This window comes from Lysinibacillus sp. FSL M8-0134, assembly GCF_038069745.1.
GTDB lineage: Bacteria > Bacillota > Bacilli > Bacillales_A > Planococcaceae > Lysinibacillus > Lysinibacillus irui.
The window spans coordinates 2,532,246-2,589,916 of the sequence record NZ_JBBPAJ010000001.1; the positions used below are offsets into that span (position 1 = coordinate 2,532,246).

Consider the following 57,671-nt stretch of genomic DNA (forward strand, 5'->3'; position numbering starts at 1 on the left):
TACTTTCTACTTCCCCTAGTAGAAATGAAACGAAGGCCGCAACGAGTAATATAATAACTAATAAATCTTTAAATTGTCCGAAAAATACAGCCCACGTACTTGTTTTTTTACCTTCCTCTAATACATTATAGCCATAGACCTGTTGCCTTTTTTGGACGTCATCATCGGTCAAGCCTTGTGGGGTGACGCTCAATATCTTCATGACTTCAGCAGACGATTGTTGATGATATTCAGTCATTGGGTTCTCCTTCCATTTACAAGATTTGAAGAGCTCCTACTATTTTTCTTGAAAATAGTAAGAGCACTTAAATCTCAAACTCCTATAAAATTCATTAACTACAACAATCTATTCCATATGTATTTAGAGTATGCTTAGAATTCATAGAGAAATTAATTTTGAAAGAGATACAAACATAGATTCAATCAAACTAAGTCTTAACATAATTGCAGTTAATAGATCCAAAACCTCTGCTAAATCAAGCTAAAAAGGTATTGGAGATAGCTTCCCCAATACCTTTTAGGTTGTTTCTATTATGAGTTGTGGTGGGCTGATTGATAATCTCCATGCTGCTCCTGTCCAAGTGGCGCTCTTTTAATAGAGAAAATAGCACAACCTAATGCACAGAGAACTAGAATCGTTCCAAAGCTCGCTAAATGCATAACAGAATCAGTCAAAGCAAACATGGCGCCTCCAACTGCTGATCCAATGGATATCCCAATTTGAAGGGCAGCTGTATTTAAGCTCTGCTGAATATCTGATGATTTAGGATCAGTTTGAATTAAATAATTTTGTAATGGTGGTGTCAATGCCCAGCTTAATGCACCCCATAAAACTGTAAACACTAAAAATAGCGGTAAAGCAATGATCGTGTAAGGAATACTGAATAAAACTATAGCAAAGGCAGACACAATCAAAATAATGGCTTTACTCGTGCCAATTTTATCACTCACCCAGCCTCCTACTGCGTTCCCACTAACAGAGGCAATACCGAAGATTAAGTAACAAATACTAATCCATGAAGGACTCATATCAAATGCTTCTACTAAAAAAGGTGTTAAATAAGCGTAGAGCATGTAATGTCCTGCTAGCATAAACAACGTAGTTAACTGAGCTGTAAGGATTTTTAAATTAGCTAAAGATTTGATTTGTGCCTTCAGTGGCACTACTTCTCCGATTGGCATTTTTTCAAGTAATAAGGCAATTAAAATCATGGATAGTGTTGACAGAATGCTAATGCCTAAAAATATAGCTCGCCAACCGAAAGCTTCTGTTATAAAAATACCCATTGGTACACCAATGACAAGCGCAGAGCTTACACCCATGAAAACGAGTCCTAACGCCTTGGCACGATGTTTAGGCTCAACAATTTTTGTCGTAATCGTTAAAGATAATACAATGACTAATGCTGTGCTCATCGCTGTGAAAATACGGGCAATTAGCACAATAATGAACGTCGTACTAAAGAAGGTCATTAAGTTACCTAACGTGAAAATAAATAATGATATTAAGAATAAGCGCTTCCTTTCCACCTTAGCTGTCAAGGATAACAGGACTGGCGCAGAAATAGCATAAACCAGTGCAAAAATCGTAATTAGTTGCCCAGCTGTTGCTAAAGATACTTGTAAATCCTCTGCAATATTTGGCAGTATCCCACCAACAATTAATTCAACTAACCCTACTGCAAAGGTAGTCACCGCAAGAATATAAACTCTCCAATTCATCGTAATCTCCCTTTCGTTACACTTTCATTTTTGCAGGAGATTTTTTATATGCATTACGCCGCAAGGTACGCTTCGGTACGCTACAAACTAACGGCTGAATCAACATAAAAAAATCCTGACTACAAAAATGAAGCAAAGTTTTGTAGTCAGGATTTTATGGTTCCTGGTAGAGACCCTCAATCCATATTATTGAGGTTATACAGATCAAATATTTACTTTAGCTATAGTAGCACATCAAAATTTCGTTGACAATAGCTTTTTTTATAGAATTAAATGATCTTATAAAACTGCCGAATCGAGAGAAAATTTCGAAATTCTGCTTATATTTTAATGAATTTGACCATACATATTAACATATACTAACTATTTTACGAGGTGATTGTTTGCGTATAGTAGGATTTGTCTGCTATTTTTTAATACTATTTTATGGCGTAGAATTAGTAGTAGAAGAGCTCACAATCGAAGAACCAGCCATTAGCTCTCCCGTGAAAAGTAAGGTATTGCCTATAAAAGAAACTGTTGAAAATTCAAGAGTTTGTGTCTATTACCCTACGTATAAGAGCTGTACAGATTTACCAAAAAACTAAAAGAGGTCACTCAAAGAAGTGGCCTCTTTTTCATTATTTTGAACCGATATGAAAATGGCTAAATGGATATAGTATTGCTTTAGATTCACCATAAACAGCATCCTCTGAAATTAAACCGTAGTGGCGACTATCAAAACTTTTTAAACGGTTGTCCCCAAGCACAAAATACATGCCCTTTGGTACTTCTTTTTCATTAACTAATTGTTCCAAAGTAAAATTTTCTGTAATGCGTAATTGATTAGGATCATCTGTTTCACGATTAACATAATCTTCTTTGTATGCTTTCCCATTTACATACAATACATCATCTTTCATTTCAACTTTATCCCCTGGAAGACCTATTACTCTTTTAATATAGAGTTCATCCTCGGTAGGAGATTGGAAAACAATTTGATCGAATCGTTCAATTTTACTTGTTTTACTTACAATAATAATATCCTTATCATGATACGTCGGGTACATCGAAGCTCCCTGCACCTTAATTGGCGCAAATAAAAACTGCTTACAGCCAAAAACGACAACAGCCGTAATGACAATAATCTTGATGTAGGATAGTATTTCTTTTTTAAAATTTGTTGTTTTTTCCTCTTGCATGCTCATTCCCCGATACTGTTTTTTTAATAGTATAACATTTTCTATATACTATTGACGAATGAATCACGCAAATTGTTTCCAAATCAAAAAAAAAGACAATTGCTACAACGTAACATTGTCTAGTATTTATCCTTCTGTTGTGTAATCATTATGAATGGTTGGATTGTGTAGCAGAGAGACGCTGCTCGTTTAATAAATCGACTGCTAATACGATACCTACTGGTAATGCAAATGCTAATAATATTGTGCCAAAAATCATCACAATCACTCCTTTTAACCATTTCTAATATCAGTATACATTTAATTTTCTGATTTTTCAAGCTATATTGAAAAATGAACTAGCTCTATTCATTAAAAAAAATCATTCAACTAGGCATGCACCCTACCTGAATGATTTTTTATCTTTACATATACAATTTTAAACATAATAGTTGTAGGCCTCTAATAGCTGATTGGACTGGATTTCTTCGCACTTTGCGTTTAGGTACATAGCTTTGCATGCACTGATTAAGCGCTGTATACCTAAGCACCTGGGTCCTCCCATTCATTCATCTCCCTCCCTTCATGGCCGAAAAATTTACTTTGTTGACACTACGTGTAGTAAGCACCAAGCTTACTTGCTTTTTAAATGATTGTTTAGATCTGTTTGTATTTTTTGAAGCTCTTCCTCATTCGGAATGTAGTACCAAATACGATTAATCCTTTGACCTTCTCCCTGTTCAAACGATATTTGCTCAATATCCTTATCCATTTTTTTATAAATACTTTGTAGCTGGATCAGGTCTTTGACTGAGAAGTTCATGCGAACATTATCGCCTAACACATTAAGCATATCTGTTGCCTTTAATAACGTAGATGGCGTGGAGGCTTTTTTCATAACAGCTTCAATAATTTGACGTTGTCGAATTTGACGACCAAAATCACCACGTGGATCTTCATAACGAATACGAGAAAAAATAAGCGCCTCATTACCATTTAACGTAATTTCACCCTCTGGGTAATGGTATTCGTCATAGGTTAAATCCATATCATTATTGATCGTTACACCACCAAGCGTATCAATAATTTGCAAAAAGCCCTCCATATTAATAAATACATAGTAATCAATTGGTATATTTAAAAAATTCTCCACCGTATCCACAGCCATCGGAACGCCACCAAAGGCATAGGCATGATTAATTTTATCAACGGTGTCATGACCAACAATTTCTGTACGAGTATCACGGGGAATACTAAGCATTTTCATCGTCTGCTTTTCTGGATTCACAGTAATCACAATCATCGTATCTGAACGACCACTATCATCTTTACGTTCATCGACCCCAAGCATCAGAACCGAGAATGGTTCTTTTTTGATCACTGTTTTTTCTTCTGGTTGTGCTGCATCTGTTGTTTGAATAAGTGGTGTATTTATTTTATTCATGGTTTTTTGGATGGTAAAGTAGGCAGTCCCTATAAAAATTAAAAAAATTGCTAATAGGCTACCGACTATCCACAGCCATATTTTTTTCTTGCTCTTTTTCTCTTTAGAGCGTTTCATGTTTTTTTCCATACATAAGTCCTCTCTTGCTTAACAATTTTGCCCCTCTTTTTGACGTATTAAGTTGGAAAAAAGTTTATCTAGTCTACTTATATGCATAATGAACGAAAAAAAGACGTACACTAGTATTTACTAAATTCACAGCATACTATTCCCTCATTTGTAAATTAACTTCCTTTTAGTTTATCTATTTCCTTCATTTATTGAAAATTCATTATTATTGATATATACTACTTTCAGATACAACGTCTCTATATAAGAAACAATTAATCTAGTTAATAGGTAGGAGGAATATCAATGTTTCAAAAAAGAAGAGAGAAGCTAGTTTCTCACATGCAGCAACAGCAAATAGATCTAGCAGTCCTAGTGCCTGGTTCGAACATGTATTATTTTACAGGTCTCCAATTAAAGCAAAGTGAGCGCTTAACATTAGCTGTCATTACCGCTAACAATCAATTGTTTTTTCTAGTACCACAAGTAGAGTTAACGAAAGTAGATGCAAATAATGGTGGTGCTATCTTATCTTATTCAGATGAGGAAGGACCGGCACAGGCCATCCAGCAACTTAAAAAAGAGCTTGGAGCATTGCACACACTTGGCGTAGAGTTTGACACTATGCACGTCAAGGAGCAGAAAGCCATCGAAAAGCTTACATATGACAATTTATGTGATATCGGTGATTCCATTCGTGAACTACGGATGAAAAAAGATGACCATGAAATAACATTTATGCGACAGGCAGTACAAATTGTTGAAGAAAGTCTTGAAGCTACATTACCAACTATTCAAGCTGGCGTTTCAGAGATGGAAGTAGCAGCACAATTAGAATATGAAATGAGACGACGTGGATCAGAAGGAACACCTTTTGGCACCATTGTAGCTTCAGGTTATCGCGGTGCACTTCCCCATGGCAGAGCTAGCACAAAAAAAATAGAGATAGGTGAATTAATCGTCATTGACTTTGGTGCAATTTATAAGGGCTACGTAGCTGATATGACCCGAACAATCGCTTTAGGGGATGTCTCACCAACATTAAAAACAATCTACAATATTGTTAAACAAGCGAATGAAACTGCAATAGCTGCGATAAAACCAGGTATGACAGCACATGACATCGATGATATTGCAAGAAAAATTATTTGTGGTGCTGGCTATGGTGACTACTTCACACATCGACTAGGGCATGGGATTGGTTTAAGTGCACATGAAGAACCTTATTTAATGCAGCGTAATCACTTAGTGTTGAAATCAGGCATGGCATTTACGGTCGAGCCAGGTATTTATGTACAGGATGTGGGTGGTGTGCGTATCGAGGATAATCTCATTGTTACAGAAAATGGCTATGAGAATTTAATGAACTATACGAAGGAATTAATAATCCTATAAGGCTGGTGAGCACAATGATCGATATGATGAAAATACAAAAAGATATGCCGCTTCTTGAGCATTATATGTATTTAAACACAGCTGCTGCTTCTGCCATGCCACAGCCAGTAGTAGATGAGATGACGAGCTATCTTCAAAAACAAGCAAGTATCGGCCCCTATTTACCATCTTTTCGTCAAGAAACGTATGAACAAGTAGAGAAAATTCGAGAGAAGGCTGCTTTGTTTATCGGCGCGGAGCAAGAAGAAATTGCCTTTGTGCCCAATGGATCCATGGCTATTAATTATGTTTCAGGTGGCTTGCAGTGGGAACAAGGTGATGAGGTCATTGTACTCGATACAGAAATGTTAAGTAATTATGTGCCTTGGCTTGCCCTTCAGCAGCAAGGTGTTCACTTAAAAGTGTTGAAAACGAATGCAGATTATTTGGTGGATTTACAAGCACTCGAGCAGCTCATCACACCACAAACAAGACTAATTGCTTTTGCCCATATGTCCAATGCCTCAGGTGCCCTTCAGCCTGCTAAGGAAATATGTCAGTTCGCACAGCAGCACAATGTACTGACATTGATTAATGCCAATCAAACAGTTGGTTTAACCCCACTCCATGTCAAAGAGCTTGGGTGTGACTTTTTAGTAGCATGTGGGCGAAAATGGCTTCGTGGCCCTGAAGGATCAGGAATTTTATATGTACGAAAAGCGCTTATATCCACACTGACGCCTCTTATGATTGGTTGGGGTAGTACACAATGGGATTATCAAAACAATACTTATTCATTTTTAGAGACAGCTAAACGTTTTGAGCCAGGCTGTCCGATCATTCCAAGTATTTTAGGTTTAGGAGCAGCCATTGATTATGCAAATGCTATCGGTATTCATCACATTTATGAGCGTGTCAAACAGCTAACTAACTATTTGCTTGAACAACTTGAAACCATTCCAGGTATTGTTTTATATGGTCCACAAAATAGTGACTATCGATTATCAATTACACCGTTTAATATTGAGGGGCTTTCTCCCGATGATATCACGAATTATTTAGCACAACATGGTGTCATCATTGAAGCTGGAACTTTTATGGCGAATACCATTATGGAGCGCAATCACATTCAAAAAATGGCTCGATTTTCGCCGCACTATTTTAACACTTTTGAAGAAATCGACACAGCTGTATCCCTCATGAAGAAATTCAAAGAATTCTCTAAAGGAAAGGCCCAAGATAGTTATTAGCTATCTTGAGCCTTTTGTTTATTCATGGTAGAACTTAAAGCTGTATTGATCGAAATAACGTTGGATATTCATCGCACCATATTGCAGAACATTAATCATTTCAGGAAGCTTTTCCTCGGTTGGTTTACGATAAATAGGACCTGCAATCGTTAATGAGGCAATGACTTCTTTTTTACTATTAAAAAGAGGTACACCAAGCCCAAATACAGAATGAGAATATTCTCCCGTTGTAAAGCACCAGCCTTGCTGTTGTATTTTCTCTAAATCAGCTAACATTTCAGCAGGGTCAGTAATCGTTTCTGGGGTTAATCTTTTCATGCCATGGTCCATAATTTCTTTTTTCCTCTCTTCAGGAAGAAAAGCCATAATGGTTTTACAAGATGCCCCAATATGTAAGGGTGTGCGTGTGCCAATTGACACCGAAAATTTAATCGTTTGAGAGCTCTCAGCTATTTCCACTGTGACGCCATCTGTCCCATCTAACCAAGTTAAAAATACCGATTCCTTGATAGCCTCAGCAAGATTCTTCATAATCGGTAAAACAAAATCAGAAAGATTTAATTTATCTTTGACCATTTGGCCATATTCCAAAAATCGGAGCCCTAATTCATATTTTTTCGTTTCAGGATTTTGAATCAGAAAGCCTTGATTTTCGAAAGTCGCCAAAATCCGATAAATAATTGAATGGCTAATATTCATCTCTTTCGCTAACTCTCGTACACCCCACGTCGGATTTTCCTTATTAAAATATTTGAGAACCTCTAATGAGTTATCTAATGTTTTTAATGTCATTTCACACCTCGAATGTCTCTATAATAGAACCGTATATTGATTATAAAATGAACTCGGACAATTTTCAATAAATTCAACTATTTTACAATTGCCTTTTAATCGAATGATTGGGTGCAATCGTTCTATTAGGTAAATAGAGCAGCCTATCCGCTCAGAGCAATTCTATCGAGTAAAAAGTGGGCGCTATCCTCCGAAATACTCTTTCTATCCATCACTTTTTGAATTCTATCCGCTCGTTTGAGCAGCCTATCCGCTCAGAGCAATTCTATCGAGTAAAAAGTGGGTGCTATCCTCTGAAATACTCTTTCTATCCGTCACTTTTTGAATTCTATCCGCTCGTTTGAGCAGCCTATCCGCTCTGAGCAATTCTATCGAGTAAAAAAGTGGGCGCTATCCTCTGAAATACTCTTTCTATCCGTCACTTTTTGAATTCTATCCGCTCGTTTTGAGCAGCCTATCCGCCTCGATCGTTTAACCTAAAAATTCAACTAAAAGAAAATCAACTCCCCTCTTAGAAGTTGATAGAGGGGAGTTGATTTCGTTTTTCTAAATTATGTTTCGCTACTCGTTTTTCTCTTGAATGCCCTGTACTAATTTCTCTTGAATCTGCAAATATTGGGCAATTTCCTCTTCATCTAATACATCAAAAAGCTGTACAAAGACTTCTTTTCCAATGGATTGCGCCTTTGCCAAGGCCGCTTGACCCTCGTCTGTAATTTGTAAGCGAATAGTGCGACGGTCAGATGGATCATACAGTCTTTCCGCTAAGCCAAGCTTGACCAGCTTTTCTGCAATGCTTGTCATGGCTCCTTTTGTATAGCCGATTGTTTCAGCTAATTCTGCCTGTTTTTGAGGGCCTTTCACATGTAGCTCATTTAAAACTAAAATGGGTGAAATCCCTAAAGGATATGGAAACGCTTTTGTAAAACGTATAATGTTGGCATTATTCACCTGTTCAATCATATGAATCAGTTTAAAAATATTTGTCTGTTTCAAAATAATCCTCCTCAACGTCGAGAATTAATGAAGCATTAGTGAACCTCCATCCACCATAATCGTTTGACCCGTAATGTATTGAGAATCATCGGATGCTAAGAAAACAGCTACACGGCCGATATCTTGCTCAACATTACCGAAACGACCTAGCGGGATTTTACTTCTAACCGCTTCATAATACTCTGGCTGTGCTTTTGCCCATGCCTGAACACCTGGTGAATCAGCAAGTGGACTAATGATATTGACATTAATACCATAACGACCCCATTCATTTGCCGCTACACGAGAAATGCCTCTGATGGCTTCCTTAGCAGCTGCATACGCTGCCTGTGTCTCATGTCCTTGTATTCCTGCACCAGATGCAAAGTTAATAATATTACCTTTTGTTTCTTTTAAGTGTGGTAGTGCTGCTTGCATTAAGTAGAAGGTTGGATAAAAGCCTGTCCCAAATGATAAATCAAGATCTGCTTGTGTTATTTCTTCTATTGTAACTTGTTTTGAAGCATGAGCGTTATTAACTAGCACATCTAGTTTACCGTATTTTTCTACGACTGTATCAATAATTTTTGGTAAATGATCGCGTTCCATTAAATTTGCCTGCAAAAACATAGATTTCGGAGAGATTGCTTGCAATTCTTTTTCCATTGTCTCGCCCGCTTCCCTGTTTAAATCAACAATTGTAACGATGGCCCCTTCCTTTGCCATTGCTTTTGCCATCCCACTACCAATGCCACCCGCACCACCAGTAATGATAATTACTTTATCTTGTAGTTTAGTCATTTATCAACATCTCCTTATTGTTCATTTACAAATAGTTTAATATTAAACTATTTAATTGTAAACTAACTAGACTTCACAGAAAAAGTTTATTTTATGAATGGCTAAAATAAGCTTTACCTTTTAATGAACTATTTGATCTCTTACATTCTCTATTTTTGGTTGGATATTACCCCGAAAGTAGATGCTTTAATATAGGATTTTCCTTGTAATAACTGTAATTGCTCGGGTGTGCCAGTTACGACTGCCCCAATTATTTTCACATCACTTGTCTCCAAGGTTCCATTTTCCCCTATTAAAGCTTGATAAACCTCGTTTGTTTCCCACTCAAAATTTTTACTTTCCCGAAGTAGCTCAATGTTTCGAATAAAGGTGTCAACCTCGTTGTTTGAAGAACGGCGAGGTTTTGGTTTTGATTGCTCTGATTGAAAACCATAAATGTATGGGTAGTTGGCTGGAATTGTATTCTGTCCTTGCTGAAAAAAATCTAAAGTATCATCTGTATAGGCATCCACCCACCACCAATCTACTTGCACTTCAGTGGGCAGCTTGCTTTTAATTTCATCAAAACTATAGGCATTATCAAAAGAGATGGCTAATTCTACTAAAGTATTGTTCTCCAATTGTTTCAGTTCACTAATTTTATCTTTATATTGATCGTAGGAAATCTTAGGATGGTAAAAAAACATTTCTCGATCACCTGTGTAGTCATTAAACCGTTCGAGTTGATGTGTTTCTGCCAGTGATTCTGAACCTTCTATTTGGATAGAGTTAGAAATGTAAGTTTGTGTAAGCGTTCCAAATAAATTATAATCACTTTCGATAGGTGTCCAAATATAGGGACGATGCTGATCTCCGAGCACCTTATAGGTCGTTGTTATTATTTTTCCTCCGAGTAAATTATCGTCATATTTCTGATTACTAATTTGAACATTTGGAGCACTTATTTCGTTAAATAAATGAATGTCATCACTTACTTTTTGTGCACTGTTTAACGATAAATGTCTAAGACCATACCAAAATGCTATTAGAACAATAGGCGTAACAATCAGTGTGATGCCAATTATTTTTATTGTTGACCAAAACCTTGCCTTTCTCATTATTTTTTTCGTTTGTTTATCATCAAATAAAAAATTATGGTGTTCTTTATTCATAATAAATATCCTCCTTAAATCGTACAGTAAATTCTTCCCGAGCTCGTCTCACATGCGTTTTTAAAGTGTTTTCATTTTTATTCATTAATGCTGAAATTTCCTTATATGATAATCCCAGCTCATATTTGAGGATTAATACTTCCTGATGCAAGATGGATAACGTGTCAAGCGTGTCTCTTATGTCCTTTAATTTTTCTTTTTTTAAAACCTGAAATTCAGGAATATTTATTAATGAGGTCAATTGAAATTCATCATATTCTGTTGTTGGATGGCGCTTTTCCTTTCTTTTGAGATCATAAAATTGGTTGGTTGCCACGCGATATAACCAGCTCATTGCTTTATCTGACTGAATCCCATTTTTATGTAATAAAAACTTATAGCAAGTATCTTGGACGATATCTTCCGCATCCTCATGGGCTAATCCACGTTTTCTTAAATAACGATATAACAGAGTTCCTACTTGTTGTAGAAACTCATTCAATGATTGCTTTGCCATGTCTACCTCCCTTCTGCCTATACAACGCAGAACTCGAGAAAAAGTTTACATATTATAAGAAAATTCCCAATAGAAAAGAAGACTATAATAATCTTCAAACTTGATGAAAAATTTCGGTTTTTCCCCTGCAAACAACAATTATTTTCAAATTTACACAAGCATCTTTTTAATTTGACAAGAATATACTGTAGCAGCTAGCTAAAAAGACTTTCAAGAAAGGAGTTGTGGATGATGGGTGCTAAATGGATAAAGGTTTCAGTCTTTTATTTATTGATTGTTTTTGCTTTTGGCCTGTTTATGCATTATACTGTTCAACTTCAATGGAAGGCGACACATGCTCATATCGGTGTGGTAGGTTGGCTGACTACTGGATTCATAGGTTTAATTTATTCAACGTATAAAGAAGCTGCAGAAACTGGTCTCGCTAAGGCACAATTTTGGCTTTATAATATTGGTTTACCATTCCTCCTTGTTGGCATGATGATGGTCTATCTTGATGTACCACGCTGGTTATTTGAATTATTTGTATCAGGTGGTGGCATTGCTGTAGCGCTGTCCGTCCTATTATTCTTTGTGAATGTCTTTAAATATGTAAGATAAACAAGAGAGCCCCACTTCCATGTATGAAGTGGGGCTCTTTCATCCAGTATTACTGTAAGGAACTTGCTTGCATTTGATACATTTTGTCATAAATACCGCCAAGGGCTAGTAGCTCATCATGTGTACCATTCTCAACAATTTTCCCTCGATCAAGCACAAGGATACGGTCCGCATTTTTAATTGTAGAAAGTCGATGGGCAATAATAAATGTTGTTCGTCCTTTTTTAAGAACGTCCATGGCATGCTGTATAATCTCTTCCGTTTCCGTATCAATATTCGAAGTCGCTTCATCTAATATTAAAATCGATGGATCGAAGGCAAGTGCTCGTGCAAAGGAAATCAACTGACGTTGTCCTGATGATAACGTACTCCCCTTCTCAATAACTGGCTCATCATAACCATTTGGTAAGTTGGCTAAAACACGTTCTCCTCCGACTGCATTTAAAGAAGCATCAATTTTTTCACGTGAGATGTTAGGGTTGTTTAAGCTCACATTGGAGGCGATCGTGCCTGTAAATAAATAAGGGTCCTGTAGCACAATCCCCATATGTTCACGCATCGTTTGACGAGGAACAGAGGTGATATCAATGCCATCGATTGTGATTTTCCCTTTCGATGGATCATAGAAGCGGAATAGTAAGTTCATAATGGAACTTTTCCCAGAGCCCGTATGACCAACTAAAGCGATGGTTTCACCTTGATGCGCTTTAAATGATAGGTTTTTCAATACATAATCATTATCCTTATAAGCAAAGGAAACATCTTCGAAGACCACATTTCCTTTATATCTTGGTAAGCTCTTTTCAGAAACAGGCTCACCATCCGTATCTAGTACCTCAAAGACACGTTTACCAGCAATAAGTGAACGCTCAAGCTGTGAAAATTGGTTTACAATATTCGTGATCGGATTAAATAGCTTTGTTAAATAATCGACAAACGCATATAATGTCCCTGCGGAAATCACTTGAGTTGCTGTAAATGATTGCGTACCAAAGTAGAAAATAAAGACCGTAAACATGATGAGCCTTAACGTATTCACCAGGTTAAAGGAAGTGGCTGAGTCAAGCACTAGTAGCTTACGTTCATAAGCATAATGCTCATTATTCATGTCATCAAATTCCTTGGTCATTTGTTGCTCACGACGGAACGCCTGAATAATTGTCATACCTTGAATGGATTCGTTAATCATAGCGTTTATATCTGCGATTTTCGTACGAATGACGTCATTATATTTTGAAGCAAACTTTCGATATAAAATCATCCATAAGTAAACAATCGGAATCATTGTTAAAGCAAGCATCGCCATTTTCCAATTTAAAATAAAGAGTGCGATATACACGCCAATGATCGAAATAAAGCTCGTTACAAAATTGGAAAGTACCTGCACATATAAATTACGAACCGCCTCTGTATCATTTGTTACGCGCGCCACAATTTTACCTGCAGGCAAATTATCAAAGTACTGAATTGGTAAAGTTTGAATATGCTCAAAGACATCTTTCCGTAATTTTTGGATGACGCGGTTCGCGCCAATTTGTAAATAAATATACATAAAATAGCGTAATATGGCTGTTGCAATGGCTAACAGTAAATAAACTAGTAATAACCATGTTATCGGTTTGATTTCAATATGACCTATCGTCATGTAATGATCAATAATATGTTTGGCAATAAATGGCCCAACAAGCTCCGTAAAAACGGCGATTGTTAGGAAGAACAAGCCAAGAAGTATTGGCTTTTTAAAATACATCGCATAGCGAGTTAAACGTTGACTCGTACTCATGAGGCACCTCCTTCTAGCTGCTGACGGTCAAATTGCTCTTTATACCATCCTTGTTGTGAAAGAAGTTCCTCATGTGTTCCCTGCTCTACTATTTGCCCATCATCCAATACGATAATGACATCAGCATGTTGGATGCCTGATAGGCGATGCGTCGTAATAATCGTCGTTTTACCATGACGTTCACGCTGAATATTTTCAATAATTCTTGCCTCTGTCTTCGCGTCGACAGCGGAAAGCGAATCATCAAGCATTAAAATTTCAGGATCTTTAATCAACGCACGAGCAATAGACACTCGTTGTTTTTGACCGCCTGAAAGAGATACACCTTTTTCCCCAACAAGTGTTTCAAGACCCATTGGTAAGTTTTCTAGATCTTTTTCAAAATACGCGGCACGAATGGCCTGCTGCAATTCAGCTTGGGTCGCATCTTCTTTCCCAAATAATATATTTTCACGGATAGTACGAGAGAAAAGTACATGATCTTGTGGTACATAACCAATCCAATCAAGAATCTGTTCCTTCGTTTGAGCCGTAATATCGATACCATCAATCAAAAGCTGACCCTGACCGATTGGATATTCTCGTAATAATTGGCGTAGGAACGTTGTTTTCCCCGCTCCAGTTTTACCAACAATGCCAAGCGTTTGGCCTTTTTTTAATGATAGTGAAATTTGCTGTAGGTTTTTCACCTGACTCATTGGATATTGGAATGTTAAATCATCAAAACCAATTGCTTTAGGTGTCGCAATCATTTGTGGATTCGGAATATTTTGAACATCCGCTTCATAGTTCAATGTTTCCTGCACCCGATCAAGTGAGGCATTCCCTTGCTGCATTACATTGATTAACTCTCCAATGGCGAAGATTGGCCAAACAGCTAACCCTAAATAGACATTAAATGTGACCAGTTGCCCAACAGTCATGGCCTCCGTTGACACTAAGTAAGCTCCATAGCCAAGCGCTACAACATAACTAATCCCAGTCCCAACTTTTGTTATTGGACCAAATAAAGCGTTAATTTTAGCTGTATGAATATTTTTCGCATAGACTGTTTCACTCATATCTGCGAAATTAGCCTCATCCTTTTTTTCCTGCACATAGGCACGCACCACTCGCACGCCCGCTACAGATTCAAGTACACTATCGTTCAGCTCACCAAATGCATCTTGTGCCTTCATATAGCGCTCATGAACGATTTTCCCTAAATATTGAATTAGGATGGCCATTATAGGTACAGGCAACATCGCAAAAAATGTTAGCTTCCACGAAATCATATAACCCATCGCAAAAATGATAAAGCCCATATAAATCGTTGAGTCAATCAACGTCATAATACCAAAGCCTGCTGTTAAGGAGACGGCATTTAAATCATTTGTTGCACGTGCCATTAAATCCCCTGTGCGGTTTTTCTCATAAAACGTTGGGGTCATCCGTAAAAAATGCTGCATTAAATTGCGACGTAAAATTTTCTCCAGGTTTATAGCCCCTTCAAATAGTCGGAATTGCCACACAAAATTTAATAGATATCCCCCAATAATAATCCCAATGAAAATTAATATATACTTTGTTAAAATTGCTGGCGTCATTTCTCCTGCAGTCAACAGATCGATAATAGTACCGAGCAAATAGGGAGGAACAACTTCCAGCCCACTGGCAATCATCAGCAGCACTATCGCAACTGTATATTGCTTCCAATATTTTTTAAAGAACCAGCCTAATTTACTTAAAACGTCAAACATTCATCATAACCCTCTTTCTTCCGTGCTGTTGCGGATAGCTACCCACTTTCAAGAAATTCCTTTTTGAAAATCATTCGTTGTACTGTGTTTCGCATATACATACACTCCTTTTTTATTTTCACTACAACCTTTTTAGGCACCAAAAAAGACACATACCCTACAAAGAGCATGTGTCTCTTATAAAAGGCAGAACGGAATCCATACCTTTTTCTGCAATCTTAAATAAACGTTAGGCATGGACAATGTATGTAACTGTGAATGAATATGATACTGGTAAAATTAACATTGTCATGCCCTCCTTTGGTTGATTTGTTATAGTGTTCTTGAAGATTATCACACTATAGAAATATTTGTCAACTATCCTCCTGTAATTTTTTATCATTCCTAGAAAATAGTTATCGCTTTAAAGCATTGAATTGCTTTATGGAACCAAAAGGCAGATATGTTAGTTGAGTATCGACTATAACTTTACAATAATTGATGATTGCTTACATTAACCTAAAGGCTGAAATTAAAAACATGCAATAAAAAATACCCCGATAATACGCCATAAAATGATGCCAATGTTTGCCGCAATCTTCTTCCATCTTTCTAATCCTTATATATCATCATCATTAGTTATTTATTATTTAGTTATTTATTATTTAGTTATTTATTACTTAGTAGTGGCGGGGTTTCCGTTTCCGGTTAAGCCGTTAACGGGTATTCCGTAAACGGCGAATGCCATGTCAACGTTTTTAAGAATCTTATTTAAATGAAAACTCTTTCATCATATTTAATATTTTGATATATTAAAGAGCCAAATCAAAATTTCCCTTCCCTTCTAAACAGCTTCTAAACATTATATACAGATAAAAGCTAGTTTTAGGGACATAGATCGGCGTTGTTGAGTAGAAATATTTCTAAAATTTTCTACTCATGCTACACTTTCACTATAGTCATTTTTAGTTAGGGGTCTTTACTTTGAAGTCATTTATAGCTGTAGGAATTGGCGGTATATTTGGTGCCATTAGTCGGTATAGTCTTAGTGTTATTATTCCAAATACAGGACCATTTCCTTTAACGACACTGTTTATCAATTTACTTGGTTGCTTTTGCTTAGCATGGCTTTTTACTTCTTTTACAAAGCGCACACCAATTGTACTTGGGATTGGTACGGGCTTTTGTGGCGCCTTTACCACCTTTTCGACATTTTCCTTAGAGACACTATTACTCCTAGAAAATGGCGAGTGGCTTCAGGCTATACTTTATGTTGTGGCGAGTGTCGTAGGTGGACTAGCTTGTGCATGGCTCGGAATTCGAGTGGCTAGGGGGATGTAGTATGATTTTTGTAGGAATAGGTGGATTCTTTGGTGCTCTTACAAGATTTTATCTAGGAAAATTACTAGCACATCCATACCCGTGGGCAACGTTTATTATCAATAGTACAGGTTCGTTTGCACTTGGTCTTGTATTTGCTCTACAGCTTAGTGATTGGTTATGGCAACTGATTGGCATTGGTTTTTTAGGAGCCTATACGACATTCTCCACTTTTGGATTTGAATCACTCCAGCTGATTGAACAGCAAAAATGGAGGCAGGTCATTAGCTATATCGTTAGTACCGTGTTAGTTGGCATATTGTTTGCTGTTATTGGTTATCTAGTAGTGTAAAAGAGGTGATATTTATTGACACAGCCATTAAATGAACTACTACAAGAACTTGAAGTTGAAATAGAACATACACTTTACGAACTGATCGATCTAGAATTAGAAGAAAATTATGCAGCTATGAATACGCGATTTGCCCAACTCCTTACTAAGGTCCAGGCATCTCGGCTCATCGATTACAAGCTCGATGTTCTCGTGGAGCCTGAAGCTTTTGCAACTGAAACTTGTATTCTACTTCAAAGCTTACTAGAAGCAAAGGCAAGGCCAAATAAAAGGCATAGACTGCTAACACATCGGATGATTTTAAAAATATGGCTACGTAAAAATCAACGATTCACAAAGGAATTTTTACCGCAAATGTTTTAGGCGCCACTTGTTTTCGCAAGGGCGCCTTTTTACACTTCTAATTGTTGCAACACTTCTTTTATTTTCCCCTCTATTTTTAAATCGAATGGCGTTGCATGCTGCGACATATCTAAATTAATATAAACGGTTTTCCCACTTGTCATCATCGGCAGCTGGTTTACGGGGTATACCTCAAGGCTTGTTCCTATGACAAGGACAAGTTCAGCCTTTTTAATCGCCTCCATTGACGTGTGCCAGCTAATTTGCGGTAGACTTTCTCCAAATAGAACGACATTTGGACGAAGTTTGCCACCACAATGACTGCAACTAGCCTTGCTCAAGAAATGCTCCATGGAAGCCGCCTGCTGGCAACGGTGACAACGAATGGAACGTATCGAACCATGTAATTCCTCTACTTTTTGACTTCCTGCCAATTGATGAAAACCATCCACATTTTGAGTAGCCACTAATGAAACGATTCCCCTTTGTTCCCAATCCGCTAAAATTTGATGACCTTCGTGAGGTGCTGCTTTTTCTAAATTTTCAAGGCGCATTTTATAAAACTCATGAAATAAAGAATAATTTTCTGTCAATGCCTCAGTTGTCGCTACAGCTCGAGGATTTATATTTTTCCACCAGCCCGATGCTGAACGGAAATCTGGGATTCCACTTTCTGTTGACATGCCCGCTCCTGTTAAAATGACCGTGTTCGTTGATGTTTGCAACCACTCACTTAAACGTTTTATAGTCATATTTTCATTCCCCCATTCATATTGAAAAAGTTATCTACTCCTACTTCGACAATTAGTCCATTTTTCCTGTGAATGTTGATTATTTTATCACCACTTCACATCATGCTAGTGAGATTGTTTAAAAGGACGCTGCCATTTTAATTTATTATTTACAGATAACATTCGAATGAGCACGATGGCAATAACGATTATCGACAACTCAAGAGAGCTGCTCCACCCTGCCCATATGCAAAGAGCACATAAAAAAGTCAATACGGCATGTATTTCTTCTCTTAATGCAAGTGGCGTTCGACCAGCTAATAAATCACGAATCATTCCTCCCCCCACACCAGTAAACATCGAAGCGATGATAATGATGCCTAGATCATGATTCAAGCTTTTTGCTAATAACCCTCCTTGTATAGCAAAAGAAGCAAGGCCAATCGAATCAAAGAAATATCCCCATCGGTTCCAGTGATGTATCCAATCCCTTTTGATAAATAAAAGGGTCGTTAGTGTGATGAGGACAACGAGTAAGGAATGACGCTCCCATATATCTGACACAGGTATATCAAGGACAACGTTGCGAATGATGGAACCGCCGTAAGAGGTTGTTAGACCAAGCACAAATATACCAATAAACGAATAGTTGGCCTGTAACGCCACAAATGCTCCGCTAATCGCGTATGCAATAATACCAATGATGTGTAAAACTGACCAAGTCACATGTTTCAACTCCTATTTTTTAGCCTATATAAAAAGCCCACCATAAAATAGTTGCGCATATAAATCGCAAACTATTTTATGGCGGGCTAATATCTAAGCAGTTTTATCTACTAATTTATCCATCTCACCATGTATTATATAGAAATTGTGTTGACGTTGAGCAATGTAGGAATAACACAACGACCATACAATTTCCCAGTAAAATTGTAATCGATGTTGTAGGGAAACTCAATGAAAAATTTTAGATTACAACGTTTCATACATGACTTGACCCATCTGTGAAATATCATAATCTCCTAAAGCAGCCACTTCCGCCTGAAAATCTGGTGCAGTCAAAATTTCCTTCACTAGATCAATTAATGGTTGATTTTCAGGTGATTTGAATAACACAATGTCATAACGCTCTGTTACTACAGGTATAAAATCGACATTAATGAGCTTAGCCATTTTTTCAATTCCTATTCCAACATCTGCATGACCATTTGCTACAGCAGAGGCAACATCAAGATGACTCATTTCTTCGTTATGGTACCCCTCAATAGTGGATGGTGAGATGTGGTGAATTCGCAATTGTTCATCTAATAAAGTCCGAGCACCCGAGCCCTTCTCACGATTGATTAGCTTACACGCTGTAGTCTTAAAATCTTCAAATGATTGAAGTTGCAACGGATTTCCTTTTTGAACATAGAAACCTGCTCGACGTGAAATGACATTGAAAAGTATGAAAGGATGGCTCACAAAAATCTTTTTTACATAGGGTGTATTATAGTCTCCTGTATCACCATCAAACATATGTAAACTCGCAATATCACATTCTCCGTTATACAACGCCATGACACCATTAAAGCTACCTTCATGGGAACGTAATACTTTAATCGATTGTCTTTTCTCAATATATTTTGCTAATAAATCCAACACTAAATCCTGTCCACTAATAATAATTTTAGGATATTGTTTTGCTTGATTGCCTATCTTTGGCACGGGCACTTTTTGAGTTGTACCTGTTTTACGTTTTTGAATATAGGCTTGCAAGTCCATACGATCTACCCGCATTTGCCGGCCGACACGGAAAACGGGCAAATCTCCTTTTTTCACCAAATCATAAACTGTTAATTTTGAAACCTTTAATAATTGTGCGACTTCTTCAATCGTATAGGATTGTTCTTGTGACATGTAAAAGTTCTCCTCCTATAAGCCTCTTTTTACATGGTAACGTATTTATTGTCTGATGAACATCTTGAAGTTTTCTAGCAATCCTATCTTTCCTTTTTACTTATGTCTTATTATAATTGGTTATGTCTTGTTATAACGAGTTATAAAAGGAGTACCATCATCATGAGAAAATACTTTTATAGTTTCTTTGCAACAGTGTTTATACTAGGAGGTCTATTAGCTGGCTGTAGTAGCCAAGAAAATGAGGTCTCAGCAAATAAACCTGTTGAATTAACAATTTCTGCGGCAGCTAGTTTACAGGATGCCTTAAAAGAACTTCAAACAATTTATGAAAAAGAACATGAATCCATCAAAATCCACTTTAACTTCGGTGGTTCAGGTGCACTGCAACAACAAATTTTACAGGGTGCTCCTGTAGATCTTTTCTTGTCAGCAGCAGAGGATAAATTCGATACCCTTGTAGAAGAAGGAATGATTGATCGACAGCAAGGAATCAATTTATTAGCAAACGAATTAGTATTAGTCGTTCCTAAACATAATGCGAAACAAATTCATTCCTTTGAAGATCTACAGCAAGCAGGGAAATTAGCGCTTGGTACACCCGAAACCGTACCTGCTGGGCAGTATGGTGTGGACACATTAAAAAATATGCAGCTTTGGGATCTACTTGAATCGAAAGTGGTCTACACAAAAGATGTGCGGCAAGTCCTTACTTATACCGAAACAGAAAATGTGGATGCTGGAATCGTTTATCGAACAGATGCCCTTGTCTCCGATAAAGTCGATATCGTTGCCACTGCGGATCAGGGTATGCACGCGCCGATTATTTATCCTGTAGGTGTCCTAAAAGCTAGTAAGCATACTAACGAGGCGGAAAATTTTTATCAATTTTTACAGACGGATGAGGCCATGAGTGTCTTTAAAAAATATGGATTTAAAGGAGTCCAATAAAGATGAGCGTTGATTTCTGGTCTCCGCTCAAGCTTTCGATAGAGATTGCCTTTGTAGCAGGAATAATGGCGATAGTAGCAGGTATTCTAATGGGCAAATGGATGGCTACACGTCATTTTAAAGGTAAAGTAGTGCTTGAAACCTTGTTATTGCTGCCACTTGTTTTACCCCCTACTGTAGTAGGTTTCCTGCTTATTGTTTTGTTCGGAAAAAATAGTATGCTAGGCAATTTAATTGTGTGGCTTTTTGATCAGCCAGTCATGTTCACTTGGTGGGCAGCCGTCATTGCTTCTACAATCGTTGCTTTTCCATTAATGTATCAGTCCGCTAAAACTGGCTTTGCCTCTGTTGAAAAAGATATCGAAAACGCGGCACGTATGGATGGCGCAAATGAATGGCAAGTCTTTCTTTATGTGTCCATTCCCCTCGCATTAAAGTCACTAGTATCTGGTGGAATTTTAAGTTTTACAAGAGCTTTGGGTGAGTTTGGAGCAACTCTAATGTTTGCGGGAAATATTCCAGGGAAGACACAAACAACCCCACTTGCAATTTATATGGCGCTTGATTCAGGGAACATGACACTTGCCTGGACATGGGTTTTGTGTATGATTGCCATTTCTTTTATTATGCTTCTTAGCATTCATCTCCTGAAAGTATAAAAGAGGTAGTTGGTTACAACCAACTACCTCTTTTCAGTCACCCCCCACTGATTGGTGGTATAAAAGCGATCGTGTCACCCGAGTTGATAATCGTTGTATCTGTCGCAAATTCCTCGTTAATGGCTGTCATCATTTGTTGTAATGATAGCTCCGGATACTGCTGTTCCATCCACTCTTTCAATTGAGCAACCGACACATCTGAGAGCTCTACCGTGAGCTTCGATTTCCCAACTACTTCCTGTAAGTGAGCAAATAATAAAATATTAATCACACTTTTCCTCCTCCTGAATGGCAGGTTTTCCTTGCGGATAAGGGACATTTTCTAATTGATCGCCAATCCATTCAGTCCCGTCCTCCCAATGTTCTTTTTTCCATATCGGCACAATTTGCTTTATGCGGTCAATCGCATATTCATTCGCCCTATAGGCCACTTTACGATGTGGTGATGAAACAGCAATGACTACAGCGATATCCGAAATAGCTAAATGACCTACACGATGGGTGATGGCCACTTTCACTTCTGACCATTGTTCTTGTATTTCCTTTGCAATCTGTTCAAACATTTTAATTGCCATAGCAGGATAGGCTTGATACTCTAAATGCAATGTTTTTTTACCATTCGTCATTTCACGCACGGTGCCAATGAAAAGTGTAATAGCCCCAGCATTTCGACTAAGTACTTTTTGTCTTACTTCCTCTACATCAATAGGTTTATCAATAATTTCAAATAATGCTGACGTCATGATGGTTTCCTCATTTCCTTCCATAAAAACTTCATATACTGTGCTTCTTCATGAATTGAAAAGGCTGGAATAGCTAGTGACGAATCAAGTGGATAGCTTGGCCAATAGAGCACACAAATAATATTAGAAACTTGTTGTAGTAAAGCTTCATCCTGTGCTGTTCGTAAGAGCACGATCTTCGGATAATGTTCTTTTTTATAGCCTTCAATTAGAATGACATCCAGTGGAAAGGATGCATACATTTCTAGTATTTCAGCCAGATGCCAATGATTTTGGTGAATACTCATCCGTAAAGTACCTGCTCCCGCAACTGCCGTGACATCTGCTCCCGCCTTCTCATGACGACCACTATCCTTCGAAGCATCTACGTGTGGTACTCCACCATGTCCATGATGCTTAATGGTCCCTACTCGTAATCCTGCTGCTGTAGCTTGCTTGATCAGTTGCTCCATTAATGTCGTCTTTCCACTATTTTGATAGCCAACTATCTGTAGTATTTTTCGATTTTGTCCCAAGGCCACTCACTTCCTTGTTTATCTTCTAACAATAGGACTGCTACTGACATCCCTTTTTCATAGCCGCGTGAGCCACCAGGTAAAACGATAAAAGCATTGGCTGTCGCTAAAGATGAAACCGCACTTGATTTATCAAACCCAGATGGGACAGCAACTAACTGACCTTTTTCATAGTAGGCACTCGCTCGTACGAAGCGTGTAAATGGATTAGGCTTTGTAAAATCTGCTCCTAAAATCGCTTGCTCTCGACGTAAATGTGGTTGTTGATTGCCACATGCAGTACGAATAATTGGGCGTACAAATAGCTCAAAGCCTACATAGCAAGCTGAAGGATTACCAGAAAGTCCAAATAGTAATTGTCCCCTGCGAGCCGCTACCGTTGTCACACTACCTGGGCGCATTGCTATTTTATTAAACAATACCTTTGCATCGATCGCTTCATAAATGGCTGGTAAGTAATCATAATCACCTACAGAAACGCCACCCGTTGTAATGAGAACATCGACTTCCTGTAAGGCTTTTTCCACATGCTCAATACATAAATTGAGATCATCGCTTAATTTGCCGAAATATTTTACTTCTGCGCCAGCACGTTCAATTTGAGCCATCATCATATACGCATTACTATTTCGAATTTTACCAGGCTGTAAAGGTTCACCTGGCTCTAGTAATTCGCTACCAGTAGCAATCACACCAATGACAGGTCTACGATAAACAGGCACTTGCTCATAACCAAAAGTAGCGAGTAAGGCCATGACTCCTGGGTTAATATATTGCCCTCGTTCAATGAGGATGGCACCTTGCTGCACATCTTCTCCCTTGTAGGATATATTGGTACCCGCCTCAAATGACCGTTTAATTGACATATACTTTTGGTCATTTTCCTCAAACGTATACGTTAATTCCAGCATCACAACTACATCACACCCTTGTGGTATAGGCGCACCTGTCATAATACGGACAGCTTGTCGTTCGCCAACAACCTCGTCATAGACATAGCCTGCACCAATTTCCCCAACGACCTGAAAACGGACTGGTTGCTGCGAGGAAGCTTCTCGGCTATCAATAGAACGAATAGCATATCCATCATAAGGGGAACGATCGAAGGCAGGTACATCATGGTCAGCTCGAATAGCTTCTGCTATAAAACGTCCATGAACGTGCGTTAATGGCACAAGCTCCTTTTTTGCTTGAAAGGCATAATCCATTACACGATGAACAGCTTCTGCCACAGGAATTGGTTGTCTTTTTTCTACCATTCGGTACACTCCTTTAACCTAATAAACGATAGTAAATGCTTTTAGCTTTTTGTATATCTTGTATTCCATGTATAACGACACGACCATCTTGAAAAATAACGATTCGATAATCCTCGGCTTGACATGATAGCAAGTAAGGATTTTTTTGAATTTCACCGTAGGGACGAAGCTGGTTGGCTAGCTGCTCCAACTGATAATAAATCGGCTTCGGAGGTCGTATTTGTACTGCATCTCGTCCACAAAGAATCTCTAATTTCGTTTGATTTTCATAGGATAAATAAGGATAGATTGGTTTGCTACCACAAGAGGGACAATCCTCCTGCCTTATTTTTTCCACATTGATTTCATAATGTTGATTTTGCCAAACATCAAATGTTAAATAGCTTTTTCGTAAGGCCTTTTCATCACCAACGAGTAGCTTTAAAACCTCTGCTACTTGATAGGCAGCAACGATCTGAACTGTTGGACTAATAATTCCTACCGTATCACACGTCATTCCTGTATGGGGCATAACCTTTAACAAGCAATGCAAACAAGGTGTTGTACCTGGTACAATCGTATAGGTCGCACCATAGCTACCAACACAAGAGCCATACACCCATGGAATTCGATGCTTTTGTGCAAGATCATTCATCACAAAGCGGACATCAAAATTATCTGTTGCATCAACCATGACATCGACACCTACTAATAATGGCAGAAGTGACTCTGTACAAGCATCCATTATGGCGACATGAATATCTACCTCTTTGTTGATACTTTGGAGCCTTGTTTTGGCAGCAATCACTTTCGGTAATTTTTCCTGTGCATCTTGTTCTGTATATAATTGCTGTCTTTGTAAATTACTCCATTCTACATAATCACGATCAATGAGCGTCAACTTACCAACACCAGCACGGACAAGAGCTTCTGCACTAGCACTTCCCAATGCACCCGCACCTATAATGAGGACATGTTTTTGCTGGATGGACTGCTGCCCTGCTTGTCCGATAGAATTAAATAATTGTTGTCTAGAATATCTATTTTGCATAACAATGGGGCCTTTCTTTCTATGAATTTTCGTTTGACCTTTTGCTTTATAGCATTATAATAAAAGCAATGTTTTTCAGTAAAACACGAATGAAGGAGGTCTTTTACTGTGCATCCCACACATCACCAGCAACCCATTCAAGTTGCAATTTTAACCGTTAGTGACACACGCACAAAGGCAGATGATCATGCAGGTCAGCGTATTCAATCCTTGCTTCAAGAAGCTACATTTGAAGTAAGAGACTATCAACTAACAAAGGATGAACCACAGGATATCGCCATGCATGTGAAGAATTGGTGCAGTGATCCGACAATCAATACCGTTATTGTCACAGGTGGAACAGGATTTACACCAAGAGACCAAACCTATGACACCATTCTGCCGCTTTTTGAAAAGGAAATGATGGGATTTGGTGAGTTGTTTCGAACACTTAGTTTTGAAGAAATTGGTCCAAAAGCAATGTTTAGTCGGGCAACAGCTGGTAGCCGTCAGCAAACAGCTATCTATGTATTACCCGGTTCCACCAATGCAGTGACACTAGCTATGACAAAGCTTATTGTTCCAACAGTCCAACATTTTGTCGGTGAGTTGAATCGCTTATGAAAATAGCAGGTGTTGTGTTAGCTGGCGGGCTATCCTCTCGCTATGGTCAGCCTAAAATGTTTGAACTGTTTGCTGGGCAGCCTTTATATAAACATAGTCTCATAGCCTTACAAAAAAATCAGCTAGATCCTCTCATCATTGCTACGAACGCACACCTACAACAGATGTTTGAGCAGGAAGATGTCCAATGGGTTATCGAAGAGCAGCCACATCAAGGACCTCTTTTTGCCCTGCACCATTTAATGAAAGCCAATCCTGATGTAGAATGGTTCTTTGTTGTAGCGAGCGATATGCCTTATATGAATGCAGATTTTATTGAGAAAATGCTTAGTAAAATTAATGACGAATATGATGCTATTGTTCCTAGACAAGCCCAACGCGATCAACCATTAGCTGCATTATATCGGCGCACTGCTTTACCAAAGGCGCAACAGTTAACGGAGCAAAACAAACGCAGTATGAAAGTGCTGTTAGAGCAAGTTCGTGTTTGCTATGTCCCTTTTGAGGACAATTGCCTAACATTTATCAATATCAATGCCCAACAAGATTGGTCACAAACTACTAAAAAGGAGTCTAACAATGAATAATTTCACACACTGGAACGAGGAAGGTCGTCCCAAAATGGTCGATATATCAGCAAAAGAAGTCACAACACGTATAGCCATTGCTCGCAGTACGATTACTTTATCTGATACCGTCTATGAAGCCATTCAACAAGGTGGCATTAAAAAAGGTGATCCGACACAAGTTGCTCAAATTGCAGGGATTATGGGTGCAAAAAAAACGGCCGATATCATTCCTATGTGCCATCCCATCATGCTTCAAGGCACAGATTTCCAATTTGACTATGAACAAGCAGAACATGGCTATGAGCTCCATATTCAAGCTACTGTTAAATGTAGCGGGAAAACAGGTGTTGAAATGGAAGCCCTTACTGCTGTGTCAATTGCTGCATTAACTTTCTATGATATGTGTAAAGCCGTTGATAAAACAATGGTCATTAAAGAAACCTACCTTGTTGAAAAAACAGGTGGAAAAAGTGGCACTTTTGTGCATAAATAAACAGAAAAATTCGGCATCATTTTGCCGATTTTTTCTGTTTTATGCTCTACCCTCCTATATGAGACATTTCGATTTTTGCATGTTTCCTCTTTGCCATTGTTTGTTCATTGCGTTCATCAGAATAGCGATCATTTCTTTTTGTCCAAACAGTTGTAATACAGTCCATAATGGCCGCATCATTTTGCCCTGAACGCAATAAATCTCTTAAATCTGTACCTTCTGTAGCAAATAAACAAGTATATAATGTTCCTTCTGCAGAGAGACGCGCACGAGAACATGTGGAACAGAAGGAATCCGTCACAGATGAGATGACACCAATTTCCCCCTGTGCGTCTTGATACTGATAACGCGTTGCTACTTCCCCTTTGTAATTTGGAGCAACTGGCTGTACCGGAGAAAACGAATGAATTTGCTCAATGATGTCTTTTTTAGATACTACATCATCTAATCGCCAACCATTCGAATTACCTACGTCCATATATTCAATAAAGCGTAGAATATGCTGTTTTTCTTTAAAAAATTGAGCCATTGTGACAATATCTTGATCATTCTTGCCTTTTTGAACAACCATATTTATCTTTACTTGTAAACCCGCTTCTGCTGCCTTTTCAATTCCCTCTAACACCGTTAATACCTTTCCTCGATGACCATTCATCTCGAAAAAACGTTCATCATTGAGTGAATCTAAACTAATTGAAACTCGGGATAATCCTGCCTTTGCCAGTGGCTGGGCATATTTTTTTAATAATGAACCATTTGTTGTTAAGGCAATATCTTCTACACCGTCTATGTGGTTAATTCGTGCGATTAATTCGGGTAAATCCCGTCTGAGCAGTGGCTCTCCACCTGTAATACGTATCTTTTTAACGCCTAACGACACAAAAATTTTTACTAAACGTTCAATCTCATCAAAGTTTAATATTTTATCAGACGGTAAAAATGCGTAATCTGGACCAAACACTTCTGCTGGCATACAATAGCGACAGCGAAAATTACAGCGATCTGTCACGGATATTCTTAAATCTCTTAACGGTCTGTGAAGTTGGTCTTGTAGATCCGTCATCTAATCTCCTTCTTTCAGTGCATTCTGAGTTGATAATAGGATGCGTTGTGGATGTGTATAAATATTCAGTGAATCCTGGCGAATAAAGCCCACTGTTGTAATACCTAGCTGTTCGGCCAATTGCAAGGCTAATTCTGTTGGTGCTGATTTAGATAAAACGATTTCACAGCCAATTTTGGATACTTTCAAAAGAATCTCCGACGATATTCGCCCACTAAAGACGATAACCTTATCTTGCATACGAATATGATGGCGAAGACAATAGCCGTAAATTTTATCTAAAGCATTATGTCGTCCAATATCCATACGGGTTAAAACGATGCCATGGACATCACAAAGTGCGGCATTATGCACACCACCTGTTTTCTTAAAAATATCAGCCCCATCCTGCATCGCATGCATTAAACGGAAGCAATCCTCTGTTGTTATTTGCACATGAACGTCTTCCATTTTTTTCGCTACTAATGCATCATTGGTAAACACAAAGCCCTGTCGACTCATACCACAGCAAGAGGTAATATAACGTTTGTTTTGCGTCTGCTGATAATAGGGATTGACATGCTTAGTTTTTATATGGACAAAGCCTTCCTTCTCTTGATGCCAAATTTCCTCAATATCCTCATAGCTACGAATAACTCGCTCCGAAGCTAAATAACCGATGACCATATCTTCCACATACTCTGGTGTACACACCATCGTAACAAATTCTTGCTGATTAATTTTTACTGTAACAGCGTATTCTGAGACAATCAAATCATCTATTTCTTTTACTTGCTGCCCTTCCACACGGACAATTTTTCGTGTTACCGCTCGATCCATCAGGCATTCCCCCTACTCACTGATGTTCTTTTCAAAAACAAAGACGGAAATCGCAAAATCCTCTTCAATTTTTATATCTGAAAATAAGTGAAGCAATTTACTGCCCATCAATTCTTCCATTCCCTCTGGCGGTGATTGCGTATATAAATCTTGAATCATACTTGTTCTTGCAGCATGTACCATTTTTAACCCATCAGGTGTACTGGCAATGAATTTTTCTGTTGGGGTAATATTTCCATACAAAGTAGATACAGCCATATTTTCAACAAAAACGGTATGGATACGCTCTGGTCCTTTACCGAATAATTCCTTACGCAACTTTCGAATCATGTCATTAAATTCATGTACTTTTTTAGACATAGCAATGATTCTCCTATCGTATTTTAACTTTTTTTAGTAAATTGAGATGAGGGTCACCCTTACAGTTTGTTAATGATATAGCAACATGAAAAAAAATAAAAGAGAAAATATTTCTTGATAACAATTCTCATTTAATAAATTTTATGATAAATATTGTTCATTTTGAAGGAAAGGGCTATAATCATTTATATCACAAATGGAATTGATGTATTTTGTTCCCTATGTCATATAAAGCATAGTGTTTTTAATATTTGAATTCTATTGTATAAAAATAAAAGTAGATTGAGTTTTTAGCAAGACCTGCTAAGAATTTTATCCACCATGAATCATTAGCATGTCTTAGACTTGCGTTTTCATGGTGGATTTTTTTATTTTTTCACAACAAAGACTTTGCTAAGTTGTTACGATCTAGCAATTCACCTATTTTGAGGTAGCTTTTAAGAACCATTGGGAATTACAATGATAACAAGACAAACTTTTCAGAAATAACCAACTCTAATTGTTATTCCCTTTTGTCTTAAGCGTAACATATTGTCTAGTAGTCTCAACGTGCAAAAGGAGGAAGTAACCTTGACTCAAATTAAAATTAATGGCGTATCGTATGATGTAAAAGAAGGAGCTACAATCCTTGATACCATTAATCAACATGACATCCCACATCCTCAAATATGTCATGTACCAGCTGTTGATCCAATTGAAACATGTGATACATGTATCGTAGAGGTCAATGGCCAATTAGTTCGATCCTGCTCCACAAAGGCAGTAGACGGCATGGATGTTTACTTAACTTCAGACAAAGCAAAAGCAGCACAAACAGAAGCAATGGACCGTCTACTCGAAAACCATTTATTGTACTGTACAGTTTGTGATAACAACAATGGGAATTGCGCGTTACACAACACAGCTGAATTAATGGAAATCGAACATCAGAAATATCCTTATAAGCCAAAAGTTGAACCTCATGAGGTAGACATGTCACATCCGTTTTACCGCTACGATCCCAACCAATGTATTGCTTGTGGTCAATGTGTGGAGGTTTGTCAAAATTTACAGGTAAACGAAACATTATCTCTTGATTGGGAGGCTGAAAGACCACGCGTTATTTGGGATACGGGTGTTGCAATCAATGATTCTTCCTGTGTAAGTTGCGGTCAATGTGTAACCGTTTGTCCATGTAATGCCTTAATGGAAAAATCGATGCTTGGAGAAGCTGGATTTATGACAGGTCTTAAACAGGATATGTTGGACCCCATGATTCATTTGATTAAGGAAGTTGAACCTGGCTATAGTGGTATTTTTGCCGTTTCTGAAGTTGAAGCAGCCATGCGCAGTAAACGTACTAAAAAAACAAAAACAGTCTGCACGTTCTGTGGTGTCGGTTGCTCATTTGAAGTTTGGACAAAAGGACGTAAAATTTTAAAAGTACAACCATCTGATGGTCCAGTTAATGCCATTTCTACTTGTGTCAAAGGAAAATTCGGCTGGGACTTCATTAATTCAGAGGAGCGTATTACAAAACCACTTATCCGTAAAAATGAAGAGTTTGTTGAATCGTCATGGGATGAAGCACTAGATTTAATTGCCTCTAAGCTCGGCGGTATTCAGCAACAATATGGCCCTGGTTCTGTTGGCTTTATTTCTTCGTCTAAAATTACGAACGAGGAAAATTACTTAATTCAAAAAATGGCGCGTCAATTATTCGAAACAAACGACGTGGATAACTGTTCTCGCTATTGTCAATCCCCTGCTACTGACGGTTTATTACGTACTGTTGGTATGGGTGGTGACGCTGGTACCATTCAAGATATTGCCAAAGCTGGTCTTGTCATTATTGTTGGAGCTAACCCTGCTGAAGGACACCCCGTTCTGGCGACACGTGTGAAACGTGCACATAAATTACATGGTCAGAAGTTAATAGTCGCGGATATTCGTAAACATGAAATGGCAGAACGATCAGATATCTTTATGCGTCCGAAACAAGGTACTGACCAAGTTTGGTTAATGGCTGTTACTAAATATATGATCGATCAAGGTTGGCACGATGAGGCCTTTATTCGAGAAAACGTCCTTCATTTTAGTGATTTTACACAAGTACTGGAAAAATACACACTCGATTACGCACAAGAAATGACAGGTATTTCTAAAGAAACATTGATTCAGGTTGCTGAAATGATTCGTGATGCAGATGGCACTTGTGTTCTTTGGGGTATGGGTGTAACACAAAATACAGGTGGCTCTTATACATCAGCCGCTATATCGAATCTATTATTAGCAACTGGTAACTATCGTCGACCAGGTGCAGGTGCCTACCCTCTTCGTGGTCATAACAATGTTCAAGGTGCATGCGATATGGGTACACTACCAAATTTATTGCCAGGCTATCAAAAAGTAACGGATGACGAGGCACGTGCAAAATTTGAAAAAGCCTATGGTGTCCCTATTCAATCACAACCAGGTCGAAATAATATGCAAATGCTAGATGCGATCATGGAAGGGAAAATGAAAGCGATGTATTTAGTAGGTGAGGATATGGCGCTTGTAGACTGTAATGCCAACCATGTCGATGAGGTGCTGTCACAACTAGACTTTTTTGTGGTTCAAGATTGTTTCCTTTCACGAACAGCACAATATGCGGATGTCATATTACCCGCTGCGCCTTCATTAGAAAAAGAAGGTACATTCACAAACACGGAACGTCGCGTGCAGCGTCTATATCAAGCTTTACCAACACTTGGTGAATCAAAAGCAGATTGGGAAATTCTTCAAGCAGTTGCTCGTCGTTTAGGTGCAGATTGGCAATATAACCACCCAAGTGACATTTTTGATGAAATGGCAAGCTTGTCTCCCCTATTCTCTCAAGCCAACTATGATGTTCTAGAAGGCTGGGGTAGCTTCTGTTGGGGTAGTCATGATGGAAAAGATACACCTTTATTATATGAAGATGGCTTTAACTTCCCAGATAAAAAAGCTCGCTTTGCTTTAAATGATTGGGTACAACCTGTTGAGTTTGAGGCACAGTATGATTGTCTTATTAACAATGGTCGTATGCTTGAGCACTTCCATGAGGGGAACCTAACAAATAAATCGAAAGGTATTCAATCGAAGGTACCTGAAATTTTCGTGGAGGTGTCACCAGAATTAGCGAAAGAACGAGGCATTGCAGATGGCGCCCTACTGCGATTAGTGTCTCCATATGGTGCATTAAAGCTAAATGCTCTCGTCACAGATCGGGTGCAAGGAAATGAATTATTTTTACCAATGAACTCGGTAAGCAAAGATTCAGCCATCAACTTCTTAACGGGCCCTGCAGCAGATGTGAATACATCCACACCAGCCTATAAGCAAACAAAGGTACGCGTAGAAGTGTTAAAAGCAAAAGGAAAATCACCACTTCCACGCACAAATCCACGCTATAAAAAACGTCATCCTCAAAACGGTGTGGAGGTACAACGGAAATGGAATCGTCCTGGCTACGTTCACTTAACAACTACTAACGAAAGAGAGTGAGAGCATGGCTGTACCGATTACAAACATAAGAAAACAACAATTAACAGAAGAACAACTGAAGGAACAGAAATTAGACAATTTAAAACAACTACTTTCTGATCATGAAGAAGCAGTCAATCAAGTATTCACCATTATGGCTGAATTAAATGATATAGGTGCATTAGAGGCAGCTACTAAGCTATTAGAAGCAAAAGAGGAAGTGGCTCATATTGCCCTTGGGCAATTAACACGCAAGCCTGTCACAAATATCATTAACAATTTAATGGGTGTCGCAGGCGCATTGACAGAGCTCAATCCTGAAACAACAACAAAGCTAATTGAAGGCCTAAACGCTGGTGTCGATGAAGCGAACAAAGCACTGGAGTCCGATGAAAAAGTAAGTGCCTTTAAGCTCGTAAAAATGTTAAATGATCCAGATGTCAATCGCGCACTTAATTTCGGGGTCCATTTCTTAAAAGGACTTGGTAAAGGCTTAAAAGAGTAAGGTGGTTACGTTAATGTTCGTAAAAGAAGATGTGATAAACGCATTAAAACAGGTAGAAGACCCTGAACTGCACCAGAGTATTGTAGATTTAAATATGATACGTAATATTCAAATAAACGACACCCAAATAGCCCTGGATATTATGTTAACCATTCCAGGATGTCCGTTAAAAGCAACTATCCAGCAAGATGTCGAGAAGGCACTACAAGCAATTGGTGCCTCCGATGTTGCCATTACCTTTGGGGTTATGTCGGACCAAGAGCGTGGTGAATTAACATCCACGTTAAAATCGAAAAATGTAACAGATCAAGGAATGCCGAATATGTTACTGCCTAATTCTGGCGTTCAATTCATTGCTATAACAAGTGGTAAAGGCGGTGTAGGAAAGTCTACTGTGACTATTAATTTAGCCGTCGCACTTGCCCGTCTTGGGAAACGTGTAGGTATTTTAGATGCCGATATATATGGCTTTAGTATTCCTGCCATGATGAATATTGAGCAAAAGCCTACTATGCTTGACCAAACGGCTATTCCAGTAGAGAGCCATGGCGTTAAAATAATGTCGATGGGCTTTTTTACAAAGGATAACCAGCCTGTTATGTGGCGTGGACCTATGCTGAACAAGTGGATTCGCAATTTTCTTGTCAACACGCTATGGGGAGATTTAGATTATCTACTGATAGATTTACCACCTGGTACAGGGGATGTGGCGATTGATATGGCAGCGATGATTCCGCAGGCACAGGAATTAATTGTGACAACACCCCATCTAGCCGCTTCTCATGTCGCTTTACGTGCCGGCTTAATGGCCCAACATACGAAACATACCATTCTCGGTGTTGTCGAAAACATGGCTTATTTTGAAGGGCCCGATGGTCACAAAAATTTTCTATTTGGACAGGGTGGCGCTGAGCAACTAGCAGATTTATTGCAGACCAATGTAGTAGCTCATATTCCTTTCGCTCAACCTGAAGAAAATACAGGTTCCTCGGTATATGCCGAGGAATCCATAATCGGTGAAGTGTTTACTCACCTAGCAGAAGATTTACTCTATCAGTAATATAATGAGACAAATAAAACACCTTTCGTTGAATAATGGGTTAACCAAACAATCAACGTGAAGGTGTTTTTTCTATGCGAACAAGAGTAAGCTGCCAATTTCTCAGCCACATCATTTGCTATTAAGAGTTATCTTACATAGAGATCAAGGCTGTCGCTAGATAACTATCAAAAGAAGTAAAATAGGAATGACCATGAGCATGTATCCATTAATTATTTAGCAATTTATCTATTACTAGCTTTGTTAAATTGGGCATTATCTCCATAGTATATTTCAATTCGGTTCTTTCATATCTATTATGTGCATCATATCCATATGGCCCAATATTGATTGCAGGGATATTTAATTCTCTAATGGCATCATAATTTACATAATGTTTGGTTCCCCAGCTAGGATTATTGTTAATAACTGAATTCACACTATCTTCATCGACATTTATAGCGACGCAACTCATATCACAAATATGAGGGAAATAGTTTTTTTGAACAATAGGCTTATCATAATATGGTTGAACTTTTTCAACAGCATAGTCTAAAGCCATTAGTAAATTTTTTTCTTTTTCATTTTTCCCGGTTACTTCAACACATGGTGAGTACAATGAAGAATAAAAAATAATTATTGCAGGACTCTTATCCTTCGACCACTTCCAAACTTCTTCTACCACTCTTGCAGAATACATACGTACATCTAACGCTTTATTTTTTAATAGTTCCTGTTTAAAAATTTTTATATGTTCTTTGTAATCGTCCCCATATTCTACAATAATTGATTGTTCTAATTCTTCATAGAACAATACCCTTGTCTTCCATGGCAATTTTGCATATTCCTGACCACTTATTTCGCAATATCTCTTATAGTGATTGTTTAAATTAGTGATTGCATTATCAAATGCCATTTCTGCATGGATTTTTAACTTTTCTAAGACCTCTTTAGGTGACCAGGATTGCACAAAGAAATTATAATATACATAGGAAGCAAGAGCTGTCTGTACTGTATATGTTTCTTTAAAATCAGTTTGCTTCAAACTTACAGGTGGCATTGGTGTTTCTCCTAATGATTGATCACATAACTCTGGGTTATATGCAATTTGTCTAGTTAACTCTGCAGCAATATAGTTAGGGTCAAGTCCTTCAAAACTAGAACCTACATGACTTTCCGCCCCAGTAATATAAAAGGAAGGGAGTAGTTTACCGACGCTGCCTTTATATATATATCTACTTTCATCCCCCTCATACTTAGGAGCAACAAAATCGGAGTTAATTAATGCTGCGTAATCAAAACCATGTTCTTCTTTTAACCTTTTTAGATCCGTTAAACCAGACAATACTCCATGGGAACTATCCTCCTCATCACACTCAGCAAAAAATACAATGTTTCCATTCAGTTCCTCTGGATGTTCAGAATAATATTTTAATAAATAATAATGGCTTGCAACACCACTCTTCATATCAAGTGTTCCTCTACCAAATAACCATTCATTTGATTCTAAATGCTCTCTTACCAACGGCGGCACTTTTTCACTCTTTAACACTTCATGAAGTTCATTAGGTAAACAAGCTTTCTCCTTCAAACTATTATAATCATCGATACCTACCGTATCTGTATGTCCCATTAACACAACCGTTTTATTACTATCTCCTTTAGTACCTTTTACACAGGCAAACACATTGTATCTTTCAACCTCATCATCTATCGTACGTGAAGTAAATACATAACTGGAGTTTTTCTGGAAATAAGGCAGACTAGAAATTGTTTTAGCCAGTGACTTTGAAATATCAATTTCCCCTTCGGTATTTACAACGCTTTCAATATTTACAAGCTCGTTCGTAACCCTTAATACTTCTTCATACGTTTTTAACATCGATCATCATCCCCTAATTACAGAAATAATTATAAAACCTGCTGTAAAAACTTAATGGTTCTTTCTTGTTTTGGAGCTTTAAAAATTTCTACTGGAGAGCCCTCTTCAATAATTTTACCGTCTGCTAACATAATTACCCTATCGGCTACTTCCTTAGCGAAGCCCATTTCATGTGTGACGACGACCATCGTCATGCCGTCTTTAGCAAGGCTTTTCATGGTTTCTAGAACTTCCCCTACCAACTCAGGATCCAATGCTGATGTTGGTTCATCAAATAACATAACACTCGGATTCATTGCAAGTGCCCTAGCAATAGCAACTCGTTGTTTTTGACCACCAGATAGTTGTTCCGGATAGTAATTAGCTTTATCAGCAAGACCAACTCGTTCTAACAAACTCATAGCAAATTTAATTGCTTCTTCTTTACTTTGCCTTTTTACCTGAATAGGTGCTTCTATTATATTTTGTAAAACACTTAAATGGGGAAATAAATTGAAATGTTGAAATACCATACCCATATTTTCTCTTACAAGATTTAAATTAGTTCTTTTTACATCAATAATTTCATCATTAATGCTTATCGTACCTGAATCTAATATTTCCAAAAAATTCATACAGCGTAATAAAGTGCTCTTCCCTGAGCCACTAGCCCCTATGAGAACAACTACTTCCGATTTATTAATTTCAAGGTTTATATCTTTTAACACCTTCAAGTCACCAAATGATTTAGAAAGCGATTTCAACTTTATCACGTTTTTTCCTCCTTCCAACATCCAGTCGACTTTCAAGTTTATTAAATAACAATGTGAATAATAAGACTAAAATTAAATAATAAATTCCTACAACAAAGTATGTTTCAAGAGGCATATAATTGTAAGCTTGGGTTGATAGTGCATGGTTAAATAATTCAGATACTGCAATGTAGGCTACTAAAGACGAATCTTTTAACCCTATGATGAATTGATTAGCTAATGCTGGAATAGCTCTTTTAAAACTCTGTGGCAAAATAATTCGTCTCATTGTTTTAAAATAGGTCATTCCTAAAGATCGACCAGCCTCCATTTGGCCTTTATCTATAGATTGAATGGATCCACGGAAAATTTCTGCAATATAAGCTCCTGAATGGATTCCAAGCGCAATGGCCCCAGCTGCAAAGTCTGTTAAGGTAAAGATACTAGAAATTCCATAGTATAAGAACATAAGTTGTACAATTAAAGGCATACCACGAACAACAAAAATATAGGTATTAGCAATACTTTCCAGGATTTGAATATTGGATACTTTAAAAAAGGCAAACACTAACCCAATCACACATGCAATAAATAAAGAAACTATTGTTAACTCAATGGTTAAAACGGTCGCTTTTAAAAACTCAATGCCATGCTTTTGAAATATTGATGTTACATTTGTGAGAAAATCCATAGTAATCACCTAACCTCTTTTAAGGATGTGGATATGAAAGACACTTATTTAGAAAGTAAAATAGAAAGAATTTTCAATTTACTTAGCTTATAATTCAATTATTTTCTATGCCTAGTACATCTTTAGCATACTAGGCACACTATTTTTAACAGTTACTCTAACAAGTCTTTCCCAAACCATTTCATACTTATTTCTTTATACGTTCCATCTTCGACCATCTCTTCAATCGCTTTATTAATCGCCTCTAATAAAACTTCGTTATCTTTATTAATCGCCACTGCTATTTCTTCTCTTTTAATGACCTCTCCTAGGGCTTGAATCTTCAATCCTGACTCTTGCATTGCTGAAATACCTACAATTCTATCTGTAATCACTGCATCTAGACGACCGGGTGGAAGATCCTGTAATGCATAAATTTCACTAGGGAATTCTTTGATTTTATCTGTATATTTCTTTGCATCTTCAACATAAGTACTAGCTTGCATAACACCAATCGTTTTTCCCTTTAAATCTTCTACTGTTTTAATATCCTTATTTTCACTAGAGATAAATACTGTAGCACCTGAAACATAATAAGGGATTGAGAAATCAACCTGTTTAGACCTTTCCTCAGTTGCTGTCATACTACCAATAATCGCATCATATTTATTTCCTCGTAACCCTTGAATAATCGTTTCCCATGGATTGGTTACGGGATTTGCTTCAAGGCCAATCCTCTTTGAGATTTCTTTCCCGATCTCAACATCAAAGCCGACTAGTTCTTGATTTTCCTTATAATTTAATGGTTTTAGTAAACCACTCATTGCAAATGTTAACTTTCCGTCCTTAACCAATTTCATTTCTGTTGCTACACCTTTGTCTTGATCCTCACTTTTTGCATCCGCAGTTGCCGCAACTTGTGTATTTGTTCTATTGTCCGAACATGCCGCCATCAACGAAATGACCAACACCAATAATAAATAGAATGTATTTTTCTTCATCAAATAACCCCTTCCATTTAATTAAGCTAGTTCTCCACCATCAATAGCAATGGCTTGTCCGGTAATATAGGACGAATCATCCGAAGCAAGGAAAGCGTATAATGCTCCGACTTCTTGAGGATCTGCATGTCGTTTCAGGGGGATACCTTCATTGACAACTTCCAACATAGCTGGTGTATATTCAGCCATTTGCATTGGCGTTAGCACGTATCCAGGACATATCGTATTTACTCTGATATTTGGAGCAAGCTCTAACGCCATTGTTTTTGCTAATAGATTAACACCTGCTTTGGAAGCGTTGTAATCCGCATAGAATGGATGACCTGTCACTCCATTTGTAGACGCTGTCATAAGTATGACACCCTTGCCCTGCTCCACCATAATTTTTGCGGCTGCTTGTGAAGTATAAAATACACCGTTTAGATTAATGTTTAATACTTTATTCCATTGTTCAGGACTAATATCAAGAAACTTATTGCGAATGCTAATACCTGCATTCGCAATAAAAACATCTACACCACCTAAATCTCTTTTTATATTCTCAAAAACAGCATTTACATTTTCAGGGTTACTAACATCTACTACATATCCTTTAGCAATTCCGGGATTTTCTTTTATCGATTGTTCAATACCTTCTTTATTAATATCTAAAATAGCCACTATCGATTCTTCTTCTATAAAACGTTGTGCTGTGGCTAATCCTATACCACTAGCGCCTCCCGTGATGACGACTCTCTTATTTTTTAAACTTCTATGATTGGTTCTCATCCTAACACCCCCTACCTATTATTTATTAATACTTCCTTTTTATTTTTCATCTTTTGTTGATATACCCTCCATGAAATACACCATTTTGATGGCTCATCTAAATAATCTGCTTCAATTAATTGATGAATTGTACTATTTTGCGGTGCTGCTTTAACAATTTCTGGCGTTTCGTATGCTTCTTTAGAAATCTGCTCCAGCGCTTGAATATATTCATCTAAATCTGCTTTAGAATAGGATTCTGTTGGTTCAAGTGTAAATGGTTGCGGAACAATATAAGGATGATGACTAGTCCAGTAATGTAAACCGAAGTCAGTCATTCGGCGCTGCACATCCTCTGTTGTCACACCTGTTTCTTTCTCCAGTTGCTCCCAACTATATCGAACTTGCTCTAATCGTTGCCCTTGTATATACGGCACACTTACACCACGAATTTTTGATACTTTACTATACAGATAATTATTATTTAATACAGCTGTTTCTGCCACGGCTTTAAGACCATCTGCTCCTAGTGCTCTAACCCAAGCATAAGAGCGTAAAATAGTTTGTGCTACCCCATGGAATGATCGTACTTTTCCAATCGAATGCTCTAATTGATCATTTAACACATACTGGTCTCCAACCTTCTCAACAATTGGTCCTGGCAAATATGGCTTTAATTCTTCTGTCACCCCGAGCGCCCCTGTTGCTGGTCCTCCACACATGTGAGGTGCTGCAAATGTTTTGTGAAGATTGAAGAAACACATGTCAAAGCCTGCTTCTCTTGCTCGTGTAATTCCTAACAGTCCATTGGCATTTGCCTGGTCGTAGTAACAAATTCCACCTGCATCATGTACTATTTTCGTAAATTCCTTAATTTTAGAATTATAAATTCCTGTATCTTCAGGGTTAGCTACTACAAATCCAGCAGTTCTTTCTGATACAACTTCTTTCAATTTATTAATATCTGGGAAACCATTTTCATCTGGGGGAATAGTAATTATTTTGTAACCTTTTACTACTGCTGTAGCTGCTTGAGATGGATGAGAGAAGATGGTTGTAATAATTTCATTACGTTGATCTGCCTCACCTTTCACTTCAAAATATTTGCGTACAATTGATGCCATGGCAAACAATGCTTGTGTCCCACCACTTGGTTGGAAGGAGAAGCGATCCATCCCGGAAATTTCACGCATCGCTAAGTCCATATTGTGAATGATTTCGAGCATTCCTTGGACAGTACTTGGATCTTGTAAAGGGTGAAGTTCCATTATTTTAGGATTACGAATAAGCAATTCATTAATTTTAGGAATATACTTCATCGTACAAGTACCTTGTCCAATTTCAACATTAAAATCAGAGCCTAATGTTTCTTGTGAAAGCCTTACATAATGTCGTAGCACACGTGCTTGACCGATTTCTGGTAAATTCAGTTTAGCTACCCTTTTCATATTTTGCGGTAAAGATGAAACACCATCACCGACCGCTTCTACTACCTCATTTGAAGGTTGTGGAACTTCTACTCCGACTTCTCCTGGTTGATGTAACTCAAAAATAATAGGTTCATTCCATTTAGCTTGATGAAAGTCTTTATTTACATTATCTCTTACAATCTTATCCATGTTAAAACTCCTTTCCACCATTTAATTTCCAGTAATTGTAGATAAAGCATTCACTAGCTTATCGATATCCTCTTTTGTGTGAACTTCGGTTACACAATAGAGTGCTGCTTGACCATATTCAGGAAACTCCAACGATAAATCTTTACCGCCAAAGATTTTTTGCTCTAGTAATCGTGAATTAATTTCTTCTACTGTTAATCCTGTATCATTAAAATCTATAATGAACTCTTTGAAAAATGGTGAGGTAATTCTTGAACCTCGAATGTTTTTAATCGTATTCAATTGCATTACTGCATACTGACTGTTTTGCATGATAACTTGACCTAACTCATACAGGCCATTAGGTCCCATTAATGATAAATACACACCTGCCGTAATACCCCAAAGAGCTGTTTGTGTACCTACAGATTCCTTACCATTTTCTCGATCCGCAAATGAAGTACGATCATAGGCAATGTCACCGAAACCATATTCACCTTTCTTAATAGTCGGAATGATACCGAACAAGCGGGATGGATATTCATTCACAAATTTCGGGTCGTTATAGGTTGCAATAAATCCAGCTTGCCCTCCACTATAATTCATGTGCATACCTAATGGTTGAAGATCTCCACAAACAATATCAGCCCCATATTGACTTGGTGGTGCCAAAACCCCTAGTGAACTTGGATCAACTCCAACAATCATCAGTACGCCATATTTTTTAGCTAGTTGTGAAATTTCCTGTCCTTGCGACTCGATGAAGCCTAAATACGATGGATTTTCGAAGTAAATAGCTGCAACCTCGTTTGACAATTTTGCTTCTAAATCGGCTAAGTCCATTAATCCTGTATTAATATTAAATTTGACCCCTTCAAATGATAATTGGGGTGTACCATAGTTTGTTATAACTCTTCTGCGTTCTGGAGAAAGTGTATTAGCAAGTAAAATCTTCGTACGCTTTGTAATCCGACTAGCCATACGAATCGCCGTAGATGCAGCTTGAGCCCAATCAAATGTGGGAACATTAACAACTTCCATATCCACAAGCTCCGCCATCAAGCTTTGGTATTCAAATAATGCTTGAAAGCGACCATGATCCTCATAGGGCTCTCCTGCATAAGCTGTTAAAAACTCCGCACGTTGGTTCACTTCATCACATACGGCTGGAATGAAGTGTTGCCAGCAACCCGCTCCTAGAAAATTAATGTATTCATTGGAGCTTATATTTTTATTTAAAAGCCCATCAATATGGCGTCGTAACTCTAATTCATTCAAAGCTTTCGGGATATCCATCGTACCTTTAAAATGTAAATTTTCCGGAATGCACGAATAAAGCTCCTCAACGGATTGAACTCCTATTTCCTCTAACATTTCTTGTTTGACCTCAGATACCATATTAGGAATATATGGATGAACCTTTTTACTCATTTAAAATGCCTCCCTCTATATTTTTTAGGCTAATCCGCCACCATCAACTGTTAATGTAGTTCCTGTAACCCAAGCTGATAAATTACTTGCAAGGAATAGAACCCCTTTCGCAATATCTTCAGGTGTTCCTAGTCTTGCTAACGGTCTATCTACAGCCGAACTACGTAAAAAACTTGATTCGTCTATGTTTAATTGTTTTGCCTCCCCACGTAGTAATGGTGTGTCAGTATCTCCAGGACAAATGCAATTTACGCGTATATTTTCAGGGCCATGGTCAATGGCCATAGCCTTTGTTAAATTTACAACTCCTGCTTTTGCAGCACAGTAAGATGCGGCTTTGTCTCCACCTTTGATTCCCCATCCTGAACCTGTATTAATGATACTGCCACCGTTATCTCTCATGAGTGGGATTAAGTATTTAGAAAGTAGATAAACCCCTTTAAGTGAAACATTAATAACAGCATCCCAATCCGCTTCGTCTAGATCCACTACTGTTTTTCTGCGAATAATACCCGCATTATTAAAAAGTACATCTACTTTTCCGTATCTTTTCTGGATAGAATCAGCCACATTTTGGCAGTCTTGTGTATTCGTCACATCGCATTTTAAAAACTCAACATCTAAACCAGCCTCTTTTAAATTTTTTTCTGTATCTTCACCTTTTTGTTGATCTATATCTAGAATCACAGTTTTCGTTCCCAACTCACTTAATAATTTAGCTGTAGCAAGACCAATCCCCGAGGCCCCTCCTGTAATCACAGCCACTTTACCTTCTAATTCAAAGTAGTCTTCCAAATACATCTTCCTCCTTTCATTTCCTTACTATATATCTAGCAAAATACGTGCCAACTGTAGAAAACTTAATTTCACAAAGCTATTCAATCTGCAGAAAAGTCAGAAACTTCAGGTGTTAAAGCTACTTTTTCATAATGCGATCAATAGGAGAGTTAACAATATACTCACTTTCCTTTTGCCATATTTGTCATTTCTGTTGTCACTTTTGTCATTAAAATTAACCATAAAAAAACACAAATACCTAGGAAGTTCACTTTAAATTACTCAAAGGAGGTGAGGAATTTAAAAATCTTCCACAAGCTTGGTATTTGTGTCAAACTAATTTATACTATAAATTTACACTTTTTAGTTTTCTATAAAGCGTCCTTGTACTTATTCCCAATTCTTCGGCAACTCGTTCTTTTCCAGCAGTATCATCTCCATATCGAGCGAGCATTTGGTAGATGACCTCCATTTCTGTATCTTTTAATATAGTAGAATTGCTATAAAGATTTTTCGCTTTATTCTTTTCGATAATATATTTGGGTAAGCTTTCCTTAGTTAATTGTAGGGAATTTTCCATTACCATACTGTACTCTAATACATTTTCTAACTCTCTTATGTTCCCTGGCCAAGAGTATAATTTCAACTCCTCCAAAAATTCATTTGAAAAATCTTTAATAAATTTCCCTGTTTTATGCTGAATCTTTTCAAGTAGCTTTTCAATCAAATATTCAATTTCATCCGTTCTTTCCTTTAAAGGGGGCAACGTTAAAGGGATAACATTTAGACGATAATATAAGTCCGAACGAAACTCACCTTTTCTCACCATATCTTCTAAAGATTTATTTGTAGCAGCAATAATTCTTACATTTACTTTTCTAGGCTCAATTGCTCCGACTCTATAAATAAGTCCATCTTGCAATACCGTTAACAGCTTTGCCTGTAAATGTAATGGTAATTCTGTAATTTCATCGAGGAATAAAGTGCCCTTGTCTGCCACTTCAAAATAGCCCATTTTTCCTTTTCTTCTTGCCCCTGTAAACGCCCCTTCATCATAGCCAAATAACTCACTTTCAAACAAGTTTTCAGGAATACTTGCACAATTCAGCTCTATAAATTTCCCTTTATGTGTAATGCTATTTGAATGGATATATTTAGCTAATAAACTTTTTCCCGTCCCCGTCTCTCCCGTTATGACAATTGACGATGGGCTATTTGCAATACTACTTAACTTACTCTTGATAAGTTGTAAGTGAGGTGCGTTGCCTAATACATATTTCGTGTCAGTTCCTTTTTTATTTTCAAGTAATAAATAGGATCCTTCACTGTTCAAGGCATTGATAATCATATCTCCCAACCGAGTTAACCAATTCTGATATATCTTCTGCTCAGAAGAAAGTTTTTTCTCCCCCTCCTCTGTAAAACTGACAAATGTCAAATATCCGAAGTGACGATCTCCTTTTACTAAATTCATCATCATTTCCACTTTAGATGGACAATTATTTTGGAATCTACAACCAGAACACACTTTCATTTGGCCAGGCTTTTGTAAATATTGAACAGACTTAGAATAATATTTTTGGAAGAACGGCAGGTGTACTGTTATCCCTTTTTGCTTTCTATATTCTTCTGTTGCTAGAAATACTTCACCATTTGAAGTGAAATAGGCCATTTCTAATTGTAATAGTTCACCAAAAGCATCCAGCATAGATTGCACTAATTTTTCGGCATTCAACATCATATCCCTCCACATACATCAAAAAAGTAATAATACTAATTTAGTTATAGTAAAAAATAGCTCCTAATTAAACTATGTTATATGGAACGGAAGCCCAATTATCTTCTCTTTTTTAATTCGCCAAAAGTTACATCTTACCTTTAAAATTTTCTGTCAGTAAGGATAATATAGAATCCCTTTCCAATTAGAAAACTTGTAGGTAGGATTCACAACAAAAAAGCCACCCAAAATTGAGGCCCTATAAAAGTAAAACTTAATACTTAATGGGGCAGTACATGGGTAGCTAATTTAATTATTTATATTGTAATCTATGAAACATTAGTGCATTAGAGGGGAACATGTCAAGTCGGTTCCATGGTTGAATCCTCTATCATTAGGAGCATAAAATTACCAGATAACCTAAGATCCATTAACTATGTGATATACCGTTCTGTTTGTAGTCTTCATTCGCTTCCTACAAATAATCTTTATTAACTATTTGATCTATTATAGACAAAAAATCTAGATTAGATAATAATAACATTACATAGAGAAAATGAGGTGATTCCCTTGAAAATGAATTTAAACGTCTCACAACAAATTACCCAAACGTTGACAACCGAACTCATTCATCAATTGGAACTACTACAATACTCCAGCTCAGAATTAGAACAACATATTTATGAGAAATCAAATGAAAACCCTTTATTAACTGTAATTGAGAAAAATATGAATCATACAAAGGACATTGTAGACCTTGCCACAATGTCTATAAAAGGTATTCAACCTAAGCAAAAACAACATTATGATTTTATTCAAACTCGGCTAACACAGCAACATTCATACATTACCCAACTACTTGATCAAATACCCTTCCACCCAGATATTACACCGCATGATAGAGATATTTTAAAATATTTCATATGTAACCTCGATGAACACTTATTTTTAAATGTAGACCTATCCAAAGTTGCTGAATCTTTTAACATCTCTTTAGACCATATAAAAATACTTCTAGAACTATTACAAACCTTCGAACCTCTTGGCGTTGGAGCAACAGATTTTAAGGAATATTTATTAATTCAAATATACAATGATCTAGAAGCCCCACCTTTTGCAGCTCAATTCATACAACATCATTTAGAGCAAGTAGCTAATTTATCAATTAAATTGTTAAGTACGACTTATGACATTTCTATAGAAGAAACGCAAAGAACCATACAATATATACGAAACCTACAACCAATCCCAATTTCACTGGATAGTCATACGAATAACGAATATATTATACCTGATATAATCATCAGTAAACTGAATGGGGAATGGATTATAGAAGTTAATAATCGGTTTTTACCTAAAATAGAAATTAATCAAAATTACGTAGATCTACTAAAAGAATCCGTTGAAGATTATGCCTATTACCAACAATGCATGAACGATATCATTGTTTTAACGCAAGGGATTGCTCAGCGTGATAAAACATTATACAGCCTGACACGATTACTTCTTGATATGCAAGCTTCATTCTTTGAGCATGGAATAAATGCCTTATCTCCAATGCGTTTAAAAGATGTTGCACAAGCATTAAATATGCATGAATCCACGATAAGTCGTGCGGTTAAAAATAAATATATCCGTACAGAACATGGCGTCTTTGCACTACAGTCTCTATTTACAAAAGGCATAATCAATGACGCTGGAAAACTTGATTCTGTATCATTTGTCAAACGCCGCATTAAAGAATTAGTAGAAAATGAAAATAGGAAATTCCCTCTATCAGATCAACAACTAACGGAAGAATTAGAAGCGGAGGGTGTTCGAATTTCACGTCGAACAGTTTCAAAATATCGTAAAGAAATGAACATAGCCAATTCATCTAAACGTATTTATTTATAAAGAGAAAAATAAATACCCCTCATTTGGGCTGACTGTCTTAAAAAAGCGAGCAGTTCCTAAATGAAGGGTTTTTTATCACTTCTTATAACCAGCCTTTTTTAATACCTGCATGAAATAAAAGCGATACGTATTTTGGACAAATGTCTCTAATGGGAGTCCCACATTGACCTGATATTTAGTAAAAATAAAATAAAATCGTTTGTCCCATTTTAAACGTAATAGCTCTCCTGCCTCTTCACCATACTTCGCTGTAAATTCCATAATCAAGGGCTCAATCATCTCATAACAATAGTCTTTTAAGTTGGCGAGAGCTTCTATATCTTTATCTCTTTGAAAGCGAATAATCCATTCTACTAATTGCTCGTTCATTCGTCGTCATCCTTTTAAGTAGTGTTTCTTCCTATTTAAATTATACGCTATTTTACAAGAATCGAAAAAAGAACTATGATTCTCCTTGATTATTTACTTCCCTTAATACAAGGGCCTTGTTCAATATGTTCACGTTTAATCGATCGGTCGATTCCATCGTAGATGATAGTGAACGGTCTTCTTCCTTGTTTCCTTATCTAAAACAACTAGCCTATCACCCGCTTGAATGACATAGGTATTCTCTAATATGCGAACACCAGGCTGTTGTTGCTCTTGGTTGATGATCCCTATATTTTCTTCCCATATTATTTGATGTTTGTTCATATCGTACAGTAGTAAAATATGATCCGCACTTTCTCGCTGTGTTTTTCGATAAGAAACGATCGCCGTTTTTTGGGCTATATCCACATCAATCACTTTAGGTTCTAAATTTTGATAAGCTTGTATGGCAGGCTCTGTTAGGACAGCTCGACTAAAATTATTGATTGCTTGATCGTCTTCTACTGGCTGTTGATGCGTGGCAAAATAACCAGGTAAAGATGCTTCAATAAAGAAGCGTGCTGAAAGATAGTCTTTAGCTTTTGGCTCCTCGCTTAACGTCTTCCCATCATAGCGATAGAATTTCCCATCGACACCCTCCAAATATAAATTATTTTCTAAGGCTACCATCTGATGGGCACCATTGCTCAACACATCTATTAATGGCTGATGCTGCTGACGAAATTCTTTTTCAGAGAGTATTTCTTTGCCTGTTGTCATATCTAGCAATGACAATTGGCCAAATTCATCGTCACGATGATGAATAAGGAGACCACCCATAAATTTCCCAATAAGTGTTTCTTTAGAAGAGGAAGATTGTGTCCACTGCTTTTCTCCTGTCTCGATATTCACTGCAACGAGGAGATAATGAGAAATTATATGTGTAATACCATTCGATGTTCCGTTATTTTCAGAGCCTCGCACCATTTGAACAGCAATACTTTGTGAATCATCTGTATAAATGGCGGAATCTGATTTGATTGGAAAAGCTCTCCCTGCTAAGCCAAAAATAATCATTAAGAAATTGCTGATCAATAAAAAAATAATGAGCAAAATGCTAGACGTGATGAGCCGTTTCCGTTTTATAACGATAAACAATACTAGTAATAATCCTAAGCCCAATATGACATATAAAAAAATATCGTGGATTAACCAACCATTTAAGCACCAAGAATACAAATATCGTTGAAGAAATTGTTCCATTTTTCTACCTCCTTAAAACCAAAAACTATTAGCTAAAATCAGAATATAGTACATATCGGTCACATTCTAAGCACTGAAATAAATAGCCTTGATGATGACCATTGTTCATTAAGGATGCAGAAAGTTCATCTTTCGAAAAGCCTGTGTAATTGTCAAATTCATTGTCTATCCCTAGCTCCACTAAATCACTCCAGCCGACATAGCCGATAAACGCACAATAGTCCGAACAATGAGCCACCCAATTATTGCCCTGCCAGCTTACATAGCCAGGCGTTCGATAGAGCACTTCCTCGGCAAACTTAGGATTCGTAACCTGTTCATCATCTAGTAAGTCTTGCTGGAAAGAACCATCATATTTTTGAGCTGCTTCCCCACTATGTATGCAGGAAGGACAAAGATAATCTACATCCTCAATTGCATAAATACCACCAGTATAATAGACATCAACCTCCTGCTGGCAACAATCACATACAACGAATTCATCTGTTTCAAAAATTTTAGCTTCGAGAGGGTTTGGTAAATATTTAAACGTTGGGATTTTCGTTTTTAATTGCCGATGTTCTCTAATTTTTCTTGGTAACAGAGGATTAACGGAATTTGGTTTATTTATGTAGGTTTGGAGAACGCCATATTTTTTCAGATCTTTCTTATCTGCTTTATTCATAATAGTTGTAAATAATTGATAAGCTTCTGGATACATTCTTAGTAAGCAATAAACCTCTACTAGTATCCTTAACGTTTCTTCAGTTTGTGGCTCCTGCTTTACTTGATCTTTGAAAGCATGCATTTCATTAATCGTTATTGGATTGGAAGGATTAAAATTTTTTCTAAGTTCATGCCATTTGTCCGCGATTATCATTATAAAGTAGGCCCCCTTCTCATTCACTATTTCTATTTTACAAAAGAATACTCTTTTATTATTTGGCAGATTTCTACTTGATAGTTTGTGTACCATTTACCTTCACCCAATTGTTGTGCAGTCAAATGCTTGGCATTGTCTTTCCAGGCTTGAATAGCTTCTAGTGATTCCCAATAGGACACCGTAATACCTCTACCTTCATCGTTTCTTACACTTTCAACACGCAGGAAGCCAGGCTGTTGCTGTGCCAATGTGTTTATTATTTCCGCCATCTCGCCATAGCCCTCCCCATCTCGTTCGGTTCTTTGCGATGTAAAAATTACTGCATAGTACGTTTCCATTTATTTCTCCTCCTCTATAACTTTTATTGTAAACGATAATAACTTTGACTAAAATCATAATATAGAAAATTGAAAGGATTGTGACATATGGGAATTAATCCAAACATGGCTGAAGTTGCATCACTACTCGGCGATACATCAAGAGCCACCATCCTTGCTAGTATGATGGACGGCCGTTTCCATACTGCTAGTGAACTGGCATATATGGCTGCCATCAAACCTCAAACTGCTAGCTTTCATCTTGCTAAATTAATCGAAGGTAAGCTGATAAAAGTTGAAAAACAGGGCCGACACCGTTATTTTCAATTAGCTGGTGAAGATATTGCTCAATTTTTGGAGTCTTTCTTAGCCATCTCACCTCCACCAGAGGTCCGTTCTTTAAAACAATCGAGCCAAATGAAATTATTACAGGATGCTCGCACTTGCTATGATCATTTAGCAGGTAAATTAGGAGTCCAATTAACGGAAGCCTTGACGGATGCAGGTTATATAAAATTAGAGGATAAGCAATTTGTCTTAACAGAAGAAGGCACTTTATTTTTCACTACATTTGGGCTTGATTTAGCTGCTGTAAAAAGAAAAAGACGCTCCTTTTCTCATGCCTGCTTAGATTGGAGTGAACGACGATACCATTTGGCTGGTGCACTTGGTAGCGAACTATTAAACCAATTATTGAGCCTCGGCTGGCTTACACGAGTACCTTCTATTCGCGCCATCAAAGTGACAGAGAAAGGTAGGACAGGTTTTAAAGAGATATTCCATATAGATTGCTAACAAAATAGAGGGCTAAGAGGTTATCTCCTAGCCCGTTCCTTTACTAAACGTCCGATTGACTAAATAAATGCCACTAATGATAAACAACCCGCCCATAACGAGTGATTGTTTTAGCGGTTCGTTTAATAACACCCAGCCTGTTAACACGCCAAAAAAAGGAGCTAAAAATAAATAGGCACTTGTTTTCCCTGGATCACTATTTTGAAGAAGATAGTACCACCCTGCAAATTGAATGATGGAAGAAAGAAGGCTAAGCCATAACAAAAGTAAGATGGACTGCTGATGAACAATAAAGAATGGTTGCTCTAGCAAGGTGCTACCTAGCAAAAGAAGTACTCCTCCAAATAGCATTTGATAGGCTGATAGAACCCAAGTATCAAATAATACGCCCCATTTTTTCACTAATAGGGTCGCAATGGCCCAAAAAATTGCTGATAGAAGCCCAAACAGAATACCCATCTTTAATTCAAAATGAGCCCCCATGGTAATAATCACCCCTATTAAGCCAAGTAAAACGCCTATCCATTGATAGAAGCGGTAACGTGCTTTCATAAAAATGGTGGCAAATATCACAACGAATAAGGGATTTGTAAAGGTTAAAATAGAAGATTCACTGGCTGTAATCGTGCGAAGACTTAAAAAAATGCACCCCATGACACCAGCTGTTTGAAACGACCCAATGATACAAAGCTTGAACCATTCTTCCTTTGAAGCAGGATGTGGCCTTTTAAAGATCCTAACAACAACAGCCATAATTATACCTGCCAGTATAAATCGAAATGCAGCCAATAATAAAGGCGAAGAATACACTAATCCTATTTTTACGATGGCAAATGATGAACCCATTAAAAAGGTTGTTATCACTAATAAAGCAATAAATTGATAGTTTTTCATAACTAGCTCCTCACATAATTTAATCTTGCTATATGCTAATTATAAACAGATAGTATTTCAACACTCATCGAAGTATGGATTACATTTTAAAGTTTTGTGAATGGCATTACTTTTATATTTAGAGGAGGATTGCGATATATTATAGAGCCAAACAGCCGCGTAGTAGCTTGTTACTGCCCTTGCTTTTTAATGTCGCGTTCAAGATTATCACTTTAGGTGACCATTACTAATGACAATATTATTCTGCCTCTCACTAGTATTGTGTCTTGCAGGATCGTTTTGCCAAGTTGAATTATGTACCTACCGTGGAAATGAAAGATTTTGTAAGAATCAAAAAATCTTACCTCTAAAAATGAAGAGATAAGATTTTTTACTTTAATTTTCCATAAACGTCCTTACAATTTCTTGTGGATTTGTATGGTGTAAATATTGTCCCCATCCTATGTGATGACTTTCGAGTGTTTTACCTGCTCTTCATGTAGTATGAGGGTGTTTTTTTGTTAAGCAATCAGTTTGGCAAACCACGCAACATAATGAGCACCAGGAATCAATAATAACTGTGCCACAATCGTTCCTAAAAATCGGGAAAACATCATCATAACGGAAGCTTTCTTTAAATCAATATAACTTCCTCTTTTATTGATGACATCATCGGCAAGAATAGAAATTTTAGGGTCAATGAATAAAATCAAAAGGATTGTCGCTATGCCATTAATTAATCCAGACGCCATAACCGCAGTGGTCTTTAATTCAGGTACTAATAAAGTGGCGTACAAAGCAGATAAAACCCCAATAGTATAGATGGCCGTAATGATAATATTAATGACAAATAATTTAATTGGTATATCTCGTAAGCTGATGCCTTTTAGATAGGTAAAACGAGGTTTATGAATATGCTTTACACCTCGTCGCACATATTCAAGCGTAAAGCCTTTTTTCAACAATGCTGGGATTGAACCCCTCTCGTCAGCCAAATGGACAATGGCCCTTGAAAAAATGGCTACAAAGGTAGGGATTAATAAGATTCCTACTAGTGTGCCAAATGATGCCGCTCCTATAATCATTCGAAACTGATATTCGACATGTGTCAAAGCAGTATCAACAGGTGCAGTATCAACTAGGCTTCCTGTAAATGGCTGTTGCATCATATTTGCTAGTCTCGACACCATCACCATCACATTAAAAAGAGATAAAGCTGACGCTAGTAATCTGACCCGTGCTCCTGATAAACGTACTGCATAAGCAAGCGTTTCAATAGCATGAATGATTAAAATGAATAAAGCAATCATGATTAATTTTTCTGTTATTAAATCCACATCAATACCTACTCTGAGCTTTCTAACGATTTAACATTGTGACGCTTTTCCCTTCAAAGTAGTTCCAATTGAAAAAATCTTACCCTAAGAATGATCAGGGTAAGACCTAAATACCGTTCTATCCATATTAATTACTTCTGTAGCTGCTTTAAAATTAGTTTTAATATATCTTCCTGTGACATATCATTCGTCAACAGCGTTTCACCAGCGACGCCAAGATAATCTTTCGGATGCCACCACGTACGTAATGAATCTTCTCCGAACTCATTCTTTTTGGCTCTAGAATGATGACGACTAACAGTTTCCTCAAAAGTTAAATCGAAATAATACGTAAAGGCTTTTTGATCATAAAATTGGATTAAGTTTTTCAGCATATCTCCGTAACGACTTTCATTCAATATTCCCTCTACAATGACAAATTTGCATCGACCTTTCCCATATTCCGCGATTTGGCGAATTAACTCAATGGAAAGGTTCCCTTCTCTGTCATGAACTTTTAACATATCACGACGTACCACATCCTGTGGGACCACAAGCGTGCCATGTCCAAGATGATGTTGAAGACTTTTAGCGATTGTCGTTTTGCCACTGCCAGAATTTCCTCGAATGATAATTAGATTAGATGCCAATTTCTTCTCTCCTTTTTAAGCCGCTCTTCTCGACCAAATAACTACAGGAATCAGTACTAGAGACAATAGCCCTCCCGCTAAGGATAATGCTGCATAGCTTGCATTCGCCACTACCATACCGGATAGCGCCCCACCTGATGCACCTGCCAATGCAACCAAGACATCCATTTTTCCTTGTGTTTTTGCACGTATGGAAGGCTCTGTCGCATCGACGATTTGAGCTGTCCCACTAATTAAACCGAAATTCCAACCTAATCCGAGTAAAGAAAGTGCCACAATGAGTAACACCATCGAATCGCTCGGTGCAAACGCGGCCACTAAACCAGCAAATAGCAGTGTAATACCTGAGGCAATACTCATAGCTGTCCGTCCAATTTTATCGACAAGGATACCTGTAATGAGTGAAGGAAGATACATGGAACCTACATGAAACCCGATAACAATGCCTACCTCTGCTAAACCATGGCCATGATGTTTCATATGTACTGGTGTCATCGTCATAATCGCAACCATGACAATTTGCGTTAAAACCATAACCGTTGCCCCTACTGCTAGGCCTTTTTTATTGCCTGATGTTTGCATGGCTGGTGTTTTATTTGCTTTAATTTTGTGCTTGTGTGCTTCAATAGCTTTGGCAATTTCTAAAGGATCAGGACGTAACATGATAAATAGCACAAGTCCAGCGGCAATAAAAGCAATTGCAGATAAAATAAAAGGACCCACAAGAGCTGGAATACCAATAGATAATGCCACTTTTCCCATTACTTCGACTAAGTTCGGACCTAGTACAGCACCGAATGTTGTCATGAGCATAGTCGTGCTAATCGCTGTAGCTCGTTGTTTATCATTGGCTAAATCTGTCCCAGCATAGCGGGCCTGTAAATTGGTCGCCGTGCCTGCACCATAGATTAATAGAGCAGCAAACAATACAATTACATTATTTAGCAAAGCAGCTAGAACAACACCTATTGCACCTAGTCCACCTACTATAAAACCAGTTGATAAGCCTGTACGACGGCCATATCGCTGTGATATTTTTCCTACAATGAAAGCCGCTCCTGCTGATCCTAACGTAAATAAGGCAGATGGTACACCCGCATAGGCATCCGTTCCCAGCATTTGTTGAGCTAATAAGGCACCTACTGTAATACCTGCCGCAAGACCAGCACCACCAAAAATTTGGGATAGACTGACAACCATTAATACACGCTTATACAAGCTTTTCAGTTTTTCAGGTGAATCAATATAGGACGCTATTGCCTCTTGATTTTTTCCATCCATTCTTTAACCTACTTTCTTTAAATCTACATATCGTACCTTGCTAGCTTTAGAAGGTAGCTATCTCATCGCTGCTTTTCTATCCATATTGGAAGCCTACTCAAGGTACTTTATGTTTATAAGATGATAAGATGACTTTAATCTACTTTAATATGGTTTTACCATTGTCCCACATTAAATGAAGAAGGAACTGTCTGGTAGACAGCTCCTTTTTATCTGCCCTCATCAGTATACCACTATGGGTATTTCGCTTGAAGAAGCAGAGCAAGAATGACACGAAATTAATAGGCATGCATAACGACTTTCTTTTTCTTTGAGTAAAACAAAAAAGTAGTTGTTAAGCTTAGGCTAATAATCCCAAAAACAAGCCCCATGCCATTTAAGCCGATTAAATCGAGCATCATACCCGTCGACAACAGGACGATTTGAAAGACAACCGAATCAATCATATTTCGGAAGGAGAAAAAGCGCCCATGGAACTGTTTCGGTACTTGTTTCTGGAAAATAACCATTGTTGTTGGGAAAAAACAACCAACGGAAAAACCAAAGACTCCAAAGGCTACTAAGGCAAAAAATTGAATATCTGCTAGTAACAGCATGAGCTCCATTGATCCGATAATAAAGGCTAATGAAAAGAGCAGTGTACCCAATTGTACACGTTCAGCAATGATTTTTAAGCCCGCCGCTCCTAGCATAAAGCCGATACCTTCCACTGTGTATAACAATCCTGAAATGGTCGTCGATTGATGTATTTCTGAAATTTTCATAATGACTAAATTAAATGAACCTAAAAATAAAGTTGGAATTAACATTAAGACAAGCGTCATGAGAACTATTGGGTGCTCTTTCACCATCGGCAACACTTCTTTAAAATTCCCTTTTTCTTTATTTGACATTATTTCATTGGACGTTTCATTCAATTGCAGTAAGCTTGTAATGGCAAACATGACCACGTAGACAATAAATGAAATAATATATAACCATTTTAATTCAAAAAAACTCAACATAAATCCTGCTGCTGCCGTACCTACGATCCTCGAAATGGTTCTTGCATTCATTTGCCAAGCATTCAGCGTAATTAAATCTTGTTCTTTCGCAATCATTGGGATAATAGATTGCAAGGCTGGCATATAAAACGCTGCTGCTATTTGCAAGGTAATTAAAAATAGAATCATCCAAATAACTGAATTGGTATAAAGAGCTGTAAACATAAATAAAACACTGACGATTCGTCCAATACTGGCCATTTGGACAACCGTTTTTTTCTTTGATTGGTCAATAATTCGACCTGCCATTGGACCGACAACTAAGCCCGCTAAAATACCACAAGAAATAATTAGTGATTTGTGAAAGTCTGACGGTACTACCTCTTGCATAAAGGCTAGATTGCCGATAATACCAGCCCATAGGCCGAGACCGACGACAAATTCACCTAATAAAATAATCCAAACGTTTCTATTTCTCCACATGCTGTTCTCCTTGTTGTTTCAATAAAATTTATCGTAACAAAATTTTAAATATTCGTACATATAAATATAGAAAAAATTGTTAGTTAAAATGCCATTCCTTCCCTTTCTAGCATTTCTTAACGAGTATACTATTTTTCCTATGAGGAATACTCATCCTAAAGTTTGAACTTGTAAGCTAAATAGAAAAAACATCGTTTGATGGACGCTCAAACGATGTTTCATGTTGTTAAAAAAGAATTTTGTCACGAGTGAGAATCGAGGCAAAGGATTGATTGTTGGTCCATCCGTACAAGGGCTCCCAATGAAGTTGTTTGCAGTTAGTGAACACCCTTTTTCACCTTTCATAAAAATGCTATTGATTGTTTATTGTCTTTACGGCATGTCTAATTTATGAACTAGTGCTTTTTTTCTTCGGTCGATTATTTTTTGGCTGACGAAGGTAACGATAAAGACAAACCCGACTGTTGTCGCCATCATTCCAGCTATCGAAGTATCCCAAAACTTGGCTAAATAATAGCCTATCACAGAGGCTGTAGCGCCGAAGAGCATGCTATAGATAAACATTTGCTTAATTGTCTTACTGATTAAATAGGAGGTGGCTGCAGGACCTATTAACATAGCAACTACTAAAATCGCTCCTACACTATCAAAGGCCGCTACAGTAGTGAACGAAATGGATGTCATAAAGCCGTAATGAAGAAGGACAACAGGAACCCCAATCGTTGCAGCATACACAGGATCAAAAGTAGCAAGCTTCATTTCTTTAAAGAATAATAGCAGGAATATACTGTTAATCATGAGGACCAGTAATAACATCCATACAGCTTTAGGCATCGCTAGACCAAGCACTGTCCATTGATCCCAAGGAACAAAAGCAATTTCCCCCATTAAGACATGTTCGACATCTAAATGGACATTGCCTGCAAACAAGGTGATAAGGAGGACACCAGCCGCAAACAAGGATGTAAATACCACCCCTATCGCCGCGTCTTCCTGAATCCCAGAGGAATGCAATAGTTGTACGAGATAAGCTGTTAACACCCCTGCAACTGCTGCACCTACGAGCATCCAAAAGCCATTTAATGTTTGGGTAATCAGGTAGGCCATCACAATGCCAAAGAGCACCGTATGACTAATGGCATCTGCTATCATGGACATGCGACGTAAGATTAGGAAAACACCAGCAATGCCACATGTAACACCAACTAATAGTCCCGTGAAGATAACCCAAAATTCAATCATCCTATATCACCCTGCTTTCGAAATTGCATTTTTCTACGATATTTACTAATTTGACCAGTTGGGCTGATAAAATAGGAAATAAAGAATATTCCTGCTGCAACTAAAACGATAATCGGGCCTGTCGATAATCCCGTCCGAATCGCACTAATAAAGGAACCAGTTATACCAGCGATCCCTCCAATCGCGGCACTCAAGATGAGCATCGTACTTAATTTCTTCGTCCAAAGCTTGGCACTTGCAGCAGGAATAATTAATAAAGCCGACATTAAGATGACACCCACCGCTTGGATTCCTGTCACAATCGTCATAACAATTAACACTGTTAACGTTGCCTTTAAAGCCTCAATCGGTAAGCCAATTCCCTTTGCATAGACAGGATCAAAAATAAGTAGCTTCCATTCCTTATAGAACAAGAGACTGACTAAAATAATGATGCTTGCACTAATAAAGAGCCACATTAAATCGGCCTTGGTCATCGTCGCCGCTTTCCCAAAAATAAAATTATTCAGACCGCTCTGATTACCGATTGGACTACGGTTAACAACTGTTAAAAATACAACCCCAATACCAAAGAATACTGTAAGGACTAAGCCAATAGCCGCATCTGCTTTCATTTTTGAAAACGATACAATCCATTGTATACAATAAACTGATAATGCAGATGTAATGCCCGCTCCCAGCATTAAAATCGGTAAT

General features: G+C 37.6%; 60 protein-coding genes and 1 riboswitch (2 of these 61 cut by a window edge). Of the genes, 17 read left to right on the forward strand and 43 right to left on the reverse strand.

What is annotated here, in order from left to right:
• A protein-coding gene (locus MKY49_RS13020; protein WP_322606594.1) for a cation-translocating P-type ATPase crosses the window boundary here: on the reverse strand, nt 1-238 show its 5' end (the start). The gene continues 2,369 nt to the left of window position 1, outside the view; the window shows 238 of its 2,607 coding nt (coding positions 1-238); it begins with the start codon at nt 236-238; its stop codon lies beyond the left edge, outside the window.
• Between the two features lie 293 nt (nt 239-531).
• Nucleotides 532-1,722, reverse strand: a complete 1,191-nt coding sequence (locus tag MKY49_RS13025; RefSeq protein ID WP_312506476.1) for an MFS transporter — start codon at nt 1,720-1,722, stop codon at nt 532-534.
• Between the two features lie 123 nt (nt 1,723-1,845).
• A riboswitch (purine riboswitch) is annotated at nt 1,846-1,945 on the reverse strand.
• Nucleotides 1,946-2,105: 160 nt separating this feature from the next.
• Here MKY49_RS13025 and MKY49_RS13030 point away from each other — a divergent pair.
• Nucleotides 2,106-2,309, forward strand: a complete 204-nt coding sequence (locus tag MKY49_RS13030) for a hypothetical protein (RefSeq protein ID WP_274793398.1) — start codon at nt 2,106-2,108, stop codon at nt 2,307-2,309.
• A gap of 33 nt (nt 2,310-2,342) precedes the next feature.
• Here the strand turns inward: MKY49_RS13030 and lepB are convergent, their stop codons facing one another.
• From lepB to MKY49_RS13045, 3 genes are all read right to left on the reverse strand, one after another.
• Nucleotides 2,343-2,903, reverse strand: a complete 561-nt coding sequence (gene lepB / locus MKY49_RS13035) for a signal peptidase I (protein ID WP_322610636.1) — start codon at nt 2,901-2,903, stop codon at nt 2,343-2,345.
• A 148-nt stretch (nt 2,904-3,051) separates the two neighbouring features.
• Nucleotides 3,052-3,162 carry a transcriptional regulator gene (locus tag MKY49_RS13040; protein ID WP_274793400.1) on the reverse strand — a complete coding sequence of 37 codons (111 nt, stop codon included), beginning with the start codon at nt 3,160-3,162 and terminating at the stop codon, nt 3,052-3,054.
• 354 nt (nt 3,163-3,516) lie between these two features.
• The gene (locus MKY49_RS13045; protein ID WP_274793401.1) at nt 3,517-4,455 is read right to left on the reverse strand and encodes an LCP family glycopolymer transferase; all 939 of its coding nucleotides are present in this window, start codon (nt 4,453-4,455) and stop codon (nt 3,517-3,519) included.
• A gap of 285 nt (nt 4,456-4,740) precedes the next feature.
• Here MKY49_RS13045 and MKY49_RS13050 point away from each other — a divergent pair, with 285 nt between their 5' ends.
• Both MKY49_RS13050 and MKY49_RS13055 read left to right on the forward strand, forming a co-directional pair.
• Complete coding sequence (locus tag MKY49_RS13050) at nt 4,741-5,829, forward strand: M24 family metallopeptidase (protein ID WP_341386439.1); 1,089 nt, start codon at nt 4,741-4,743, stop codon at nt 5,827-5,829.
• Between the two features lie 14 nt (nt 5,830-5,843).
• Nucleotides 5,844-7,058 (forward strand): aminotransferase class V-fold PLP-dependent enzyme, encoded by a 1,215-nt coding sequence (locus MKY49_RS13055; RefSeq protein WP_341386440.1) that lies wholly within the window; start codon nt 5,844-5,846, stop codon nt 7,056-7,058.
• 18 nt (nt 7,059-7,076) lie between these two features.
• Here the strand turns inward: MKY49_RS13055 and MKY49_RS13060 are convergent, their stop codons facing one another.
• From MKY49_RS13060 to MKY49_RS13080, 5 genes are all read right to left on the reverse strand, one after another.
• Nucleotides 7,077-7,850, reverse strand: a complete 774-nt coding sequence (locus MKY49_RS13060) for an IclR family transcriptional regulator (RefSeq protein WP_274793404.1) — start codon at nt 7,848-7,850, stop codon at nt 7,077-7,079.
• 561 nt (nt 7,851-8,411) lie between these two features.
• A complete protein-coding gene (locus MKY49_RS13065) occupies nt 8,412-8,846 on the reverse strand; it encodes a MarR family winged helix-turn-helix transcriptional regulator (RefSeq protein ID WP_341386441.1) in 435 nt (144 codons plus the stop codon).
• Between the two features lie 24 nt (nt 8,847-8,870).
• Complete coding sequence (locus tag MKY49_RS13070) at nt 8,871-9,626, reverse strand: SDR family NAD(P)-dependent oxidoreductase (RefSeq protein WP_341386442.1); 756 nt, start codon at nt 9,624-9,626, stop codon at nt 8,871-8,873.
• 149 nt (nt 9,627-9,775) lie between these two features.
• The gene (locus tag MKY49_RS13075; RefSeq protein WP_341386443.1) at nt 9,776-10,777 is read right to left on the reverse strand and encodes an anti sigma factor C-terminal domain-containing protein; all 1,002 of its coding nucleotides are present in this window, start codon (nt 10,775-10,777) and stop codon (nt 9,776-9,778) included.
• Complete coding sequence (locus tag MKY49_RS13080; protein ID WP_274793408.1) at nt 10,770-11,273, reverse strand: RNA polymerase sigma factor; 504 nt, start codon at nt 11,271-11,273, stop codon at nt 10,770-10,772. The genes MKY49_RS13075 and MKY49_RS13080 overlap by 8 nt, the downstream gene beginning before the upstream one ends.
• A 231-nt stretch (nt 11,274-11,504) precedes the next feature.
• Here MKY49_RS13080 and MKY49_RS13085 point away from each other — a divergent pair, with 231 nt between their 5' ends.
• The gene (locus tag MKY49_RS13085; protein ID WP_312506479.1) at nt 11,505-11,873 is read left to right on the forward strand and encodes a hypothetical protein; all 369 of its coding nucleotides are present in this window, start codon (nt 11,505-11,507) and stop codon (nt 11,871-11,873) included.
• 49 nt (nt 11,874-11,922) lie between these two features.
• On the opposite strand, the gene MKY49_RS13090 is transcribed toward MKY49_RS13085, so the two are convergent.
• Both MKY49_RS13090 and MKY49_RS13095 read right to left on the reverse strand, forming a co-directional pair.
• Nucleotides 11,923-13,656, reverse strand: a complete 1,734-nt coding sequence (locus MKY49_RS13090) for an ABC transporter ATP-binding protein (RefSeq protein ID WP_341386444.1) — start codon at nt 13,654-13,656, stop codon at nt 11,923-11,925.
• On the reverse strand, nt 13,653-15,395 hold the full coding sequence (locus MKY49_RS13095; RefSeq protein WP_274793411.1) for an ABC transporter ATP-binding protein: 1,743 nt from the start codon (nt 15,393-15,395) through the stop codon (nt 13,653-13,655). Before MKY49_RS13095 ends, MKY49_RS13090 begins: the two co-directional genes overlap by 4 nt.
• Nucleotides 15,396-16,358: 963 nt before the next feature.
• Between MKY49_RS13095 and crcB the strand changes: the two genes are divergently transcribed.
• Genes crcB through MKY49_RS13110 form a run of 3 tightly spaced genes read left to right on the forward strand, consistent with a single transcriptional unit; the run spans nt 16,359 to nt 17,409 of the window.
• Nucleotides 16,359-16,715, forward strand: coding sequence for a fluoride efflux transporter CrcB (gene crcB / locus MKY49_RS13100; RefSeq protein ID WP_341386445.1), 357 nt, complete (start codon nt 16,359-16,361; stop codon nt 16,713-16,715).
• Nucleotide 16,716: 1 nt separating this feature from the next.
• The gene (locus MKY49_RS13105; RefSeq protein ID WP_341386446.1) at nt 16,717-17,046 is read left to right on the forward strand and encodes a fluoride efflux transporter FluC; all 330 of its coding nucleotides are present in this window, start codon (nt 16,717-16,719) and stop codon (nt 17,044-17,046) included.
• A gap of 15 nt (nt 17,047-17,061) precedes the next feature.
• The gene (locus tag MKY49_RS13110; protein ID WP_341386447.1) at nt 17,062-17,409 is read left to right on the forward strand and encodes a hypothetical protein; all 348 of its coding nucleotides are present in this window, start codon (nt 17,062-17,064) and stop codon (nt 17,407-17,409) included.
• A 29-nt stretch (nt 17,410-17,438) separates the two neighbouring features.
• Here the strand turns inward: MKY49_RS13110 and MKY49_RS13115 are convergent, their stop codons facing one another.
• From MKY49_RS13115 to MKY49_RS13125, 3 genes are all read right to left on the reverse strand, one after another.
• A complete protein-coding gene (locus MKY49_RS13115; protein ID WP_341386448.1) occupies nt 17,439-18,140 on the reverse strand; it encodes an SIR2 family NAD-dependent protein deacylase in 702 nt (233 codons plus the stop codon).
• Between the two features lie 105 nt (nt 18,141-18,245).
• Nucleotides 18,246-18,845: a trimeric intracellular cation channel family protein gene (locus MKY49_RS13120; protein WP_341386449.1), complete on the reverse strand. Its 600-nt coding sequence runs from the start codon at nt 18,843-18,845 to the stop codon at nt 18,246-18,248.
• Nucleotides 18,846-19,091: 246 nt separating this feature from the next.
• A complete protein-coding gene (locus tag MKY49_RS13125) occupies nt 19,092-20,018 on the reverse strand; it encodes a helix-turn-helix transcriptional regulator (protein ID WP_274793417.1) in 927 nt (308 codons plus the stop codon).
• Nucleotides 20,019-20,180: 162 nt separating this feature from the next.
• On the opposite strand from MKY49_RS13125, the gene modA reads away from it, so the two are divergent.
• A complete protein-coding gene (gene modA, locus MKY49_RS13130) occupies nt 20,181-20,969 on the forward strand; it encodes a molybdate ABC transporter substrate-binding protein (RefSeq protein ID WP_341386450.1) in 789 nt (262 codons plus the stop codon).
• Nucleotides 20,970-20,971: 2 nt separating this feature from the next.
• On the forward strand, nt 20,972-21,628 hold the full coding sequence (modB, locus tag MKY49_RS13135) for a molybdate ABC transporter permease subunit (RefSeq protein WP_312506486.1): 657 nt from the start codon (nt 20,972-20,974) through the stop codon (nt 21,626-21,628).
• Between the two features lie 37 nt (nt 21,629-21,665).
• Here modB and moaD read toward each other — a convergent pair whose 3' ends face one another.
• Genes moaD through MKY49_RS13160 form a run of 5 tightly spaced genes read right to left on the reverse strand, consistent with a single transcriptional unit; the run spans nt 21,666 to nt 25,175 of the window.
• On the reverse strand, nt 21,666-21,899 hold the full coding sequence (gene moaD, locus MKY49_RS13140) for a molybdopterin converting factor subunit 1 (RefSeq protein WP_274793420.1): 234 nt from the start codon (nt 21,897-21,899) through the stop codon (nt 21,666-21,668).
• Nucleotides 21,892-22,371: a molybdenum cofactor biosynthesis protein MoaE gene (locus MKY49_RS13145; RefSeq protein ID WP_341386451.1), complete on the reverse strand. Its 480-nt coding sequence runs from the start codon at nt 22,369-22,371 to the stop codon at nt 21,892-21,894. Before MKY49_RS13145 ends, moaD begins: the two co-directional genes overlap by 8 nt.
• Complete coding sequence (gene mobB / locus MKY49_RS13150) at nt 22,368-22,892, reverse strand: molybdopterin-guanine dinucleotide biosynthesis protein B (protein ID WP_274793422.1); 525 nt, start codon at nt 22,890-22,892, stop codon at nt 22,368-22,370. The genes MKY49_RS13145 and mobB overlap by 4 nt, the downstream gene beginning before the upstream one ends.
• On the reverse strand, nt 22,856-24,145 hold the full coding sequence (locus tag MKY49_RS13155; protein WP_341386452.1) for a molybdopterin molybdotransferase MoeA: 1,290 nt from the start codon (nt 24,143-24,145) through the stop codon (nt 22,856-22,858). Before MKY49_RS13155 ends, mobB begins: the two co-directional genes overlap by 37 nt.
• Nucleotides 24,146-24,158: 13 nt before the next feature.
• Nucleotides 24,159-25,175, reverse strand: a complete 1,017-nt coding sequence (locus MKY49_RS13160) for a thiazole biosynthesis adenylyltransferase ThiF (protein WP_274793424.1) — start codon at nt 25,173-25,175, stop codon at nt 24,159-24,161.
• 108 nt (nt 25,176-25,283) lie between these two features.
• Between MKY49_RS13160 and MKY49_RS13165 the strand changes: the two genes are divergently transcribed.
• From MKY49_RS13165 to moaC, 3 genes are read left to right on the forward strand one after another with little or no spacing between them, the layout of a single operon-like run.
• Nucleotides 25,284-25,778 carry a MogA/MoaB family molybdenum cofactor biosynthesis protein gene (locus MKY49_RS13165; RefSeq protein WP_274793425.1) on the forward strand — a complete coding sequence of 165 codons (495 nt, stop codon included), beginning with the start codon at nt 25,284-25,286 and terminating at the stop codon, nt 25,776-25,778.
• On the forward strand, nt 25,775-26,365 hold the full coding sequence (mobA, locus tag MKY49_RS13170; RefSeq protein WP_341386453.1) for a molybdenum cofactor guanylyltransferase: 591 nt from the start codon (nt 25,775-25,777) through the stop codon (nt 26,363-26,365). The genes MKY49_RS13165 and mobA overlap by 4 nt, the downstream gene beginning before the upstream one ends.
• A complete protein-coding gene (moaC, locus tag MKY49_RS13175; RefSeq protein WP_341386454.1) occupies nt 26,358-26,840 on the forward strand; it encodes a cyclic pyranopterin monophosphate synthase MoaC in 483 nt (160 codons plus the stop codon). The genes mobA and moaC overlap by 8 nt, the downstream gene beginning before the upstream one ends.
• A 46-nt stretch (nt 26,841-26,886) precedes the next feature.
• Here the strand turns inward: moaC and moaA are convergent, their stop codons facing one another.
• The 3 genes from moaA to MKY49_RS13190 are packed head-to-tail and all read right to left on the reverse strand — an operon-like array spanning nt 26,887 to nt 29,082.
• On the reverse strand, nt 26,887-27,903 hold the full coding sequence (moaA, locus tag MKY49_RS13180; RefSeq protein ID WP_341386455.1) for a GTP 3',8-cyclase MoaA: 1,017 nt from the start codon (nt 27,901-27,903) through the stop codon (nt 26,887-26,889).
• Nucleotides 27,904-28,722, reverse strand: a complete 819-nt coding sequence (fdhD, locus tag MKY49_RS13185; protein ID WP_341386456.1) for a formate dehydrogenase accessory sulfurtransferase FdhD — start codon at nt 28,720-28,722, stop codon at nt 27,904-27,906. It abuts the gene before it with no gap.
• A gap of 12 nt (nt 28,723-28,734) precedes the next feature.
• A complete protein-coding gene (locus MKY49_RS13190) occupies nt 28,735-29,082 on the reverse strand; it encodes a DUF2294 domain-containing protein (protein ID WP_341386457.1) in 348 nt (115 codons plus the stop codon).
• A gap of 570 nt (nt 29,083-29,652) precedes the next feature.
• On the opposite strand from MKY49_RS13190, the gene fdhF reads away from it, so the two are divergent.
• Genes fdhF through MKY49_RS13205 form a run of 3 tightly spaced genes read left to right on the forward strand, consistent with a single transcriptional unit; the run spans nt 29,653 to nt 34,133 of the window.
• Nucleotides 29,653-32,589: a formate dehydrogenase subunit alpha gene (gene fdhF / locus MKY49_RS13195; RefSeq protein WP_274793431.1), complete on the forward strand. Its 2,937-nt coding sequence runs from the start codon at nt 29,653-29,655 to the stop codon at nt 32,587-32,589.
• Nucleotides 32,590-32,593: 4 nt separating this feature from the next.
• Complete coding sequence (locus MKY49_RS13200) at nt 32,594-33,073, forward strand: DUF1641 domain-containing protein (protein WP_322610621.1); 480 nt, start codon at nt 32,594-32,596, stop codon at nt 33,071-33,073.
• Nucleotides 33,074-33,086: 13 nt separating this feature from the next.
• A complete protein-coding gene (locus MKY49_RS13205) occupies nt 33,087-34,133 on the forward strand; it encodes an Mrp/NBP35 family ATP-binding protein (protein ID WP_341386458.1) in 1,047 nt (348 codons plus the stop codon).
• A gap of 208 nt (nt 34,134-34,341) precedes the next feature.
• On the opposite strand, the gene MKY49_RS13210 is transcribed toward MKY49_RS13205, so the two are convergent.
• From MKY49_RS13210 to MKY49_RS13250, 9 genes are all read right to left on the reverse strand, one after another.
• Nucleotides 34,342-35,994, reverse strand: a complete 1,653-nt coding sequence (locus MKY49_RS13210) for a M20/M25/M40 family metallo-hydrolase (RefSeq protein ID WP_341386459.1) — start codon at nt 35,992-35,994, stop codon at nt 34,342-34,344.
• A gap of 29 nt (nt 35,995-36,023) precedes the next feature.
• Nucleotides 36,024-36,746 carry an amino acid ABC transporter ATP-binding protein gene (locus MKY49_RS13215; protein ID WP_274793435.1) on the reverse strand — a complete coding sequence of 241 codons (723 nt, stop codon included), beginning with the start codon at nt 36,744-36,746 and terminating at the stop codon, nt 36,024-36,026.
• On the reverse strand, nt 36,721-37,416 hold the full coding sequence (locus MKY49_RS13220) for an amino acid ABC transporter permease (protein ID WP_322610619.1): 696 nt from the start codon (nt 37,414-37,416) through the stop codon (nt 36,721-36,723). The genes MKY49_RS13215 and MKY49_RS13220 overlap by 26 nt, the downstream gene beginning before the upstream one ends.
• 152 nt (nt 37,417-37,568) lie before the next feature.
• Nucleotides 37,569-38,396: an ABC transporter substrate-binding protein gene (locus MKY49_RS13225; RefSeq protein WP_341386460.1), complete on the reverse strand. Its 828-nt coding sequence runs from the start codon at nt 38,394-38,396 to the stop codon at nt 37,569-37,571.
• Nucleotides 38,397-38,417: 21 nt separating this feature from the next.
• A complete protein-coding gene (locus MKY49_RS13230) occupies nt 38,418-39,164 on the reverse strand; it encodes an SDR family NAD(P)-dependent oxidoreductase (RefSeq protein WP_312506498.1) in 747 nt (248 codons plus the stop codon).
• A gap of 11 nt (nt 39,165-39,175) precedes the next feature.
• Entirely contained in the window at nt 39,176-40,762 is a 1,587-nt protein-coding gene (gcvPB, locus tag MKY49_RS13235) for an aminomethyl-transferring glycine dehydrogenase subunit GcvPB (protein ID WP_274793439.1), read from the reverse strand.
• 21 nt (nt 40,763-40,783) lie between these two features.
• Nucleotides 40,784-42,172 carry an aminomethyl-transferring glycine dehydrogenase subunit GcvPA gene (gene gcvPA / locus MKY49_RS13240; protein ID WP_341386461.1) on the reverse strand — a complete coding sequence of 463 codons (1,389 nt, stop codon included), beginning with the start codon at nt 42,170-42,172 and terminating at the stop codon, nt 40,784-40,786.
• A 24-nt stretch (nt 42,173-42,196) separates the two neighbouring features.
• Nucleotides 42,197-42,967, reverse strand: coding sequence for an SDR family NAD(P)-dependent oxidoreductase (locus tag MKY49_RS13245; RefSeq protein ID WP_274793441.1), 771 nt, complete (start codon nt 42,965-42,967; stop codon nt 42,197-42,199).
• Nucleotides 42,968-43,295: 328 nt separating this feature from the next.
• Nucleotides 43,296-44,687 (reverse strand): sigma-54 interaction domain-containing protein, encoded by a 1,392-nt coding sequence (locus MKY49_RS13250; RefSeq protein WP_274793442.1) that lies wholly within the window; start codon nt 44,685-44,687, stop codon nt 43,296-43,298.
• A 555-nt stretch (nt 44,688-45,242) separates the two neighbouring features.
• On the opposite strand from MKY49_RS13250, the gene rpoN reads away from it, so the two are divergent.
• Complete coding sequence (gene rpoN / locus MKY49_RS13255) at nt 45,243-46,562, forward strand: RNA polymerase factor sigma-54 (RefSeq protein ID WP_341386935.1); 1,320 nt, start codon at nt 45,243-45,245, stop codon at nt 46,560-46,562.
• Nucleotides 46,563-46,637: 75 nt separating this feature from the next.
• Here the strand turns inward: rpoN and MKY49_RS13260 are convergent, their stop codons facing one another.
• The 4 genes from MKY49_RS13260 to MKY49_RS13275 all read right to left on the reverse strand — a co-directional run bounded on the left by MKY49_RS13260 (nt 46,638) and on the right by MKY49_RS13275 (nt 49,373).
• Nucleotides 46,638-46,931 carry a hypothetical protein gene (locus tag MKY49_RS13260; protein WP_322606612.1) on the reverse strand — a complete coding sequence of 98 codons (294 nt, stop codon included), beginning with the start codon at nt 46,929-46,931 and terminating at the stop codon, nt 46,638-46,640.
• A 135-nt stretch (nt 46,932-47,066) separates the two neighbouring features.
• Nucleotides 47,067-48,173 (reverse strand): PA2928 family protein, encoded by a 1,107-nt coding sequence (locus tag MKY49_RS13265; protein WP_341386462.1) that lies wholly within the window; start codon nt 48,171-48,173, stop codon nt 47,067-47,069.
• Nucleotides 48,174-48,201: 28 nt separating this feature from the next.
• Nucleotides 48,202-49,032 carry a CbrC family protein gene (locus tag MKY49_RS13270; protein WP_322610615.1) on the reverse strand — a complete coding sequence of 277 codons (831 nt, stop codon included), beginning with the start codon at nt 49,030-49,032 and terminating at the stop codon, nt 48,202-48,204.
• A gap of 32 nt (nt 49,033-49,064) precedes the next feature.
• Nucleotides 49,065-49,373 carry an antibiotic biosynthesis monooxygenase family protein gene (locus tag MKY49_RS13275; protein WP_341386463.1) on the reverse strand — a complete coding sequence of 103 codons (309 nt, stop codon included), beginning with the start codon at nt 49,371-49,373 and terminating at the stop codon, nt 49,065-49,067.
• Between the two features lie 87 nt (nt 49,374-49,460).
• Between MKY49_RS13275 and MKY49_RS13280 the strand changes: the two genes are divergently transcribed.
• Nucleotides 49,461-50,147, forward strand: coding sequence for an ArsR/SmtB family transcription factor (locus MKY49_RS13280; RefSeq protein WP_341386464.1), 687 nt, complete (start codon nt 49,461-49,463; stop codon nt 50,145-50,147).
• Between the two features lie 27 nt (nt 50,148-50,174).
• Here MKY49_RS13280 and MKY49_RS13285 read toward each other — a convergent pair whose 3' ends face one another.
• The 7 genes from MKY49_RS13285 to MKY49_RS13315 form a co-directional block, all read right to left on the reverse strand.
• Nucleotides 50,175-51,041 (reverse strand): DMT family transporter, encoded by an 867-nt coding sequence (locus MKY49_RS13285; RefSeq protein ID WP_341386465.1) that lies wholly within the window; start codon nt 51,039-51,041, stop codon nt 50,175-50,177.
• A gap of 500 nt (nt 51,042-51,541) precedes the next feature.
• On the reverse strand, nt 51,542-52,330 hold the full coding sequence (locus MKY49_RS13290) for a lipid II flippase Amj family protein (RefSeq protein ID WP_274797343.1): 789 nt from the start codon (nt 52,328-52,330) through the stop codon (nt 51,542-51,544).
• A gap of 158 nt (nt 52,331-52,488) precedes the next feature.
• Nucleotides 52,489-52,986, reverse strand: coding sequence for a kinase (locus MKY49_RS13295; RefSeq protein WP_312506507.1), 498 nt, complete (start codon nt 52,984-52,986; stop codon nt 52,489-52,491).
• A 15-nt stretch (nt 52,987-53,001) separates the two neighbouring features.
• On the reverse strand, nt 53,002-54,267 hold the full coding sequence (locus MKY49_RS13300) for an MFS transporter (protein WP_341386466.1): 1,266 nt from the start codon (nt 54,265-54,267) through the stop codon (nt 53,002-53,004).
• A gap of 278 nt (nt 54,268-54,545) precedes the next feature.
• Entirely contained in the window at nt 54,546-55,733 is a 1,188-nt protein-coding gene (locus tag MKY49_RS13305; RefSeq protein WP_341386467.1) for an MFS transporter, read from the reverse strand.
• A gap of 372 nt (nt 55,734-56,105) precedes the next feature.
• Entirely contained in the window at nt 56,106-56,975 is an 870-nt protein-coding gene (locus MKY49_RS13310; RefSeq protein WP_274793452.1) for a metal ABC transporter permease, read from the reverse strand.
• Nucleotides 56,972-57,671: the 3' portion of a metal ABC transporter permease gene (locus MKY49_RS13315; RefSeq protein ID WP_322610613.1), read on the reverse strand. Its footprint extends 173 nt past the window's final position; the window shows 700 of its 873 coding nt (coding positions 174-873); its start codon lies off the right edge, out of view; its stop codon occupies nt 56,972-56,974. The genes MKY49_RS13310 and MKY49_RS13315 overlap by 4 nt, the downstream gene beginning before the upstream one ends.

Excerpts from the sequence above, each read along its gene's own strand:
- MKY49_RS13160 (WP_274793424.1), bottom strand. The coding sequence starts at position 25,175 with ATGCAAAATAGATATTCTAGACAACAATTATTTAATTCTATCGGACAA.
- MKY49_RS13310 (WP_274793452.1), bottom strand. The coding sequence starts at position 56,975 with ATGATTGAATTTTGGGTTATCTTCACGGGACTATTAGTTGGTGTTACA.
- MKY49_RS13275 (WP_341386463.1), bottom strand. The coding sequence starts at position 49,373 with ATGGAAACGTACTATGCAGTAATTTTTACATCGCAAAGAACCGAACGA.
- MKY49_RS13260 (WP_322606612.1), bottom strand. The coding sequence starts at position 46,931 with ATGAACGAGCAATTAGTAGAATGGATTATTCGCTTTCAAAGAGATAAA.
- MKY49_RS13225 (WP_341386460.1), bottom strand. The coding sequence starts at position 38,396 with ATGAAGAAAAATACATTCTATTTATTATTGGTGTTGGTCATTTCGTTG.
- MKY49_RS13300 (WP_341386466.1), bottom strand. The coding sequence starts at position 54,267 with ATGGATGGAAAAAATCAAGAGGCAATAGCGTCCTATATTGATTCACCT.
- MKY49_RS13205 (WP_341386458.1), top strand. The coding sequence starts at position 33,087 with ATGTTCGTAAAAGAAGATGTGATAAACGCATTAAAACAGGTAGAAGAC.
- moaC (WP_341386454.1), top strand. The coding sequence starts at position 26,358 with ATGAATAATTTCACACACTGGAACGAGGAAGGTCGTCCCAAAATGGTC.
- MKY49_RS13025 (WP_312506476.1), bottom strand. The coding sequence starts at position 1,722 with ATGAATTGGAGAGTTTATATTCTTGCGGTGACTACCTTTGCAGTAGGG.
- fdhD (WP_341386456.1), bottom strand. The coding sequence starts at position 28,722 with ATGGATCGAGCGGTAACACGAAAAATTGTCCGTGTGGAAGGGCAGCAA.
- modA (WP_341386450.1), top strand. The coding sequence starts at position 20,181 with ATGAGAAAATACTTTTATAGTTTCTTTGCAACAGTGTTTATACTAGGA.
- MKY49_RS13070 (WP_341386442.1), bottom strand. The coding sequence starts at position 9,626 with ATGACTAAACTACAAGATAAAGTAATTATCATTACTGGTGGTGCGGGT.
- MKY49_RS13060 (WP_274793404.1), bottom strand. The coding sequence starts at position 7,850 with ATGACATTAAAAACATTAGATAACTCATTAGAGGTTCTCAAATATTTT.
- MKY49_RS13095 (WP_274793411.1), bottom strand. The coding sequence starts at position 15,395 with ATGTTTGACGTTTTAAGTAAATTAGGCTGGTTCTTTAAAAAATATTGG.
- MKY49_RS13055 (WP_341386440.1), top strand. The coding sequence starts at position 5,844 with ATGATCGATATGATGAAAATACAAAAAGATATGCCGCTTCTTGAGCAT.
- MKY49_RS13190 (WP_341386457.1), bottom strand. The coding sequence starts at position 29,082 with ATGTCTAAAAAAGTACATGAATTTAATGACATGATTCGAAAGTTGCGT.
- MKY49_RS13305 (WP_341386467.1), bottom strand. The coding sequence starts at position 55,733 with ATGTGGAGAAATAGAAACGTTTGGATTATTTTATTAGGTGAATTTGTC.
- MKY49_RS13115 (WP_341386448.1), bottom strand. The coding sequence starts at position 18,140 with ATGACTATAAAACGTTTAAGTGAGTGGTTGCAAACATCAACGAACACG.
- MKY49_RS13230 (WP_312506498.1), bottom strand. The coding sequence starts at position 39,164 with ATGAGAACCAATCATAGAAGTTTAAAAAATAAGAGAGTCGTCATCACG.
- MKY49_RS13290 (WP_274797343.1), bottom strand. The coding sequence starts at position 52,330 with ATGATTGCTTTATTCATTTTAATCATTCATGCTATTGAAACGCTTGCT.
- MKY49_RS13220 (WP_322610619.1), bottom strand. The coding sequence starts at position 37,416 with ATGGATTTTCTCACAAATGTAACATCAATATTTCAAAAGCATGGCATT.
- moaA (WP_341386455.1), bottom strand. The coding sequence starts at position 27,903 with ATGACGGATCTACAAGACCAACTTCACAGACCGTTAAGAGATTTAAGA.
- MKY49_RS13265 (WP_341386462.1), bottom strand. The coding sequence starts at position 48,173 with ATGGAACAATTTCTTCAACGATATTTGTATTCTTGGTGCTTAAATGGT.
- MKY49_RS13085 (WP_312506479.1), top strand. The coding sequence starts at position 11,505 with ATGGGTGCTAAATGGATAAAGGTTTCAGTCTTTTATTTATTGATTGTT.
- MKY49_RS13200 (WP_322610621.1), top strand. The coding sequence starts at position 32,594 with ATGGCTGTACCGATTACAAACATAAGAAAACAACAATTAACAGAAGAA.
- MKY49_RS13210 (WP_341386459.1), bottom strand. The coding sequence starts at position 35,994 with ATGTTAAAAACGTATGAAGAAGTATTAAGGGTTACGAACGAGCTTGTA.
- MKY49_RS13105 (WP_341386446.1), top strand. The coding sequence starts at position 16,717 with ATGATTTTTGTAGGAATAGGTGGATTCTTTGGTGCTCTTACAAGATTT.
- lepB (WP_322610636.1), bottom strand. The coding sequence starts at position 2,903 with ATGCAAGAGGAAAAAACAACAAATTTTAAAAAAGAAATACTATCCTAC.
- modB (WP_312506486.1), top strand. The coding sequence starts at position 20,972 with ATGAGCGTTGATTTCTGGTCTCCGCTCAAGCTTTCGATAGAGATTGCC.
- MKY49_RS13270 (WP_322610615.1), bottom strand. The coding sequence starts at position 49,032 with ATGATAATCGCGGACAAATGGCATGAACTTAGAAAAAATTTTAATCCT.
- MKY49_RS13045 (WP_274793401.1), bottom strand. The coding sequence starts at position 4,455 with ATGGAAAAAAACATGAAACGCTCTAAAGAGAAAAAGAGCAAGAAAAAA.
- MKY49_RS13075 (WP_341386443.1), bottom strand. The coding sequence starts at position 10,777 with ATGAATAAAGAACACCATAATTTTTTATTTGATGATAAACAAACGAAA.
- MKY49_RS13250 (WP_274793442.1), bottom strand. The coding sequence starts at position 44,687 with ATGTTGAATGCCGAAAAATTAGTGCAATCTATGCTGGATGCTTTTGGT.
- gcvPA (WP_341386461.1), bottom strand. The coding sequence starts at position 42,172 with ATGAGTAAAAAGGTTCATCCATATATTCCTAATATGGTATCTGAGGTC.
- MKY49_RS13155 (WP_341386452.1), bottom strand. The coding sequence starts at position 24,145 with ATGGTAGAAAAAAGACAACCAATTCCTGTGGCAGAAGCTGTTCATCGT.
- rpoN (WP_341386935.1), top strand. The coding sequence starts at position 45,243 with ATGAATTTAAACGTCTCACAACAAATTACCCAAACGTTGACAACCGAA.
- gcvPB (WP_274793439.1), bottom strand. The coding sequence starts at position 40,762 with ATGGATAAGATTGTAAGAGATAATGTAAATAAAGACTTTCATCAAGCT.
- MKY49_RS13040 (WP_274793400.1), bottom strand. The coding sequence starts at position 3,162 with ATGATTTTTGGCACAATATTATTAGCATTTGCATTACCAGTAGGTATC.
- MKY49_RS13050 (WP_341386439.1), top strand. The coding sequence starts at position 4,741 with ATGTTTCAAAAAAGAAGAGAGAAGCTAGTTTCTCACATGCAGCAACAG.
- MKY49_RS13145 (WP_341386451.1), bottom strand. The coding sequence starts at position 22,371 with ATGACGTCAGCATTATTTGAAATTATTGATAAACCTATTGATGTAGAG.
- MKY49_RS13090 (WP_341386444.1), bottom strand. The coding sequence starts at position 13,656 with ATGAGTACGAGTCAACGTTTAACTCGCTATGCGATGTATTTTAAAAAG.
- mobA (WP_341386453.1), top strand. The coding sequence starts at position 25,775 with ATGAAAATAGCAGGTGTTGTGTTAGCTGGCGGGCTATCCTCTCGCTAT.
- MKY49_RS13280 (WP_341386464.1), top strand. The coding sequence starts at position 49,461 with ATGGGAATTAATCCAAACATGGCTGAAGTTGCATCACTACTCGGCGAT.
- MKY49_RS13125 (WP_274793417.1), bottom strand. The coding sequence starts at position 20,018 with ATGTCACAAGAACAATCCTATACGATTGAAGAAGTCGCACAATTATTA.
- MKY49_RS13285 (WP_341386465.1), bottom strand. The coding sequence starts at position 51,041 with ATGAAAAACTATCAATTTATTGCTTTATTAGTGATAACAACCTTTTTA.
- MKY49_RS13080 (WP_274793408.1), bottom strand. The coding sequence starts at position 11,273 with ATGGCAAAGCAATCATTGAATGAGTTTCTACAACAAGTAGGAACTCTG.